Raw genomic sequence first — 57,185 nt, forward strand, 5'->3', positions numbered from 1 at the left:
AGGCTTTCGCGCCTTTCCCCGACAGCTTTGCCGAAATTCGCAACCAGGGTCTTGGCTACTTCAGCTACTCGCTCACGCCGAAGGGCCAAAGCGCGATCGCCTCGGCTGATGCCAGTGTCGATCAACTTGTGGCGGAAGGCCTCATCTGCTTCGACCCGATTGTTTACGAAGACTTTCTGCCCGTCAGCGCGGCGGGCATCTTCCAGTCCAACCTCGGGGACGAGGCCGCGCAGGAGTTCACTGCAAGCCCCAATCAGCAGCGCTTCGAGCGGGATCTCGGTGCCCCGGTTCTCAACGAATTCGATCACTACGCCGACATCGAAGCGCAATCAATCGCCGAATGCCGGGCCCTTCTGACTTCAGCGCAGGCGGCCGAGTAGGGCAGCAGACCGAACCGACACCCCTCAAAACATCAAAGAGTTCCCAAATGACCATCGCAGCAAGAACAGTGAATGTGACCCATGAAGCCGTCGCGCTTCTCGACAAGATCGGCGTCGACAAGGCGCTTTACACCGGCGGCGACCTGGCCTCCTACAGCCCGGTCACGGGCGAGCAGCTGGCGGCCCTGAAGACAGACAGCCGGGAAGCGGCGGCTGCCAAGATAGACAAGGCTGCGCGTGCATTCCAGAGCTGGCGCCTTGTCCCGGCGCCCAAGCGCGGTGAGCTTGTCCGCCTCCTCGGCGAGGAGCTGCGTGCCGTCAAGACGGAGCTTGGCCGGCTGGTCTCGATCGAAGCCGGGAAGATTCCGTCCGAAGGCCTTGGTGAAGTCCAGGAGATGATCGACATCTGCGATTTCGCGGTCGGTCTATCCCGCCAGCTCTACGGTCTGACAATCGCAACCGAACGGCCGGGGCATCGAATGATGGAAACCTGGCATCCCCTCGGTGTTGTCGGTGTCATCTCTGCCTTCAACTTTCCTGTCGCAGTCTGGGCCTGGAACGCGGCTCTGGCGCTGGTCTGCGGCAACGCGGTCGTCTGGAAGCCTTCCGAAAAGACGCCGCTGACCGCACTTGCCTCGCAAGCCATCCTGCAGCGCGCCATTGCCCGCTTCGGTGATGCGCCAGAAGGTCTGAGCGAAGTGCTGATCGGCGACCGTGCGATCGGCGAGGTCCTGGTCGACCACCCGAAGGTGCCGGTGGTTTCGGCGACGGGTTCCACGCGCATGGGACGGGAAGTCGGTCCTCGACTTGCTCGCCGCTTTGCCCGTTCGATCCTGGAACTCGGCGGCAACAATGCCGGCATTGTCTGCCCGTCTGCCGATCTCGACATGGCGCTGCGCGCAATTGCCTTCGGGGCAATGGGCACGGCCGGCCAGCGCTGCACGACACTTCGCCGCCTGTTCGTCCACGAGAGTGTTTATGATCAACTCGTACCGCGCCTGAAAAAGGCCTATGCCAATGTCTCTGTCGGCAATCCGCTCGAAAGCACGGCCCCGGTCGGTCCCCTGATCGACAAGCTTGCCTTCGACAATATGCAGAAGGCGATCGGCGAGGCGAAAGCCCATGGTGGCACGGTCAACGGCGGTGAGCGTGTCGCGATGCCCCACGACAAGGCCTATTACGTCAAGCCGGCGCTGGTGGAAATGCCGTCGCAGGTCGGACCGGTGCTGGAAGAGACCTTCGCGCCGATCCTCTACGTGATGAAATACTCCGACTTCGACAGGGTCATCGAAGACCACAATGCCGTCGGCGCTGGGCTTTCCTCGTCGATCTTCACGCTGGACCTGCGTGAAGCGGAGCGCTTCCTGTCAGCCGATGGATCCGATTGCGGTATTGCAAACGTCAACATCGGAACATCAGGCGCTGAAATCGGTGGCGCATTCGGTGGCGAGAAGGAGACCGGTGGTGGCCGCGAGTCGGGATCGGATGCGTGGAAGGCCTACATGCGCCGTGCAACCAACACGATCAACTATTCGAAGGCTCTGCCGCTGGCGCAGGGCGTTTCCTTCGAGATCGAATAGGTGTTGCCATGACGATCGATGTGAAGATTGAAGAGGCGGGCTTTCGTCCCGCCTCGAGGATCTCTGCCATAGGCGTCTCGGAGATCCTGCAGATCGGGGCGCGCGCCGCTGCCATGAAACGGGACGGCAAGCCGGTCATCATCCTTGGAGCCGGTGAGCCTGATTTTGAAACGCCAGACCATGTCAAGCAGGCGGCATGGGACGCAATGCAGCGCGGCGACACAAAATACACGGCGCTCGACGGCACGCCGGCGTTGAAGGAAGCAATCCGCACCAAGTTTCAGCGCGAGAACGACGTTTCCTTCGAGGTTGGCGAGATAACCGTTGCCACCGGCGCCAAGCAGATCCTCTTCAACGCGATGATGGCAACCGTCGATCCCGGCGACGAGATTATCATTCCCACGCCCTACTGGACGTCCTATTCCGATATCGTTCAGATCTGCGAAGGCAAGCCGGTGCTTGTCCCATGCGATGCGCAGAGCGGCTTCCGGCTGAGCGCTGAAAAACTCGAAGCGGCGATCACGCCGCGGACGCGTTGGCTGCTGCTGAATTCGCCGTCCAATCCGTCCGGTGCGGCCTATAGCGCCGAGGACTATCGCCCGTTGCTGGATGTACTGCTCAGGCATCCGCATGTCTGGTTGATGGTCGACGATATGTATGAGCACATCGTCTATGACGATTTTCGGTTCGTCACGCCGTTGCAGCTGGAGCCGCGCCTGCGTGAGCGCACGCTGACGATCAACGGCGTCTCCAAGGCCTATGCCATGACCGGGTGGCGTATCGGCTATGCAGGTGGCCCGAAGGCGCTTATCAAGGCTATGGCCGTGGTGCAGAGCCAGGCAACGTCCTGCCCATCTTCGATCAGCCAGGCTGCCGCCGTTGCCGCACTCAACGGGCCGCAGGATTTTCTTGCCGAGCGAACGCAGAGCTTCAAGCGGCGCCGCGATCTCGTCGTTTCCGGTCTGAACGCAATTGATGGTCTCGATTGCCGCGTTCCCGAGGGCGCCTTTTACACCTTCTCCGGATGTGGCGGCATTCTCGGCCGGACTGCCCCAGGCGGCCGCAAGATCACGTCGGACGGCGAGTTTTGCGCCTATCTGCTCGAGGAGGCGAATGTCGCTGTCGTTCCGGGCTCGGCCTTCGGCCTGTCGCCGTACTTCAGGATCTCCTACGCTTCAGCGGAAGCGGACCTGAAGGAAGCCCTGGAGCGAATCGCAGCGGCTTGCAGGCGGCTCGGCTGATTCGCCACAAGGCAAAGGGAATTGAGTTTGGCTTTCGTTGCCAGGCAGACAACAACGCAAAAGCGCCCGGATCATCTCCGGGCGCTTTTTCCTGTCCATTTTGATCGGACGATCAGCCGGCGATCTTTTCGCCGTACGCCTTCTGCGCATAGTGGTGGCCGAAGCGGCTGTCGAGGAATGCGTCGAGACCAATATCTTCCTGGCGGATGAAACCCTTGCCAGGCAACTCACCCTTGGCCAGCATGTCGAGCACTGCGCAGATGCTGCAGGCGGTGGTGATCTGGATCGCACTCATCATGCGGCCGGCGACAACAGCGCTGTAGACCTTGTTGGCATAGGTTTCCTGCACGAGACGGCCGTTCTTCCAACCGGACACAGTGACGAAGACGATGACGACGTCCTGCATCGTGGACGGCAAGGCGTGCTCGAGGATGTCCTTGAGAACTTCGCGGCGATGACGCAGGCCGAGGTCGCTCAGCAGTGCCTTCATGATCGCGGCGTGGCCGGGATAGCGGATCGTACGATAGTTCAGCGTGCGAACCTTGCCCTTCAGCGTCTCACACAGTGTGCCGAGACCGCCGGAGGTATTGAAGGCCTCATAGGTCACGCCGTCGAGGGAGAACTCTTCCCGCTCTTCCAGAGCCGGCACTTCGATGAGCTGGCCGTCGACGATCGCCTCGCAGGGCTCGATGTACTCGTTGATGACGCCGTCGGTGCTCCAGGTCAGGTTGTAGTTCAAGGCATTCGAGGGATACTGCGGCAAGGCGCCGACGCGCATGCGAACACTGTCGAGCTTGTCGAAGCGGCTCGCAAGATCGTTGGCGACGATCGAGATGAAGCCCGGTGCCAGGCCGCATTGCGGTATGAACGCGGTGGATGCACCGGCGGCAATGGCCTTGACGCGGCGGGTGGATTCGACGTCTTCGGTCAGATCGAGGTAGTGCACGCCGGCCTCGGCCGCAGCCTCGGCGATGGCAATCGTCAGATGGAACGGGGCGGCGCTCAGCACGGCAAACTTGCCGGAAAGGAGTTTGACCAAGGCTGCGTGGTCGGCAATGTCCACTTCCGCCAGGCTGAGCGCGGCGTTGGCCTCCATGTGATCCAGCTGTTGCTTGCTGCGGTCGGCAAGCGTGACGTGGTAGTCGCCGGAATGGATGAGAAGACGGGCGATCGTCGAGCCGATCTTGCCAGCGCCGATGACGACAATGTTTTTCATATGCGTTCCCTCATATTGGTTCGAGAAATCTTTATGCCCCCTTTATTCCTGTCGGTTTGGTTGATTCACAGCGCGAGAATGATAAAATCGACTGGAATTCTTTGGCATATTGCCGCCAGGATTGATCAATATGACGATGAGTGACAAGGATCGGCAGCTTCTGTCGATTCTCAGCGAAAACGCCCGGATGCCGACCGCGATGCTGGCCCGCAAGCTCGGGCTGTCGCGCACAACAGTGCAGGCCAAGATCGAGCGCCTGGAGCGCGACGGCGTCATAGCAGGCTATGGCGTGCGGCTATCGGATAACTTCGAGAGCGGTCAGATCAAGGCCCACGTGCTGATCACCCTTGCGGCCAAGGCGCTCGGACGCGTGACGCAGGAGCTGCAGGCAATTGCGGACGTCCGCTCGGTCTATTCGGTCAGCGGCAGTTTCGACATGATCGCAATCGTTGCCGCCGGATCGATCAGCGAGCTCGATACCGCCATCGACAAGATTGGCGATATTGACGGCGTCGAAAAAACGCTCTCTTCGATCATCCTGTCGACGCGCATCAACCGCTAGAGGCACCTGCATCTCGCGCGCAGGAATTGGATTGCCGGACGCGCTAGGCGCGATAGACGACGGCCGCCCCGGTGAGACCAGCGCCGGCTGCTGCAAGAAGAAGGGTTTCACCCTCCCTGAGAGGCCGCGCGGCTGCATCCAGCGACAAGGTGAGCGGGATCGTTGCGGCGGAAGAGTTTCCGAACCGGTCCAGCGAGCAGACGGTCCTATCGGCCCCGATCCCGAGATTGGTCGCAACTGCCTGGAATATCCGGACATTGGCCTGGTGCGGCACAAATCGGGTGATCGCCGCAGCATCCACGGCAGCCATGTCGAGCGTCCGCTGCGAGGCGGTGCTCATCATCTCGACTGCCCGGGAGAACACCTCACGCCCGTCCCGCATCGTCATCAGATAGTCCGTGGCGGCGCGCCCCGGCGCGAAGGGCTTGTTGCTGCCGCCGGCGGCAATCGAGATCAGGTCATAGCCGCTGCCCTCGGAGCAGAGTTCAGTGCCGAGAATTCCGACGGCAGGATCGCTGGAGGGCGTCAAAACGACTGCGCCCGCCGCGTCAGCAAACAATACGCAACTGGCTCGCTCGGCCGGATTGATGCGGCGACTGAGAATATTGGCGGCAACGACAAGAACCGGCCTCCCCTGGGTGCGAACGAAAGCGTCCGCGAGTGTCAGGGCATAAAGAAAGCCGGAGCAGGCGCCGGCCAGGTCGATCGCGCCACAGTGCTCTAGTCCAAGCCTGTGTGCCACGAGTGGCGCCGTCGGTGGCAGCAGCTGATCCGGCGTGGAGGTTGCCAGGAGCATCAGGCCGACCTCGGATCGATCGATCCCGGCATTGTCGAGGGCCATGGCTCCGGCTTCGGTGGCGAGGCCGCTGAGGGTGTCGCCCTCTTCTGCCCAGTATCGGGTGCGGATCCCGGTGCGACGCTCGATCCAGCCGGTTTCGAGCCCGAGGGATTGCTCGATTTCGGCGTTTTCGACACAGCGACGGGGAACACCGTGCCCAAAGCCTGCGATGCGCGCGGAGCGGACCTTCGTCATGCTGCCGTTCCGATCAGTTCGTCCGCTGCCTCGTCTATGGCGTCATAAAGGCGATCGATTTCGGCTTCGGACACGCAATAAGGTGGCATGAGGTAGATGACGTTTCCAAGTGGGCGGATGAGCAGGTGGCGGTCGCGGAAGAAGCTGCGCAAGTGCGGTCCTATGTCGGCTAAATATCCTTCCGAGCGGACAGCCATGTCCAGCGCCGCAATGGTGCCGGTCTGGCGGACGTTCATGAAGCGCCGATCATTGGCAAAGCGTCGCAGCGCTTTCTCCTGCAGGGCAGCGAGGCGATCTATGCGCGCCTGAACCGGCTCGTTCGCCCAGATCTCCAGGTTGGCGACCGCTGCCGCGCATGCAATCGGGTTGGCAGTGTAGGAACTCGAATGGAAGAAGGTCTTGCGGCGGTCGGTGGAAACATGCGCGTCAAAGATCTCGCTTGTGCAAAGTGTGGCAGCGAGCGGCATGGCACCCCCGGTCAGTCCTTTTGATGTGCAGAGAATATCCGGACAAATACCTGCCTGATCGCAGGCAAACAGGGTGCCTGTCCTGCCCCAGCCGGTCATCACTTCGTCTGCGATGAAAAGCACATCGTGGGAGCGGGCGATCTCGCTGAGCCTGCCGAGCAAGGATGGCTCGAACATCTTCATGCCACCGGCGCCAAGTATCAGTGGCTCAATCAACAAAGCCGCGACCTTTCCGGAGCGACAAAGGCGGTGAAAGGCATCAAGCGTCTGTTGCTCCGAACCGGGCTCCGGAAAGGCAAGTCGATCGACGCCAAACAGCAGGGGCTCGTAGGCGGCATTGAAGACGCCCCTTTCGCCGACGGACATCGTTCCGATCGTGTCGCCATGATAACCGTGCTCCATGACGACGATCCGATCGCGGCGCCTGCCGGTGTTGTGGAAGAAGCCAAGCGCCATCTTCAACGCAACCTCGACCGCCGTCGACCCGCTGTCCGAATAGAAGACGTGCTCAAGCCCGGCCGGACTTACCTTGATCAGACCACGGGCGAGTTCTTCGGCAGGGGCATGCGTGTATTCGGCGAAGATGACCTGGTCATAACTGTCGGTCGCACGGCGGATCGCCTCCATGATCGTCGGATGCCGATGCCCGTGGGTGACGACCCACCATGAGGAGATCGCATCAAGAATGCGATTGCCGGCTTCGTCGATCAGATAGGCTCCCTCGGTCTCTATGACCTTTTTCATCGGCGGCTCGAGGCCGTGCTGCGTGAATGGATGCCATACAGGGGAGCGCGTCATGACTTTGAACTCCGAAAGACCGACACGTCGAAGCCGCGATGAAAGGCTGCCATCAGGCCGTCGTGGGTAAGCGGGTTGATCGGCTCCAGCCGTCCCAATTCCCGAGCACCACTCATGTGGATGATGATCCTCTGGGTTTCGGCGTTTTCCGTGCCCATAAAGGCAATGCCGAAGATGGGCACACATCGGCGCTGCAGCGCTTCCACGGATAACAGCGTATGGTTGATGGTGCCGAGCGAGGTTCTGGCGCACAGGATGACGGGTGCCTGCCAGCGAGCGAAGATATCGGCAAACAGGATTCCTGATGTCAGTGGAACGAGAACACCACCAGCGCCCTCAATGACAAGCGAATGCGGGAGCGCCGGCAGTTCAAGCGCGCCGGGTTCGATCGTCACGTGATCAAGCGCTGCTGCGTGGTGGGGGGATGCTGGTGTCTTTAGCCGGTAGGCCTCGGGGAGAATCCGTTCGGCCGGAACATTGCCCAGTCGGGCGACCGTTTCTGCGTCGGTCTCCTCGTCCAGCCCCGACTGGACAGGTTTCCAGTAGTGCCCTTTTAGTGCGCAGGTCAATGCGGCGGCGAAAACAGTCTTGCCGATGCCGGTGTCAGTGCCGGTGACGACGAAGCGCGACGTCATTGCTGCTCCTTTCGCATGACAACGGCCAGCCTCTCGAACAGCCGCGAAATTGTCTCCGGTTCGACGTTGAGGGTGATGGAGATGCGCAATCGCGCCGTGCCCTCCGCCACGGTTGGTGGGCGGATGGGTCTGACGTCGAAACCCTCGGCCCGCAAGCCTTCGGCGATCCGCACCGCGCGACGATTGTCGCCGACAAGAATTGGTTGGATCTGTGAGCCGCTGGATCGCATCCCGATCGTCCTTTCCATCTCGCGATTGGCAAGAAAGACAAGTCCGGCGAGCTTGTCGCGTCGCTCCGGTTCATCGTCGAGGATCCTCAATGCCTCCCGAACTGTCGCAGCCATCAGCGGGGATGGTGCCGTTGAATAGATGAAGTTCCGGGCGCGATTGACGAGGAAATCGCAGAGGACCGCCGGTGCAAGAACAAGCGCGCCCGACGCACCAAGCGCCTTGCCGCAGGTGTGCAGCGTTATGCAGTTTTCTGGATGCCCGATCTGCTCCGCCAGGCCGCGTCCTCCCTTTCCGAAGACCCCCGTCGCATGTGCCTCATCGATGACGAGGAAACCATCATGCTGGCTGGCAAGTTCGGCCAACTCGCCAAGCGGCGCGCGATCCCCGTCCATCGAGTAGAGACTTTCGACAGCGATCCAGGGTCGGCCGGTGCCGCCGGCTTTGCGCCATGATTGGATGGCGTCGGCGACGGCGTTGACATCGTTGTGTGAGGTCGCGATCGATGCCGCTCGGCTGGCAGAAATCCCTTCATGAGCGCTGGCGTGGATGAGCGCATCATGAACGATGATGTCCTGGTGCTGCGGCAAGGTTGAGAACAACGCCACATTGGCAGCATAACCGTTGGCGAAGTAGAGCGCCCGTGCTGCCCCGAAATACGCGGCAGCCTCCCGCTCCAGCGCCTCATGCTCGGGATGATTGCCGCGTAGCAGGCGCGAACCCCCGGCCCCCACTGCCACGCCGCGGTCCAATGCAGACCGAAGCGCATCTCCTAGCCGCTGCGATTGCGCAAGACCAAGGTAGTCGTTCGAGGCGAAGTCCGCGCCGGAAGCGGCGACAAGGCTGCGGCTCCGTCCCTTGCGATCAAGGCCAGCGAGCTTGCGCTCATAGACTGCAAGGCCCCCGGCACTCACTCTGCCCGTTCCAGCTGTTCGGCCTTCAATCCAAGTCGGCGAAAGAGAGCCGCGTCATGATCCTCGCCGGGATTGTCCGCTGTCAGCAGGGTTTCGCCCACAAAGATGGAATTGGCGCCCGCAAAGAAACAGAGCGCCTGCATCTCGTCCGACATATCCGTCCGTCCCGCAGACAGGCGAACGTGGGAAGCAGGCATCAGGATGCGTGCCAGTGCAACCGTCCGAACGAACTCGATTGGATCGATCGGCTTTGCATTGGCGAGCTTTGAACCGGGGATCGGGATCAGCATATTGATCGGGACGCTCTCCGGCGGCGCCGGAAGATTGGCAAGTGTGACAAGCATCGAGATCCGATCTTCTGCCGTCTCACCCATTCCGAGAATGCCGCCGGCGCAGACCTTGATGCCGGCCTGGCGGACATTGGCAAGGGTATCAAGGCGATCTGCAAAGGTCCGGCTTGTGATGATCTCGCTATAGAAGCGCTCCGAGGTATCGATATTGTGATTGTAATAGTCGAGGCCGGCATCCGCGAGCCTTTCCGATTGCTGCGGCGTCAGCATGCCGAGCGTCATGCAGGTCTCCATCCCGAGCGCCCGCACGCCCTCGACCATCGCGACGATCGAATCCATGTCCCGGTCCTTGGGGCTGCGCCAGGCGGCGCCCATGCAATAGCGCGTTGCACCCCCTTCCCTCGCCTTTCGCGCTTCGGAAAGTACGCGGTCGACCTCCATCAGTTTTGAGGCCTTGAGGCCGGTCGGATAATGGGCCGACTGGCTGCAATAGCCACAGTCTTCGGCGCATCCGCCGGTCTTGACGGACAGGAGGCGGCTCATCTGTACGGCATTGGGATCAAAATTGGCTCGATGGATGCCGTGGGCGCGAAAGAGAAGGTCGCTGAAAGGCAAATTATAGATAAATGTGGCGTCCGATGCGGTTAGTGGCTCCCTGTTACCGCTCTTCGCGGTTGGACAGTCGGTATGTGGCTGCATTTGACTTAAACCTTTGCGCTGCGGGATGTCGAGTCGTAGATAGAAATCAAAATTATCTATAATAATTTCATGCTGCGTTAGGCAAGTGCGTTTTTCAGTTTGTTCGCCTGAGGAAAATTAGCGATCCGGCTCTGGTGCTCCGGCATCGGCTAGCGTCTGATCCGCTGACAGGCTTCGCGTTTTCGATGCCACTCTCAGAAATCAGGCTGCATTCCAGCGTGCAGCAGGGATTGCGATCGCTCGGCCGATGCGCGTCGCTATTGCCCGAGCTCGAGCGCAGGCTACCGCCGAGCAGGAACCGCGCGTGGAGCAAGTCGCAACAAAGGCTAGCCGACGATTGCAAATCGCTCGCGAACGGCATGCTGCATTCGCCGCGACGGGCCGCCTATCCATTGCACATGCCGCTCCAGCGCGGTCACGGCATTCTCGACCTTGCCGGCGCGAAGGAATGCGAGAATGCTGCGGTGGTCCGTATCGATTCGCGGTTCCCAGTCGGTGAGCCAGGTGGCGAACAAGAATCGAGCGCTCGCCGCATGCAGGTCGTCAATGGCAGAAAGCAGACGCGGCATTTCGCAGGGTTCGAGGATGAGTTTGTGGAACCTGCGATTGGCCTCTTCCCAGGTGCGAACGTCGCGCGCATTGTCACCGTCGATCGTTGCCTGTTCGGCCTGGTCGAGACGCGAAGGCGTCAGGTGCTCTGCCGAGTGGCGCAGTGCAAGGCCCTCGAGGGCGGCGCGCATCTTGGCGACCTCCTGCACCTCCTTTAGATCGAAGGAGGCAACACGGACGCCGCGGCGCGGTTCGCTGACGGCAAGGCCTTGCGCCTCCAGACGGCGCAGGGCCTCGCGCACGGGAACGTGCGAGGATCCGAATTCCTCGGCTATGTGGTCCTGCTTCAGTTTCGAGCCGGGCGGCAAGGCGCCCGTCACGATGCGCTCCGCGAGCGCGCGACTTATGCGGCCGGCTATCGTGTCGTCGTTATGAATAGTCATATTTTAGAGATAGTTCCTGCGCTCGATGCTGTCGAGGTGCGTATCACCGACGGCTGTGGATTTGTAGGTTGACCCTGCAGCGGTTCCTGGCGGTTATGACGCCATGCGGCAATGGTTGCAAAGTTCCGGCACGAAGATCGGCAATGCCGGGCCCTGATTGTCTATCCATTCGACATCAAGGTGGTGTCATCCCTGCGGACGTTGTCGGACCATGGAAGCGGGACAATCTCTTATTCGTCGAACGCCATCTTGCAATGATTGTGCTGGATGCAGGGGCGCGCCGGACGGCCGAAGGGATCCTTGTCGGATCGCTGTGTGACGGTTGGACGCTGTCGTCAGGATCCGTTCCGCACGGCGCGTTGAAGGTTTCCTCGTCGTTGGCGGTAACAGCCGCCGGCGCAAGCTTTGCGGCCTTTGCCTGTCGTCGGCGTACACCACGCTTCGTCGGCGGGCCGTGCCGGGCGGCGATAGCATTCGGTCGTGGAGAGAAAGGCTTGGGGACGCCAGATGGCGCGCTCGTGCGTAGGATGCTGGCTTCACCATTGCGTTTGCGGAGATTTTCTTGCCGATGAGCGGGGCGCGGGCCTGCGTCATCTGAGCGCCGCGACCTGGCGGGCTGACCTTCTGTGGTCATGTCGATACTGTGATTTGCGCGTCGTGGGTGTTGCAGCTGCTGCCGCTTATGTGCAGGCGTCGCCCTTCGCGGCTGCGCGGGCGAGGCGTGAAGGCGACGGCGTTACCCACAGGCGTTCGAGCGCCGGGCAAGCATGAGGGGGCTTTTCGGGTGGCTGGCGGCAATACGGTCGGCGCCTTCGGTGACGGTGGTCGGTGCATGCAGGATGATTGACCGGTGTCCCAGGGCTGGGTCGGACATGAAGGGATCTGCGACTCGACTTGCCAAGTCTTTCGGCGCTGCCTGCCTGTCTCGCGCTCGCATTGGCCGGAAGATCGTCGGTGCGGCATCAGGAGGTGCCCTGACCATCGGCCGCTGCCAGCCTCGGAGAGTCCCTGTTCAAGCGGGGTTCCCCGCGGGGAACAATGAGTGAGATGACTTGTCGTGCCGCTATCCACCAGCGCGAGGGGAAGTCTCAGTTTGAAAGGGTTCGTTGGGCGTTGTCGCAGGGCTTTGCTGGGGGCATGAGGGGACTGCGACTGGACGTGCCAAGGCGCTCGGCGCTGGCTGCATGTCACGCGCTCGCATCGGCCGAAAGACCGTCGGGGTGCAGCATGAGGTGATACCCTGGCCATGGGGTGCAGCCAGCCTCGCAAGGTCCCGATCAAGCGGAGTTCCCCGCGGGGAACAATGAGTGAGATGACTTGTCGTGCCGCTATCCACCGGCGCGAGGGGAAGTATCAGTTCGAAAGGAATCGTTCTGCGTCGTCGTAAGGCTTGGCTGGGACATGAAGGGGTTTTCGACCGGAGTTGCCAAGTCTCTCGGCGCTGCCTGCCTGTCTCGCGCTCGCATTGGCCGGAAGATTGCAAGGACGCAGCAGCAGGAGGTGCCCTGACCATCTGCTTGCTGCCAGCCTCGCAGGGTCCCGACCATGCGGAGTTCCCCGCGGGGAACGGTGGGGGCAGATCATTTGTCCTGCCGCTGATCCACCGGCATGAGGTGCAGAATCAGTTCAAAATAGCTGCGGCGTGATTGGTGTGCCTTGGTGACAATTCCCCGAAGCTCCGGCGATTGTTGTTGACAAAGCACGGTCTTGAGCGAGATTCTGTGGGCAGGTTTCAGCATTCGCGCCGCTCGCAGGAAGCGGCGCAAGGACGTATTTTGGATGCCGCAACCGTCATTGGGGCAACTTCAGCAGCATCCTTCGGCTTTGGCTTTCCGCCCTGCAAATAGCATGTAGCGGAACCAAACAGGTCGTTGGCTGCCGTAAGTGAAAATATGTACGGCTAGTCAATGATTTAGCGGCGGCGCAACGACTGTATCAGCAGACGCTGCGGAAGCGATCAACGCATGTGGAGAGCACCTTTTCCCCCGGTCGTTTCCACCAGTTCGCTGCCGAAAAGATTTCGACTTCCTGCGCTCCATGATAACCGGCCGCCTCGATGGAGCGTCGGATCCCCTTGAGATCGATCACGCCGTCTCCCATCATGCCGCGGTCCAGCAACAGGTCCGTGGTCGGAACCAGCCAGTCGCAGATGTGGTGTGCCAGGATCCGGCCCGACGCCCCGGCTCGGGCGATTTGCTGCTCGAGTTTCGGGTCCCACCAGACATGATAGACGTCGATGGCCACACCGACGCCGTTGCCGAGCAGGTCACAAATATCGAGCGCCTGCTCAAGTGTGTTCACGCAGGCGCGGTCGGCAGCATACATCGGGTGCAGCGGTTCGATCGCAAGTGGTATGCCGGATGCGCGTGCGTGCGGAAGGATTGCGCCGATCCCGTCTGCGACCATATCGCGCGCGTGGGCGATATCCCTGGACCCCGCAGGCAGGCCGCCGACGACGAGAACGAGGCATTCGGCGTTGAGAGCAGCTGCCTCATCGATCGCCCTCTTGTTGTCGTCGATTGCTGCAGCTCGCCCCGCAGCATCCGCGGCGGGGAACATGCCACCGCGGCAAAGCCCGGTCACCTGCAGTTGGTTGTCGGCGACGATCCGGGCAGCTTCCGACAAGCCGATCGCATGCACTTGATCACGCCAGGGAGCGATCGCAACAATATCCTGCTTGAGGCAGGCCTCGACCGCCTGCTTCATGTCGTACTGCTCTCGCACCGTCGCGAGGTTGATGGAAAGGCCATTGACTGCCATTTGATATTTCCTCCCTCACCTCGCGATGCGAAGTGCATGCCGTGATTTTCAGATGCCTGCAGTCGCCAGAATTGTCTTCATCCGGCTGACGGCGAGATCCGGATCCCGCAGGACGCGGGCCTCGTCGGCAAGCCGAAACAGTTCCGCCAGATGCACCATCGAGCGCGTGCTTTGCTGGCCACCCAGCATCTGGAAGTGATTCTGGAAACCATTGAGATAGGCCAGGAAGACAACGCCCGTCTTGTAGAACCGCGTCGGTGCCTTGAAGATGTGCCGTGAAAGCGGCACGGTCGGCGCCAGGATCTCGTGGAATCCGGCGAGATCGTCTGCGCCAAGCTTCTGCAGGGCAGCGCTGGCCGCAGGCGCGATGGCATCAAAAATGCCGAGCAGGGCGTGTGAGTATCCTTTCTCGTCGCCGGCTATAAGCTCCGCGTAGTTGAAGTCATCGCCGGTATACATCTTGACCGCCGGGTCAAGCTTTCGACGCATGACGATCTCTTTCTCCGCGGAGAGGAGGGAGATCTTCACGCCGTCCACCTTGGTTGCATGGTCATTGATGATGGCGACGGCCGTTTCCATGGCCTGCATATCATCACGCGAACCCCAATAGCCGGCGAGCGCAGGATCAAACATATCGCCAAGCCAATGGATGATCACCGGCTGCCGGACCTGGCGCAAGATGCGATCATAGACACGCACGTAATCCTCGGGGTTCTTGGCGGCGGCCGCAAGCGCGCGGCTTGCCATGAGGATGATCCGGCCGCCCTGCCCTTCGACGTAGGCGACCTGCTCCTCATAAGCCTGGATGACATCATCGATGCTAACGCCAGGGCCTGGTGGCAGATGGTCGGTGCCGGCGCCATAGGCGATGAGGGCATCCGGGCGCCTGCGCGCTGCCGCTTGGACATTGGCGATGAGTTCCTTGGCGCCAGCCCAGTCGAGCCCCATGCCGCGTTGGGCAGTGTCCATCGCCTCGGCAACGCCGAGGCCGAGATCCCAAAGATACTCCCGGAATGCAACGGTGCGTTCCCAGTCGATGTTGCGGTCGAGCCATGGATCGTTGTCTGCCAATGGATCGACGACCACATGAGCGGCCGCGTAGGCGATCCGGTTGAAGGCATGGCCGCCGGCCGGGCGCTCCGGCGCGGCAAGCGGTGCGTTGGCGATGGCATAATCCTCCAGCGTGCCGCCGGAGACGGGAAGACGAAGTGACTTTGCCATGGTCGTCAGGCAACCTTGCGGACTGATGTATCGGCGAGCGAGGGAACATCCACCCAGCGGCGTTCCTTCCAGCTCTGGTGCGCCAGTTCCGCAAGCTGAACACCCTTGGCGCCCTCGCGCAGCGTGAACCTCCACGGCGCGTCTTCGACGACGTAGCGCAGGTAGTCTTCCCACTGCGCCTTGAAGCCATTGTCGAAAACCTGGGTTTCCGGAACCTCGTCCCATGTCCTGTAGAAGTCGATCGACTGCGGCTGATCGGGATTCCAGACAGGCTTCGGTGTGTTGACCCGATGCTGCGTCCAGCATTTGGTCAGACCGCAGACGGCCGAACCATGTGTCCCGTCGACCTGGAAGGTCACGAGGTCGTCACGACGCACGCGAACCGCCCAGGAGGAGTTGATGTGGGCGACGATGCCGCCCTCGAGTTCAAAAGTCGAATAGGCTGCGTCGTCGGCATCTGCCCTGTAGGTCTTGCCGTTCTCGTCGACGCGGCTCGGGATATGGGTGGACGCGTAGCAGCTGACGGCCTTGACCTCGCCGAAGAGGTTGTCCAGCACGTAGCGCCAGTGCGGCAGCATGTCGAGGATCATGCCGCCACCATCGGCCGCGCGGTAGTTCCAGGATGGACGCTGAGCCTTCACGCCCCAGTCACCCTCGAATACCCAGTAGCCGAACTCGCCGCGTACCGAGAGTATCTTGCCGAAGAAGCCGCTGTCCTTGAGCAGGGCGATCTTGCGCAGTCCCGGCAGGTAGAGCTTGTCCTGCACGACACCATTTTTGACGCCGCGCTGTTCGGCAAGCGTCGCAACGGAAAGCGCCTCCTCGAGCGTCTCCGAGATCGGCTTTTCGCAATAGACATGCTTGCCGGCCTCGATTGCCTTTTTCAGGAGCGAGACGCGCATTTGCGTCGAGCCTGCGTCAAAAAAGATCCTGTTGTTCGGATCCGCAAGGGCGCTGTCGAGATCAGTGGTCGTGCGCGTCAGGCCGTGCTTGCGGGCAATGGCCTCGATCTTGTCGGCGTTGCGTCCGACGAGGATCGGATCGGGCATCAGGCGGTCGCCGTTGGAAAGCTCAAGGCCCCCCTGCTCGCGGATCGCGAGAATGGAGCGCACCAGATGCTGGTTATAGCCCATGCGGCCGGTGATCCCATGCATGATAATGCCAAGCGAAATCGTCGCCATCTGCGTCTTCCTCCCAATAAATAACTAGTTAGTTACATAAGTGCCATGTGCTCCCCATGCTGTCAACCCGGCCCGTTGCTTTCGACCAGGAAACGGCGCAGGCGCCAGCGCCCGCAAAGTTCCTGAAGCTCGCTCTTGCTCGTTTGAACGCCTGCGCACAATCCCGGCGGACGGGTCCGACCGCCGGGATGCAATCTGCTGGATATAAATGACGGAACCGCTTATGCGGTAAGCAAGGTGATTGTTTAGAACGCTCGCAAGTCAGGCCAATGAAGGCAATTTCAGGCACCAATCTCGAACAGGCAAAATCGCACAACCGACGCGTCGTGATCGAAGCGGTCCGGACGAATGGACCGTTGTCGCGGGCGGCCCTCTCCCGGTTGACGGCGCTCAGCACGCAGACGGTATCGAACATTGTCGAAGAACTCGAACGGTCCGAGTTGCTGAAGGCAGAAGCCCCGAAAAAGGCGGCGCGTGGACAGCCGATCACGCCCTACTCGATCAATCCGGACGGTGCCTACTCCATTGGCCTGGAGCTGGAGCGGGATCGTGCGGTTGGCGTGCTGACCGATCTTTCGGGACGTGTCCGTGCCAGGATCGACAAGCCCGTCGACAGGCCGACGCCGACCGAGGCGATGCCGATCCTCGGCGGTATCGCTGACGAACTGCAACGGAACTTTCGCTTCGATCGCGCCCGCCTGCTGGGTGTCGGCATCGCAATGCCGGGGCGTTATGCGGCCGAAGGTGTGACATCGCTGAGCCCGGTGACGCTTCCCGGCTGGCAGGGTTTCCCCGTGGCCCCGGAACTTGCGCGACTTGTTGGCGTCCCAGTTCTCGTCGAGAACGACGCCACCTCTGCTGCGATCGGCGAGCGGCTCCACGGCGTGGCTCGGGGCTTGAGCAGCTTTGTCTATCTGTTTCTCGGCGGGGGTATAGGGGCCGGCATGTTTCTCGACGGCCATCTCTACAAGGGAAGCCGCAACAATGCTGGCGAAATCGGCCATATGATCGTGGTGCCGGATGGGCTGGCCTGCGTGTGTGGCAAGCGTGGTTGCCTCGACCGCTATGTCTCGCTCGGCGCGGCCTACGAATATCTCGACATTGGCGACCCCAGACAGCACGACCCTGAAACTCTTGCCGCCTTGATCGTGCAAGGGGACAGTCGGATTGATGCCTGGGCAGAGGCTGCCGCGAAGCCCATGCGTCAGACAATCGATGTTCTGGAATTGGCCTTCGATCCGCAGACGATCGTGCTTGGCGGTTCGATGCCCCCGTCACTGCTGCAGCGCCTCGCTCGTCAGCTGGATCCGTTGCATACCCCGGTCAATCCCGGGGAGGAACGAAACCTGCCGCGCATCATGATCGGTGCGACCGGCAGGGACACGGCGCTTCTGGGCGCCGCGGCACTGCCGATCTTCTCGGAAACGAACCCGCAGTTCGATGTCCTTCAAAAACCTTTGGGCTGACAACCTCACGGATAGGCGTACAGGACCGGCATCAATCCCGCGACTGCCTTGAAGCGCTCCCAGGACTTGTCCGCGGGCTTCGTCCAGGCGCTCTCGGCAAGTGCCGAGATCCGCGGAAACACCAGGCGGTCAAAGACCGCGCGATCGGTCATCGGCTCCGACCAGATGCAGGCCTGGATGCCACGCAGCTTCTTTTTCTGCTCGTCGCTCCAGCCTTCGACCGGGTCGAAATTGTAGAGCTTCTCGGGCTCCGACCACCCGGCCCAGCTGGCGCCCGGCTCGTCCCAATCGGGGCTGTTTGCCATGTCGAGATAGTAGACCTGCCCAGGGCAGACGACCATTTCGTAGCCCTGACCGGCCAGCGCCGCCGAAACTTCGACACTGCGCCAGCCGCAGAGATAGCTCTTTGCCTTGTCGATGACATTGCCATGCGCTGCCTCTTCCCACCCGCCGGTGATGCAGCCCTGCTCGGCGAGGAACTTCTGGATCCGGGCGAGGAAAATGGACTGCAGAACCGCGGCTCCCGATCCGTCTATGTCGTCGGCGCCGTGAGTATTGGTGATGACGTTGAGCCGCTTGGCATGTGCTTTAGCCACTGCATCTCCGCCAATCTCGCGCAGACGCGCCAAGGCCTCCGGCGAACCCGACCAGGCGCCGAGGGGCACTTCATCGGCGCCGATATGGATCGTCTTGAAGGGAAAGAGCTCGATCAATTCGCGGAAGATCGTTTCCAGAACCTCGTAGGTCTTCTCGCGTGCCGGGTTCAGGCAGTTGTCGGGGAAGCCCTGAACAGAATGGTAGCTCCCGGCTTCTTGCGGGTCGCGAAGTTCCGGGATTGCCTGTTGCATCGCATAGCAATGTCCAGGGACATCGATCTCCGGCACGACCTCGATGCCGAGCTCCTTGGCGTGCGCGACAATCTCGCGTACCGCCGCCTTGGTGTAGTAACCGCCGGTGCGGGCCGCGCCAGAGCCGAGAAGCGGCGGAATGGGAAGGCCATGTCCCCGCCAGGCGCCGACTTCGGTCAGGGCAGGATAGGCGTCGATCTCGATCCGCCAGGCCTCGTCGTCCGAGAGGTGCCAATGGAAGCGGTTGACCTTGTTCCAGGCGAGAATGCTGAGCAGCTTCTTGATTTCAGCCTTGCCGTAGAACTGACGGGCAACATCGAGATGAAGGCCGCGCCATCCCATGGATGGCTCGTCTCGGATCTCGCCTTCGACCGGAAAACGGAAGGCGTGCGGATAAAGGTGCGCACCACGCCAGACCTGGCCAAGCGTGATCAGGCCATAGAGCAGGCCGGTCTGTGTGCCGGCGGAAATGTGTATGATCTCGCTCGAGAAGGACACGCGATAGGCTTCTGGCGCCAGGCCCTCGACGACGTCAAGCATCACGGGCATTCCGCCTTCCGAGGCAGGACGAACGATCCCTTCGACCGCAAAGAGCTGTTCGACGAGGCCGGTAAAGGCAGCTGCCGCCGCAATGGCCGGGGGATTGCTGGCGTTGAGCGCAAAGCCGGGAGGAACCGAGCGCTTGCCAGATACCGACACCACGTCAGGCCACGGGACGATCGCGACAGGCACAGGCGGATTGACCGGCACGGGATAGATTTCTGCGCCACGCTTCAATGGGGCATTGTTGGCAAGCGAGCGGGTCGGCTCGACAGAAAGTGCAAGCGTGCCGCCGTCGGCGAACGCCACATAGGCGCCGGTTGCCCCATCCGTCCAATGCTGGAACGGCCAGCTGAGAGCGGAGATGGTCAGCGTCCAGGTCTTGCCCGCCTCAAGTTCGAAATTCTCGGGCGGAAGAAATTCGGTGAAATTTGATAGCCGGCGGCCGATCGTGCCACCCTCGATGTGAACAGCCGGATCCACCCGTCCCGGACCGCTGATGCAGAGGGTGAAGTTGGCAAGGGAATTCGATGAAAGGTTCTTGAGGTTGAGCGTGTAGGCCTGGTCTCGTTCTTCCGAAGCGGGCAGCCATGAGGTTTCGAGCCGCAGGGCGGGTTGGCGCTGTATCGACATCATCATCTCTTGATAGGGTTAGGGACTATGTTGTTCCGATTTGATCAATCAATTTGATTTAATCAGCTTGCGTTGGCGATCGTCAATCGGAAGAAAGAATTATTAAGTGCCCGGCAACGGCCCGTGTGACAGGCGCCACGAAGGGGTCGTTACACATTGCAAGTGGGTGAGATGCAGCTTGCGGTGAGTAATATCGTGATATCGGTTAGACCGGCTTTGCCGCGTCCGGATGGGCAGCCTTGAACGCCGGCAGTGCGTTGCACGCGTCGACAATGCGTGCGACGCGAGGAAACGCCGACATTTCGATACCCCAGCGACGGGCGTTGTAGACCTGCGGCACCAGGCAGAAATCCGCCATCGTCAGTGTGTCTCCAAATGTGTAGCGACCGGTCGTCGGCTCATCGAGCATCTGTTCCACCGCGTGCAGTCCGCTGCCGATGAACTTGGTCATCCACTCGGCTCGGGCGCCCTCCTCGCCAGTCAGGTGAGCGACGTGCGAGACGACACTAAGGTTGCAGATCGGATGAATATCCATCGCAACGGCATAAGACAGTGCCCTCACCCGCTGTCGCCCCACGGCGGTATCGGGCAGGAACCCGCTTTCGGGATAGGTCTCGGCAAGGTATTCGATGATGGCCAGGGATTGAGTGAGCGTGCGTCCGCCGATGCGCAAGGTGGGGACCAGACCCTGGGGATTGATTTTCAGGTAGTCAGGATCCTTGTGCGCCAAGGCAAGCAGGTCGATCGGGACGGTCTCGAAGGCAAGCCCCAGCACATGAAGCGCGATGCGGACCCGGTAGCTGGCCGAGGAGCGCCAGTAGTCGTAGAGCACGATCCCGGTCATTGCCGCTCGTCCCCGGCGTAACGTCGTACGGTCTGCTCGATCGCGCCGAAAATCGATGCACCGTGCTTGTCCTTCATCTCGATGCGAACCCTGTCGCCGAAGTGCAGGTAAGGCGTTTTGGGGCCTCCGTGCTCAATCGTCTCGATCATTCTGATCTCGGCGATGCAGGAATAGCCGTCTCCGCCTTCAACGATCGGCTTGCCGGGGCCGCCGTCACGCTTGTTGGAAACCGTGCCTGAACCGATGATCGAGCCTGCCGCCAGCGGGCGTGTTTTCGCCGCGTGCGAAACGAGCTGTCCGAAGTCGAACGTCATGTCCCTGCCGGCGTTGGCGCGGCCAAACGGAATGCCGTTCATGCTGACGAGCAATGGAAGATGGACCTTGCCGTCCTTCCAGGCGTCGCCGAGTTCGTCCACTGTTACGGCGACGGGCGAGAAAGACGACGAGGGTTTCGACTGGAAGAAGCCGAATCCCTTGGCGAGCTCATCGGGAATGAGACCGCGCAGCGACACGTCGTTCACGAGCATCACGAGCCGGATTGCTTCACGTGCCTGCCGAGACGTTGCGCCCATCGCGACGTCATCGACGATAACGGCAACCTCGCCTTCCATATCGATGCCGAAACGTTCATCGGCGGCAAGGATCGGGTCGCAAGGGGCGAGAAAGCTGTCGGAGCCGCCTTGGTACATCAGGGGATCGGTCCAGAATGTCGTCGGCATGTCGGCATTCCGGGCCCTTCGCACCAGCTCGACATGGTTGACGTAGGCCGATCCGTCCGCCCACTGGTAGGCTCGTGGCAGTGGGGAATGCACATGGCGCGGATCAAAGGGCTCGGATGGCACTGAGCCGGCTTCGAGGCTTTCGGCGAGGCGGGTAAGTTTTGGCGCGGTTGCCGGCCAGTCGTCCAGCGCTGCCTGTAGGGTGCGGGCGACCTCGCCCGCATCGGCATACTGTGTCAGGTCACGGGTGACGACGATCAGCCGGCCGTCGCGCGAACCGTCTTTGAGCGTGGCAAGTTTCATGTGATCCTCCGCGTTCGAGCCTACTTGATGCCAGGCGTCCCATCGAAGCGGCGCTCCAGACCATCCCAGCAATCAATATAGTCATCCTGCAGCGTCTCCAGTTCTGCGGCGTATCTTGTCAATTGCTGCGGGAAGCGCGTCTCGAACATGAACGCCATCGTGTGATCGAGCTTGACCGGCTTCAGCTCGGAGTTGGACGCTTTTTCGAAGCCGGAGGCATCCGGCCCATGTGGCAGCATCATGTTGTGCAGGCTCATCCCGCCTGGGACGAAGCCCTTTTCCTTGGCGTCGTATTGTCCATGGATCAGCCCCATGAACTCGCTCATGATGTTGCGGTGATACCAGGGCGGCCGGAACGTGTGCTCGGCAACGAGCCAGCGGGGCGGAAAGATCACGAAGTCGACATTTGCCGTCCCTTCTTCGCCACTCGGCGCTGTCAGGACCGTGAAAATCGACGGGTCCGGGTGATCGAAGAGAATGGCCCCGACCGGGGAGAAAGTCCTTAGGTCATATTTGAACGGGATGTAGTTTCCGTGCCAGGCGACGACGTCGAGCGGCGAGTGATCGATCTCGGTCACATAGAACTTGCCGCACCATTTCACATGCACGCGGCACGCTGTCTCCTTGTCCTCGAAGGCGGCGACCGGCGTCTTGAAGTCGCGGGCGTTCGCCAGGCAGTTGGCGCCGATCGGCCCACGATCCGGCATGGTGAACTTCGCTCCGTAGTTTTCGCAGATGTAGCCGCGCCACTCGGGCCCGTCGCCGAGACGCGAAACCTTGAACATCATCCCACGGGGGATGAGGCAGATTTCCGCCGGTTCGAGCTCCATGACGCCCATCTCGGTGAAGACGCTGATGGCGCCGAGTTGCGGAACAATGAGCAGTTCCCCGTCGGCATTGAAGAAATAGTCATCCACCATGTCAGCATTGAAGGCATAGGCATGCGCGGCCATCCCGACCTGGGTCATGACGTCGCCGGCTGCCGTCATCGTTCGGATTCCGGCAAGAAAGTCGGCGCTTACCATTGGCGCCGGGATCGGATCCCAGCGCAATTGACCAAGTGGCAGCGAGTGATCGTCTAGACATGGCGCCGATTTCCAGAAGGGGTAGCTCGCATTGGCGAAGCGGCGCGTGTGGCGAACGCTTGGCCTGATGCGATAGAGCCAGGAACGCTCGTTTGTTCCTCTCGGGGCCGTGAATGGCGAGCCGGACAGCTGCTCGGCATAAAGGCCATAGCTGCATTTTTGCGGGCTGTTCTGGCCCTGCGGCAATGCCCCTGGCAGCGCCTCCGTCTCGAAGTCGTTGCCGAACCCCGGCATGTAGGCCAGCTTGCTGGTCCCCGCCCGCGCACGGGAACCTGGTGCCTCGGTGGTGTCCATGCTTGCGTCTCCTCCATCTATATAGTTACAAACGTAACCGTCGATTTTGTAACTATCAAGGAGCAGCCATGGAGAGTGGATTCGAGCTCGACGGCTTCATTCCCTACCGGCTCAATCGGGCGTCGGAGCTCATCAGCCTGTCATTTGCGCGCCAGTACAAAGAGGAGTTCGATCTGACCCGGCCCGAATGGCGCACGCTTGCCGCACTCGGCAGTGTCGGCGTGATGACGGCAAAGGACATCGGCGCCCATTCACACATGCACAAGACCAAGGTGAGCCGGGCCGTCCATGCGCTTGAGCAGCGCCACTGGCTGAAGAGGATTCAAAGCTATACCGACAGACGTTTCGAGCAGATCGAACTGACGGCGCTCGGACGCGAATACTACCGCAAGATCACAGTCCTTGCGCACAAGTACCAGGAGACGGTGCACCTGAAGCTTGGCGAAGAGGCGATCCGCCACCTCGACCTCGCGCTTTCGGCGATCGAGGCTTCCGCAGGACTGCGGCGGAAATCGAAATGAACCTATGAACCGCTGAGCGGGTAGCCTTCGAAGTGCTTCAACGTGTTGAGCACGATCGAGGTTTTCACGTGCTGAACGGATTCGTGCGGCAACAGAACGTCGTTGACGAACCGCGAAAGGCCGGCCAGGCCGCGCGTCGCGACTTTCAGGTGATAGTCCATCTCGCCCGTCAGCGCATAGGCCTCCAGGACCTCCGGCAGGCCGTTGACCAATTGCTGAAAGCGGCGGGCATTGTCGCGATTATGGGTTGCCAGCGTGACCGAGATGACGACCAGCAGATTGAGCCCCAGCCTGTCCGGATCGAGATGTGCCTGATAGCCGCGAATGAAGCCCTCTGCCTCCAACCGCGTTCGTCGTCGCGAGCATTGGGAGGCCGACAGGCTGATGCGTTCGGACAGTTCGATGTTGGTCAACCGCCCGTCTCTTTGAAGTTCGGCGAGGATCTTCAGATCAAAACCATCCAACTGCTCAGACATTGTACGATTGTCCCACCATATGCATGTTCCGTGCGGATATTTCGCTACAAGCCTCCACAATGCAAGCACATTGCATGGTTCTAGGTCCATAATTTGCATCCAACTGGCTAAGCCTCAGGAGGAACAAATGGGCCCCTATCCGCACGACGCACCGCCGTCTCAGATCACCGTCGACAATCCTGCCGGCACGGACGGGTTCGAGTTTGTCGAATTCGCACATCCGGCCCCCGAGAAGCTGGCGGAACTGTTCGACCGAATGGGGTATCGCGCCGTCGCCAAGCACAAGAGCCGGAACATCACGGTCTGGCGTCAGGGCGACATCAACTACATCGTCAATGCCGAGCCGGGCAGCCATGCCATGCGCTTCGTCGAGGATCATGGGCCCTGCGCGCCGTCGATGGCGTGGCGTGTCGTCGATGCCAGGCATGCCTTCGACCATGCCGTTGCCAGGGGCGCGACACCCTATGAGGGCAAGGACAAGACCCTCGACGTGCCAGCGATCGTCGGCATCGGCGGCTCGCTTCTCTACTTCGTGGAGCGCTACGGTGCGAAAGGCTCGGCTTACGATCTCGAATTCGACTGGATCGGCGAGCGTGATCCGCGGCCCAAGGGCGTCGGCTTCTTCTATCTCGACCACCTGACCCATAACGTCTATCGCGGCAACATGGACAAGTGGTGGGACTTCTATCGCGAACTCTTCAACTTCAAGCAGATCCACTTCTTCAATATTGACGGCCGGATCACGGGGTTGATGAGCCGTGCAATCACCTCTCCCTGTGGCAAGATCCGTATTCCTCTGAATGAATCGAAGGACGAGACCAGCCAGATCGAGGAGTATTTGAAGAAGTACAGAGGCGAAGGCATCCAGCACATTGCCGTCGGAACCGACGCCATCTACGAGGCGACCGACAAGCTTGCCGAAAACGGCCTGCGCTTCATGCCGGGTCCTCCGGAGACCTACTACGATATGTCACGCGGGCGCGTTCATGGACATGACGAGCCGATCGAAAGAATGGCCAGGCATGGCATCCTGATCGACGGCGAAGGCGTGCTCGACGGCGGCAGGACGAAGATCCTGCTGCAGATCTTCTCGAAGACGGTGATTGGTCCGATCTTTTTCGAGTTTATCCAGCGCAAGGGCGACGAAGGTTTCGGAGAAGGCAATTTCCGGGCACTTTTCGAATCGATCGAAGCCGACCAGATACGCCGCGGTGTCATCAAGCCGGCTGCCGCCTAGCGGAAATGAACCGCGAACTAGTGGCCGTCCGGGGCAACAGCCTCCGGCGGCACTGTTTCCAGCAGGTTCTTGCGATGGAAGATGAACAGGCCGGCGACGACGATGATCGTGCCGCCTGAAATCACATAGAGATCCGGAACGTCGCCGAAGAACAGATATCCGAGCGCAATCGCCCAGATCAGAAGGCTGTATTGCAGCGGCGCCAGCAGGGATGCCGGGGCGAGCTTCAGCGAACGCGTGATCAGGAGGTGCGCACAGGACGCAACGACACCGAGGGCGAGCATGCCGGTGAGCTCGACCGGAGTAGTTGGCTGCCAGGCGCCGATGGAAAGCACCGCGCCGACGACGAGTGCGGCGACCATCTGCCAGGTAACAAGGGTCGTGTCACTGGTGCTGCGGAGGTATCGGTTGAGCACCAGGGCCATTGAAAAGGACAGGCTGCCGACAATGCCGAAAAGCGAGGGCAGCGACAGCATCGCCGAGGACGGACGCAGTGCGATCACCACGCCGCAGAAGCCGACGAAGACCGCAAGCCAACGGCGCCAGCCAATCCGTTCGTTGAGGAAGAAATGCGAGAGAGCGGCGACATAGATCGGTCCGGCCATGTAGAAGGTCATGACGTCAGCGAGCGGCAGGTAGGCGACGGCAGCGTAAAACAGGCCGACATCGACTGTTGCGAAGAGCACGCGAAGAAACTGCAGCCCCTTCTGCTCTACCCTGAACAGTTGGGCTGGGCCCTGCCTGGCAATCAGGGGTCCCAGGATGATGAAGCATCCGAACGAGCGGATCAGCAACACCTGGCCGACAGAGAAGCTTGTCACGAGCCACTTGCCCATCGCGTCATTGAGCGCGAAGAGAAAGTCCCCGAGAAGCATCAGAACAACGCCCAATAGCACGAAGTTCTTGAGGCCCGTCGCGGTAGGCTGCGGTTGCATGTCGGAATTCCTGTTGCCGGTCGCCGCATCGCCGCGGCAGCCGGGGGCCTCGCGCATATCAGCGGGAGTGTCAAGCCACGGCGGAGGGCTATTCGGTCTTGCCCCGCAGCATTTCGATGATCGCAGAGAAATCGCGCGCGCCATTCCCCTGCTTCTCAAAAAGCGCATAGAGCTGGGAAGCTTCGGCGCCGAGCGGCGTCGAGGCGCCGGTCGACAGTGCCGCCTCCTGCGACAGGCGCAGGTCCTTCAGCATCAGTGCGGCCGCAAAACCAGGCTTGTAGTCATTGTTCGCGGGCGATGTCGGAACCGGTCCCGGGACAGGGCAATAGGTGCTGATCGACCAGCATTGTCCCGACGAAGTCGAGGCGACGTCGAACAGCGCCTGATGCGAAAGACCGAGCTTTTCGCCAAGCGCGAAAGCTTCGCAGACGCCGATCATCGAGATGCCAAGGATCATGTTGTTGCAAATCTTCGCCGCCTGCCCTGCGCCCGCGTCCCCGCAATGGACGATTTTCCTGCCCATGGCTTCCAGGACCGGCTTTGCCTTCGCGAACGCCTCGTCCGATCCACCGGCCATGAAGGTCAGTGTGCCAGAAGCTGCCCCGCCCGTGCCGCCGGAAACAGGCGCATCGAGGGAAAGGCAACCGGCATTGCTTGCCATGGCGTGCGCCTGGCGGGCGCTGTCGACGTCAATCGTGGAACTATCGATGACAAGCGTCCCGGCGGCAATGGAGCGAAGAATGTCCGTCCAGGCGCTAAGCACATGCTTGCCCTGCGGCAGCATCGTCACGACGATTTCGGCGTCCGAAACCGCCTGGCTGATATGGCTTGCCGCCTTCACGCCGTGCTCTTCCGCAGCCTGCAGGACGGGGGCCGCGAGGTCAAAACCGGTGACTTCATGACCAGCCTTGACGAGGTTGGCGGCCATCGGCCCGCCCATGTTGCCAAGCCCGATAAATGCAATCCGTGCCATGCCGTCCTCCTATCTGTTGTCCGCCAGGATCATCGCAGCTGCCTTTTCGGCAATCATGATCGTCGGCGAATTGGTATTGCCCGACGTGATGGCCGGCATCACGGAGGCGTCTGCAATCCGGAGCTTCGCCAACGCCCGGAACCTGAGGCGAGGGTCGACGACACTTTCGCGATCGGAACCCATCCGGCATGTTCCGACAGGGTGGAAAATCGTCGTGCCAATATCCCCGGCTGCCTGCGCCAGTTCCGCGTCCCTTTGGTAATTCGGGCCAGGCCTGAACTCCTCGGGCCGGAACCGCGCAAAGGACGGCTGCGCGACGATCTTCCGTGTCATGCGTATCGCGCGAATAGCTATGTCGCGATCTCGTTCGGTCGAGAGATAGTTCGGACTGATCGTCGGCTGGAGAGCAAAATCCGGGCTCGCCACATGCACCGAACCGCGGCTTTCGGGTCTGAGGTTACAGACGCTCGCGGTGATGGCAGGAAAAGGGTGAACTGGATCGCCGAACTTGTCGAGCGACACCGGCTGCACATGGTATTGAAGGTCCGGTGTCTCCTTGTCGGGGCCGGAGCGGGTGAAGATGCCAAGCTGGCTTGGCGCCATTGCCATCGGCCCGGAACGTCTGATCAGATATTCCAGGCCGATCTGAGCCTTGCCGATGAACCTTGTTGCCTTCTCATTCAGCGTCGCAACGCCGGTGACCTTGTAGACCATACGAAGCTGCAGGTGGTCCTGAAGGTTCTCGCCGATGCCTTTTACCTCGGCAATGACCTCCACGCCCGCGCGTTTCAGCACCTCGCCTTGGCCCAGACCGGACAGCTCCAGGATGTGTGGCGAACCGATCGCGCCCGCCGAAAGGATCGTTTCCCTCGTCGCGTAGGCGCGCTTCGTAGTGCCCGCATGCTGATAATCGACGCCCGTGACAGCGCCCTCCTCGATGACAAGCCGGCGCACCTGCGCCTTCGTCAGAACCGTCAGATTGCCTCGCCGCATGGCCGGGCGCAGGAAGGCCTTGGTCGTATTCCAGCGAATGCCGGACCGCTGGTTGACGTCGAAGTAGCCTGATCCCTCGTTGTCGCCGGTGTTGAAGTCGGGCGTTTCCGGAATGCCGGCCTCCCTGGCGGCGGCCTGGAACGCATCGAGTACCGCCCAGCGAACGCGGGCTTTTTCCACCCGCCACTCGCCGCCTGTTCCATGCATCTCGGTCTCGCCGCGATAGTAGTCCTCCGATTTGCGGAAGAACGGAAGCACGTCGTCCCAGCTCCAGCCCGAGCATCCCATCTGCCGCCAGAGATCATAGTCGCGTGCCTGGCCGCGCATGTAGATCATGCCGTTTATCGAGGATGAGCCGCCGAGCACCTTGCCGCGCGGATAATTGAGGGCGCGCCCGTTCAATCCCTGCTGCGGAACCGTGGTGAAGCACCAATCGGTGCGCGGGTTGTTGATGCAATAGAGATAGCCGACAGGAATATGGATCCAGTGGTAATTGTCGTTGCCACCGGCCTCCAGCAGCAGAACGCGCGTGTTGTGATCTTCGGACAGCCGGTTGGCGAGAACGCAGCCGGCGCTGCCGGCACCAATGATGATGTAGTCGAAGCGATCCATGCAAATACCACCCGCAGGTTAGCGGCGGTAGACGAAGCCGAGCTTCCGACCGAGACGCGACGCATAAAACTCGCCGATGATGCCGCGGCGGAAGATCAGCACGCATACCATGAACACGATGCCCGTGATGATCGTCACCGGGAATTCCGATGTTGCAAGGTAGTTTTCCAGCGTGACGACAAGGCCCGCGCCAAACAGCGGACCGATCAGGGTACCAATACCGCCAAGCAGGGTCATCAGGATCACCTCGCCCGACATCTGCCAGGCGACATCGGTCAAGGTCGCGAACTGGAAGACGAGGGATTTTACTGCCCCGGCCAGGCCCGCGAGTGCCGCCGACATCACGAAGGCGCCCAGCTTGTAATGGGCGACGGAATAACCGAGCGATATCGCCCGCTGCTCGTTCTCGCGGATCGATTTCAGGATCATGCCGAACGGCGAATTGATGAAGCGCCAGATAATCAGGACGCCGACGACGAAGACGGCCAGCACGAAATAATACATGTTGGTCGAACTATTGAGATCGAGGACGCCGAACAGCTGACCGCGCGGCACGGACTGGATACCGTCCTCGCCATGCGTGAACGCCGCTTGCAGGCAGAAGAAGAAGAACATTTGCGAGAGGGCAAGCGTAATCATCGCGAAATAAATACCCTGACGGCGGATCGCGAAGAAACCCATGACGAGGCCGAGGATGGCAGCACCTGCGACGCCGACCAGGATGCCGAGTTCCGGCGAAAACCCCCATTCCTTCACGGCATGGGCGGTAAAATAGGCAGCCCCGCCGAAGAAGGTCGCATGACCGAACGACAGCAGGCCGGTATAGCCGAGCAGCAGGTTGAAGGCGCAGGCAAACAGCGCAAAGCACAAGAGCTTCATCAGGAAAATCGGGTAGAAGAAGAACGGCGCCAACAGCAGGAGCAGCAGGCCGATGATCAGGAATGCCGCCTGTACCGATAGCGCGGTGCGGCTTTTTTCCGGACGGATGGTTTCGGTGATTTCTGTCATCGTCAGGCATCCCGGCCGAAGAGGCCCGCGGGCCTGATGAGAAGAACAATTGCCATGATCACGAAGATCACGATGTTGGACGCCTCCGGATAGAAGACCTTGGTCAGGCCTTCCGCGATGCCGAGTACATAACCGGTGATGATCGCGCCCATGATCGAGCCCATGCCACCAACCACGACGACGGCGAACACGACGATGATCATGCTGGAGCCCATCAACGGCGACACCTGATAGATCGGCGCGGCCAGTACACCCGCAAAGGCTGCAAGACCGGCTCCAAGTGCGTAGGTCAATGTCAGGAGAACCGGCACGTTGACGCCGAATGCCTGGACGAGCGTTGCATTCTCGGTGGCGGCCCTGAGATAGGCGCCGAGCTTTGTCTTCTCGATCAGGAGCCAGGTGCCGAGGCAGACCACAAGCGACACGACGACCACCCAGCCGCGATAGATCGGCAGGAACATGAAGCCGAGATTGACGGCGCCGGCCAGCGCAGCGGGTTGCGCGTAGGGTTGGCCGGATGAGCCGTAGAGGTAACGGAAGGTGCCTTCGACCGTCAGGGCAAGACCGAATGTGAAGAGCAGCCCGTAGAGTGGGTCCAGATCATAGAGCCGACGGAGGAACAAGCGTTCGATCACCGCGCCGGCAAATCCGACGATCACGGGGGCAAGGATCAGCGATGGCCAGTAACCTATGCCGGCATAGGCAAGCAGAAGGTAGGCGGCGAAGGCGCCGAGCATGTATTGCGCGCCGTGCGCGAAATTGATGACGCGCAACAGGCCGAAGATGATGGCGAGCCCGAGGCTCAAGAGCGCGTAGAAAGAGCCGTTGATCAGACCGATCAGCAACTGGCCCATGAACGCCTGCAGGGGAATGCCGAAGATCATTGTCATTCAGATCACACTCCCAGAACCTTGTGCAGCGTATCCATCCGCTGGGGCAACTCGCCCACCGGGAACTCCGAAACCATCTGCCCGTGATCCATAAGATAGAAGCGATCGGCGATCCGGCTAGCGAAACGGAAATTCTGCTCGACAAGCAGGATCGTCATGCCCCGCTCCTTCAATTGCCTCAGCACTTCGCCGATGCGCTGGACGATGACGGGCGCCAGCCCCTCCGTGGGTTCGTCGAGCAGGAGCATGCGAACACCGGTGCGCAAGATGCGGGCGATTGCCAGCATTTGCTGTTCACCGCCCGACAGCTTCGTGCCCGCACTGTTGCGGCGCTCGTAAAGGTTCGGAAACAGCTCGAAGATCTCCTCGACCGTCATGCCGCCCGAGGCAACGACTGGCGGCAGCATCAGATTCTCGGACACCGTCAACGTCGAGAATATGCCGCGCTCCTCCGGCACGAAGCCGATACCGCGATGCGCCGTCTTGTGTAACGGCACCTGCATCATGTCCTTACCTGCGAATGTCAGCTTGCCTTTGCGGCTGCGGACGATGCCGGTGATGGTGCGCAGCGTCGTCGTCTTTCCGACGCCGTTGCGGCCAAGAATGGTGACTGTCTCACCCTCGCCGACCCGCATGTCGACACCGTGCAGGATGTGGCTTTCGCCATACCAGGCGTTGAGCCCCTGGACGTCCAGAAGTGTCGCCATCAGCCCTCCTCCGAGCCCATGTAGGCCTGGCGAACCCGCTCATCGGCGCTGACGGTGGCATAGTCGCCTTCGGCAAGGATTTCGCCACGCTGCAGCACGGTCACATGCTGGCAGATGTTGGCGACGACGGACAGATTGTGCTCGACCATCAGGACGGCGCGGTCGCGCGCCACCTCGCGGATCAGAGCGGAGACGACGCCGACATCCTCGTGCCCCATGCCGGCCATCGGTTCGTCGAGAAGGAGCACTCTTGGGTCTAGTGCCAAGGTCGTTGCGATCTCAAGGACACGCTTGCGGCCATAGGAAAGATCGGCGGCGATGGCGTTGCGCTCCTTGAAGAGGCCGACCTTCGCAAGCAGTTGTTCGGCGCGATCGTTCAATGCGTCGAGTGCTGATAATGGGCGCCAGAATTGCTTTGACAGCTTGTTGGGCCGTTGCAGCGCCACCCGCACATTGTCGAGAACGCTGAGATGTGGAAACACGGCCGAGATCTGGAATGATCGCACCAACCCCATGCGCGCCACCTTGTCGGGTGCCGTTCTGGTGATATCAGTCCCCATCAGCGTGATGGTGCCCGATGTCGGCTGCAGGAACTTCGTCAGCAGGTTGAATACCGTCGTCTTTCCCGCGCCGTTGGGGCCGATCAGGGCATGCACGCTGGCGTCATGGACGTCGAGATCAACATTCTTGACGGCAGTGAAGCCGCCGAAGTCACGACGCAGGCCGCGAGCGGAAAGGACCACCCGCGGCATAGCGTTCGATTGGGTCGCGGAAACCGCCATCGCCTAGTTCACCAGGGCGCAGCCGCTCTTGGCGGGATCGATATAGGCTTCCTTGCCCGGAATGGTCGCGAGAACGTTGAAGTAGTCCCACGGTTCCTTGCTGTCGGCCGGCTTCTTGACCTGCAGCAGGTACATGTCGTGGATCATGCGGCCATTCGGGCCGACGGTGCCACCGCGAGCGAAGACGTCGTCGACGGGCAGTTCGTGCAGCTGCTTGGCAACGGCCTCGGTGTCGTCTGTGCCGGCCTTGTCGATCGCCTTGAGATACTGGAGCACGGCCGAATAGGTACCGGCGTGGATCATGTTCGGCATCTTGCCGGTGCGGGCGAAGAACTTCTTGCCGAATTCGCGGCTCTTGTCGTCGAGGTTCCAGTAATAGCCTTCCGTCAGCGTCAGGCCTTGCGCTGCCTCGAGCCCCAGGCCGTGAACTTCGGCCAGCGTGAAGAGCAGTGCCGCCAGATGCTGCCCACCCTGAGTGATGCCGAACTCGGCAGCCTGCTTGATGGCGTTGGACGTATCAAGGCCGGCATTGGCAAGGCCGATCACCTTGGCGCCGGAGGATTGTGCCTGCAGCAGGAAGGACGAGAAATCCTGGTTCGACAGGGGATGGCGGACAGAACCGACGACCTTGCCGCCGGCGGACTTGACGAAATCGCTCGTCTGCTGCTCCAGGGAGTAGCCGAATGCGTAGTCGGCCGTCAGGAAGAACCAGCTGTCGCCGCCTTGCTTGACGAGCGCACCGCCGGTGCCGACGGCAAGCGCATGCGTGTCATAGGCCCAGTGGAAGCCGTAGGGCGAGCAGGCCTTCCCGGTGAGATCCGTGGTCGCGGCCCCGGTGACGATGTTGATCTTCTTCTTTTCCTTCGCGATCGCCTGAACCGCGAGCGCCACTGACGAGGTGGTCAATTCCATGATCGCGTCCACTTGCTCCGTGTCGTACCACTGGCGGGCAATGTTGGAGGCGATGTCAGGCTTGTTCTGGTGGTCGGCGTCGACAATCTCCACCGGCACGCCAAGCACCTTGCCGCCGAAATCCTCGACCGCCATCTTGGCCGCCTCGACGGAGGACTTGCCGCCGAAATCAGCGTAGACGCCGGACTGGTCATTCAGGATGCCGATCTTCACCTTGCCGTCGGATGCACCATCGGCAAGCACGGCAGTGCTGCTTGCAAGCAGGAATGCCAGCGACGCAATGAGATTCTTTCGCATATGTCTCTCCTCCCAGAGATTGGCCAGAATGCGGATCTGTTCAAATTTGGCCAGCCGCCCTCCTCAAGACCGCCAGCGCGTGCCCCACGATCATGGAATTGCACCAATCAGGCAAGGCCGCTTTACAACTAATTCCAAACAGTATCTGTTCGTTTTTGAACAGAACTATTGGTCTGTCGCGGTTCCCCAATGAATGCAGATCGTTAGGGCGCTTTCGTTGGAACCTAGGGCGGAAGACGACGAGGTGCAGGCTGGGGCGCATTAGACGAAAGACCAATATCGAACGGCTGGATGATGCGAAGGCCGATTGGGGATCCGAATGAACAATCCGCCGCAATTTACCTGGGATGACCTGCAGTTCTTTCTCGCGGTTGCCCGCACCGGACAGCTGTCGACTGCGGCGCGGCAATTGCGCACCAGCCACGCCACCGTGTCGCGCCGCATCGACCGGCTGGAGTTTGCGCTCAAGGTCAAGCTCTTCGAACGCAACCCTCGCGGCTATGTGATGACGGCGATGGGCGCCCGCTTCGTCGAAACCGCCGAGAAGATGGAGCAGGAGACCGAACGGTTGCGCGCCGATCTCACCGACGGCGCAACGACCCAACGCGGCGTGGTACGCCTCAGTGCCCCCGAGGGCTTCTCCAATTTCTTCTTCGCGCGTGTGCTGCCGCAGTTCGTCGCAAGGCATCCGAATTTGTCGCTCGAACTTGTGACAATCCAGCAGATCATGTCGCTGTCGCGCAAGGAGGCCGATATCACCGTCGTTCTCGATGAGCCGAAGGGCGGACCGTATTTCTCCGACAAGCTCACCGACTACCACCTTCAGGTCTATGGCTCGCGGGACTATCTCTACCGAAGCGCGCCTATCACCTGCCGGGACGACCTCCTGCAGCACCCGTTCATCAGCTACATAGAGGAAATGATCTTCGCCCCTGGCCTCGACTATCTTGGCGACGTGCATCCGCGCATCAAGCCGCAGTTCCAGAGCTCGAGCATCTTTGCGCAGCTGACGGCGACCAGAAACGGTCTCGGGCTTTGCGTGCTTCCCTATTTCTTCGCAAGTCGCTACCCCGAACTCGAGCGGGTTCTGCCTGAAGAGGTCGATCTCAGGCGGCACTACTGGATCACCTGCCATCGCGATCTTCGCCAGTCGCCGCGGGTGCGGGCGGTCATCGACTTCCTGCGCGAGGCGGTGACCGGCGAGGATGTCAGGTTCATCCCGCCCTGGGTGAAGCGATAAGGCGCCACCGAGCAGCGTTCTTGGCGAGTTGACCCGTTCGACGGCCGGGTCTATGCCCGAAGGATGTTGGTGCCAGCAGGTAAATGAGGAGAAGTGACCATGCAGCATACCCGCGAGATCTTTGATTGGGCCGATCCGTTTCGCCTTGTCGAGCAGCTGACCGACGAGGAGCGCATGGTGCAGGAGACGGCGCAGGCTTATGCACAGGACAAGCTGGCGCCGCGCGTGCTCGAAGCCTTCCGTCACGAGAAGACCGATCCGGAGATCTTTCGCGAAATGGGCGAACTCGGACTGCTCGGGCCGACGATCGCGCCGGAATATGGTGGCGCCGGCCTGGGCTACGTCGCTTACGGTCTGATTGCCCGCGAGGTCGAGCGCGTCGACAGCGGCTACCGCTCGATGATGAGCGTGCAGTCGTCCCTCGTCATGGTGCCGATCGACGCCTTCGGCTCCGAGGCGCAGAAGCAGAAGTACCTCCCGAAGCTTGCGACCGGTGAGTGGATCGGCTGTTTTGGCCTCACCGAACCCAACCACGGCTCAGATCCGGGCTCGATGGTGACGCGGGCGAAAAAGGTTGATAGCGGCTACAGCCTGACCGGCGCCAAGACCTGGATTTCCAATGCCCCGATCGCCGACGTATTTGTCGTCTGGGCCAAGACCGAAGACGGCGTCATACGCGGCTTCATCCTCGAGAAGGGCTGGAAGGGCCTGTCGGCGCCGGCGATCCACGGCAAGGTCGGCCTGCGCGCCTCGATCACCGGCGAGGTGGTGATGGATGAGGTGTTCGTACCGGAGGAGAACCTGCTGCCCAACGTCTCGGGCCTCAAGGGTCCGTTCACCTGCCTGAACTCGGCCCGCTTCGGCATTGCCTGGGGGGCGCTCGGCGCTGCCGAGGACTGCTATGCCAAGGCACGTCAATATGTGCTCGACCGCAAGCAGTTCGGCCGGCCGTTGGCTGCCAACCAGCTCATCCAGAAGAAGCTCGCCGACATGGTGACCGAAATCGCGCTCGGCCTGCAGGGCTGCATCCGGCTCGGCCGCATGAAGGAGGACGGGCACCCGCCCGTGGAACTGACCTCCATCGTCAAGCGCAATTCCTGTGGCAAGGCCCTCGACATCGCAAGGCTGGCGCGCGACATGCTCGGCGGCAATGGCATTTCGGACGAGTTCGGCATTGCCCGCCATCTCGTCAACCTCGAGGTGGTCAACACCTATGAGGGGACCCACGACGTCCACGCCCTTATCCTCGGCCGCGCCGTCACGGGCATTGCCGCCTTCGCCAATTGACACACCTAAACCATCGCGCAAATTGAAAGCTGCGCGACAATGTGCAAGCTTCCCATGACCGCGCTTAAATTGTGCGCGGCATGGGGGATTGCACATGCTTTTGCTTCTTGCATTTCTGATTGGAATTATCGCGGGTCTCAGGGCCATGACGGCGCCAGCCGCCGTTGCCTGGGCGGCTGCTCTCGGCTGGTTTGACGTTTCGCAGACGCCGCTTGCCTTCATGGGATACCGTTGGGCCCCGTGGATACTCACCCTGCTCGCTGTGGTCGAGCTGATCACCGACCAGCTGCCCTCGACCCCGTCCCGCAAGGTTCCGATGCAATTTGCCGCCCGCTTGATCATGGGCGGGCTGGCGGGCGCCACGATCGGTGTTACCGGCGTCTCACTCGTTGGCGGGCTGATTGCGGGCGTCGTTGGCGCAGCGATTGGCACGTTCGGTGGAGCGGCGGCTCGTGGTAAACTCGCCGCCGCCTTCGGCAAGGATACACCGGCAGCGCTGATCGAGGATGCGGTTGCGATCATCGGCGCGCTCATCATCGTGGGAGCAGTGTAATGCCTAGTTTCGACGCCATCGTCATCGGGGCCGGCCAATCCGGTCCCTTCCTCGCCGCGCGCATGGTCGCCAATGGCATGAAGGTGGCGTTGATCGAACGCAAGTTCCTGGGCGGTACCTGTGTCAATGCCGGCTGCATGCCCACCAAGACGCTGGTGGCAAGTGCCCGTGCCGCCCACATGGCGCGGCGCGGCGCGGACTTCGGGGTGGTGCTTCCAGGTGGCGTGGGTATCGACATGACTGTCGTGCGCAAGCGTGCTGAAACCGTGACGATGAACGCCCGCAACGGCCTGATCAACTGGTTCGCCGGAATGGACGGCATGACCGTCATCTATGGGCATGCCCGCTTCCAGGACGCCCATAGCGTGACCGTCAACGGCGAGATCCTGACGGCCCCAAAGATCTTCCTGAATGTCGGCGCGCGGCCGACCATTCCCGATATGCCCGGGGTTGGCGGCATTGACTACCTGACAAGCACCTCGATCATCCATCTCGACCGTCTTCCGAGGCACCTTGCTGTCATCGGCGGCAGCTATATCGGGCTTGAGTTCGCGCAGATGTATCGCCGGTTCGGGGCTGAGGTGACGGTGATCGAACGCGGGCCGAAGCTTGCCTCGCGTGAGGATGCCGACGTTTCAGACGCGATCGCTGACATCCTGCGCTCGGAAGACATTGCCGTACACACGGATGCCGACGGGATCGGATTTGCCAAGACGGCCAACGGCATCAGCGTCAGTATCGGCAATGGTCAGCCGGCCATTGAGGCGAGCCACGTGCTGGTTGCCACCGGGCGCACGCCGAACACCGACGACCTCGGTCTTGACAAGGCAGGCGTCGCCACCGACCGGCGCGGTTACATCACCGTTGACGACAAGCTTGCCACCAATGTCGAGGGGATCTTCGCGCTCGGCGATTGCAATGGCCGAGGCGCCTTCACCCACACATCCTACAATGACTTCGAGATCGCTGCCGCGAACCTTCTCGACGGCGAGGATCGCAAGGTCAGCGATCGCATTCCTGCTTATGCGCTCTATATCGACCCGCCGCTCGGCCGCGTCGGGATGACCGAGAAGGAAGCACGGGCCTCCGGCCGCACCATCATGATCTCCACACGGCCGATGAGCCGTGTCGGCCGCGCCAACGAGCGCGCCGAGACCAAGGGCTTCATGAAGGTGATCGCCGATGCCGAAACGCAGCAGATCCTGGGTGCTGCAATCCTCGGGATCGAAGGTGACGAGGCGATCCACGGTTTCATCGACGCGATGAATGCCAAGGCGCCCTATCCGGTGCTGAAATGGGCGGTGCCGATCCATCCAACCGTGTCAGAACTCATTCCGACATTGCTCGGGGATCTGAAGGCGGTCTAGCAAATCGCCACGGTGGCCGGTCTGGGGTGAGCGCCGCAATCCATGATCTCTCGCCCGGTCAAAATCTTCGGTTACGTCGTCGCGGAGGCTTTTTGGAGTGAGGTGCGCCACTCGATATCCCTCATGACCACAGTGGGCGGACGCCCGGGCAATGCGGGCAACACCGTCCCCTGCCCGTGATCGCCTCAGGCCGCCGCGACCAGATGCCGATCGCCGATGTCCGTCAGCTGATTGTAGACCGGCTGGTATCCGAGCGGCCGGATCGGGCTTTTGATCTCGCGCGCCGCTGCGTCATAAAGCCGGCGCTCTCGGCGTGGATCCGGAACCGGCACGGCGCTGAGCAGCTGGCGGGTATAGCTGTGCCGCGGGTTTTCGAAGATCTGCCGGCGGGTTCCCACTTCCACGAACTGGCCCATATACATCACCGCCACGCGGTGACTGATCTGTTCGACCACGGCCATGTCGTGGGAGATGAACAGATAGGCGATACCGGTCTCGTTCTGGATATCCTGCAGTAGATCAAGAACCTGCGCCTGGATCGATACGTCGAGCGCCGAGACGCTTTCGTCCGCGATGATGACCTTCGGTGACAGCGACAAGGCGCGCGCGATCGAGATGCGCTGGCGCTGGCCGCCGGAAAATTCGTGCGGATAGCGGTTGATCTGATCCGGCGACAGACCAACCCGGCGAAACAAGTACTCCACCCGGTCCTTGAGCTCGGACCCCTTGGCAAGGCCATGGATTACCAACGGCTCGGCCACGAGATCGCCAACGCGATAGCGCGGATCGAGCGAGGCATAGGGATCCTGGAACACCATCTGCACGTCGCGGAGGATCGGCTTCATCGCCCGGCGACCGAGTCCGCTCGTCTCCTGTCCCTTAACCCGGATCGAGCCTGTCCACGGGATCAGGTTCATCAGCGCCTTGCCGGTCGTCGACTTGCCGCAGCCGCTTTCGCCGACCAGCGAGAGTGTCTCGCCCTTCGCGATCTCGAAGCTCAGGCCCTCGACCGCATGGACGCGGCTCACCGGACGCTGGAGAATACCGCCCTTGATGTCGAAGCGGACGGTGAGATCCCTCACCTCCACCAGCGGTCCGTCGGTCCGTGCCGCAGCCTCCGTGGCGGCAGAAGCGGGAACCGCTGCGATCGGTTTTGCACGCTTCGGCGTGTCGATGCCGTGCATTTCCCCGAGCGTTGGAACCGCCTCGAGCAGCATCTGCGTGTAGGGCGCGCCCGGTTTTTCGAAGATGTCGCGCACGGTGCCGTATTCCACGGCTTTGCCATTCTTCATCACCAGGACATGGTCGGCCATTTCCGCGACGACGCCCATGTCGTGGGTGATCATGATCACCGCCGTTCCATGCTCCTTCTGCAGGTGGCGGATCAGGCTCAGGATTTGCGCCTGCACCGTTACGTCAAGCGCCGTGGTCGGTTCGTCGGCGATCAGGATATCGGGGCCTTGCGACAGCGCGATCGCGATCATCACACGTTGACGCATGCCGCCTGAAAGTTCATGCGGGTATTGACTTAACCGCCGTGCCGCGTCTGAAATCTGCACTTGCTCGAGAAGCCGAAGGGCCTCGGCCATGGCTTCGGCATGGCTCATCGGCCGTTGCGCCGTGATCGCTTCGACGAGCTGGCGCCCGATCGTCAGCACCGGATTGAGCGAGGTCATCGGCTCCTGGAAGATCATTCCGATTTCCTTGCCGCGTAGCTTGCGCAATCCCTCGTCGTCGAGCGCGAAGACATCACGGCCCTTGAACAGCGCCAGGCCGGAAGCGACCCGGGCCATCGGCTTCGGCAGCAGCTGGATCAGCGACAGTGCCGTCATCGATTTGCCGGAACCGCTTTCGCCGGCGATGCACAGCGTTTCGCCGCGCATGAGATCGAAACTCAGGCCGTCGACGACGGTCTTCGCGCCCATGGGGGTCGCCACCTGTGTCACGAGATCGCGAACAGAAAGTAGTGGTTCGGAGGATGTCTTGTGCGTCGTCGTCATGGCTTGCGATCAATAAGGGTGAAAGAAGCGGAGCCGCGTTTCAAACGCGGCTCCGCATGGCCTATTCGAACACGATCCGCGGGAAGTAGAACGACACGACCCAGTTCGGCATGTCGACGATTTCGCTGATGCGCAGGTCGCCGCAGACCGAGCAGAGCATATAGGCGTCGTCGGCGGAGAGGTTGTAAAGCTTGCCGAGCAGATCGACCATGTTGGAAACGGCGGCCTTGGCCCCATCCATCAGGTCCGCTCCGATCCCGGTCGTCACCTCGTAGCCCTTGGCGTCGAGATGACGGGTCACCGGGCCGGGCGTGGTGAAGCGTGGCATGGACAGCTTGGCGTCCTTGACGAGATCCAGCGTCACCGTGAGGTTCATCTGGCTTTCGATCGCCGTGCCGCAAACCTCGCCATCGCCCTGTGCCGCATGCGTGTCGCCGATCGAAAACAGGCCGCCAGCGACTTCAACCGGCAGGTAAAGCACAGAGCCGGAGGACAGGTCCCTGATGTCGAGATTGCCCCCCACCCGCCGCGGCGGAACAACCGAATGACGCCCTTCTTCCGCCAGCGCCAGCCCGATCGTGCCGGCGAACGGTTTCAACGGCACGCGGCCGTTCTTGCCGAACATAGCCGGCTCCATGCTGACGGGATCGTATTTCCACACAGTCAGGGCCGGGCTGGTGAACTGATCCGCCAGAAGTCCGAAACCCGGAATGATCCCCGTCCAGCCGAAACCGGAAGGCTCGAACTCGTGGATGGTGATCTTGACCGCGTCCCCGGGCTCGGCCCCGTCGATATAGACGGGACCGGTGACCGGATTGACCTTCGAGAAATCCAGCGTCGCGACATCGGCCGCGGTGCTGTTGGCATTGAAGTGCCCGCTGCCGCTATCCATGCATTCGAAGCGGATTGTCGAGCCCGGCGCGACTTTCTCGACGGGCGGGATCGAACGATCCCACCCGAAGTGATGATGCGCGCCGTGGATGGTGTAGTTACAGTTATTGCACATCTTTGGCGTAAACCTGCTCGTAGTTGATGGGGATGTGGACCGGATCGACGAAAATCGCGTCCGGACCACCGAGCCGCTCGGAGCGGATGGTGAACCGCTGCTCGTTGAACACAGGTGCCCACGGGGCATCCTTCATGATGTCGAGGAAGATCGACCGCCAGGCTTCCTCGCGCTCAGCCTTCTTGGCCGGATCGGTGATCGAATCGGCCGCGGTTGCGCGCTCTTCCAGTGCCTTGTTGCAGTAGTAGGACCAGTTCCAACCACCCTTGACCGCGCCCGAGCAGCCGAGGATCGGGCCGTAGAAGTTGGACGGATCCGGGAAGTCGGCGATCCAGGCCATGCCGCCCGACCAGATCATCGGTGCCTGGTCCGGCTCACCGCCGGCGGCAATGACATTGGCCTGGGCCAGCGATTTGATTTCAGCCTTGATGCCGATGGCGGCGAGATCCTGTTGGATCGCCTGGGCGATGCGAGGCTGCGGGTCGGTGTTGTAGACGTAGAGTTCGGTTTCGAATCCGTCCGCCAGACCGGCGTCCGCCAAAAGCTTCTTGGCGCCCTCCACGTCGTACTTGTAGCCTTCGTAGTCCTTGGCGAAGCCCGGCATGGTCGGCGGCAGAGGCTGGTTCGCCGGAACGGCACGGCCGTTGATGATGCGGATGATGCGATCCTTGTTGATCGCCATGTTGACGGCCTGACGCACCTTGACGTTGTCGAAGGGCTTCATCGTCGTCTTCATGGTGACGTAGCCGGTGTGCAGCTGACCGCCCTCGACAATCAGCTTGGCATAGGTCGGGTCGTTCTTCACCTCGAGGAACTTCGCCGGCGGAATGCCGTCGCCGGCGACGTCGACCTCGCCTTTCTGCAGGCGCAGGAGTGCCACAACCGGCTCCTGGCCAACCTCAAAAGTGATCTGGTCGAGCTTCGGAAGGCCAGCGTTCCAGTAATCCTTGTTGCGCTCGAACACGAGCTTCTGGCCGAGCGTCCACTCGCCCAGCTTGAACGCGCCCGTACCGACCGGATGCTTGCCGAAATCGGCACCCCATTTTTCGACTTCTTCCTTCGGGACGACAAAGGAGAAGTTGATCGCCATGACGTGCAGGAAGGTGGCGTCCGGACGGGTCAGTTCGAACTTGATCGTGTAGGGATCAACGACAGTGACGCCCTCCAGCGACTTGGCCGAACCGTCGGCCATCTTGTCGAAGCCCTTGATCGAGCCAAAGAAGCCGGCGCCGGGGCTCTGGGTCGCCGGGTTTGTGACGCGGTCCAGCGAGTATTTCACGTCCTCGGCAGTCATTTCGCGGCCGTTGTGGAACTTCACGCCCTTGCGCAGCTTGAAGGTGAAGGTCTTGCCGTCGTCGGAGATGGTGTAGTCCTCGGCGAGATCTTTCCGAAGTGTGGAAGTGCCGGGTTCGTAGTCCATGAGACCGTCGAACAGGCTCTTGATCATCGACCAGTTCTGCCAGTCATAGCCGATGGCCGGATCGAGCGTCGACACGTCGTCCTTGTAGGTCACGACCATCTGGCCGCCCTGCTTGATGTCATCGGCGTGTACCGCCGTCATGCCCGCTGCGGCAATGGCAAAGAACGCCACGCCTGCAAGAAGTGTCTTACGCATTTGCAATTCTCCTCTGGTTTTTTTGTACCTGTTCACGTTATCCGCCGACGATCGTCAGCGAAGCTTGATGCGCGGATCGATCATCGGGGCGATGAGGTCCGCCATGAGATTGCCGACGACGATGGCCAGGGCCGAGACCAGCGTGACTCCCATGATGATCGGAATGTCCACCCGCTGGATCGCCTGCCAGGCAAGCTGGCCGATACCGGGCCACCCGAATACGCTTTCGACCACGACGATGCCCGACATGAACATGCCGATGTCGATGCCGATCATCGCGATTACCGGCAGAATGGCATTCGGCAGCGCGTGGCGGAAAATCACCGTGGCGCGGCCAAGCCCCTTGGAATGAGCCGTGCGGATGAAATCCTGGCGCAGCACGTCGATCATCGAGGAACGCATCATGCGCGCATACCAGCCCGCTCCCAGCACTCCGAGAGTAAGTGAGGGCAGCACAAGATGCGCGAAGGTGCCGTAGCCGCCGATCGGAAACCAGCCGAGCTGCACGGAAAAAACGTAGAGCATCAGGATGCCGATAACGAATTGCGGCGCCGAAACGCCGACGAAGGAAAGGAGCATCAGCCCGTTGTCGAGCCCCGAGCCACGGCGCAGCGCCGAGACGAGACCCATGGCGATGCCGAGAATGAGTTCGCAGGTGATCGCCCCTGCCATCAGAAGCAGGCTTGCCGGCAGGCGCGAGGCGATCAGCTCTACCACCTCGGTTTTCTGCAGGTAGGAGCGGCCGAAATCGCCGTGCAGCAGTCCGGTCGCATAGCGCAGATACTGCTGGTAGAATGGCAGGTTGAGCCCGAGCTGCTGACGGATGCTCTCCACTGTCTCGGCCGTCGCGCTGCGCCCGGCGATCTGGCGGGCCGGATCGGCCGGCAAAAGGTAAAGCAGCACGAAGGTGACCAGACTGATGCCGACCAGAATGAGCGCCGATTGCAGCAGGCGGCGGGCGATGTAAGAGATCATCAGTGGTGCCCCTGCTGAGTCGGGTCGAGGATGTCGCGCAGGGCATCGCCGACGAGATTGAACGCGAGCGCGAGCAAGATGATCGCAAAACCCGGAATGAAGACGAGCCAGGGCGCGCTGGTGAAATAGGTCTGGTTCTCGAAGATGATGTTGCCCCAGGAGGCCGTCGGCGGCTGGACGCCGATGCCGAGGTAGCTGAGCGTCGCCTCGAGCAGCACCGTCGTTGCAATGCCGAGCGTCGCATAGACGACGATGGTCGATACCAGATGCGGGAAAATGTGGCGGGTGAGGATGCGGAAAGTCCCTGCTCCGAGCGCCCGTTCAGCCTCCACGAAATCCCGCTCGGCAAGCGAACGCGTTTCCGTGTAGAGCACGCGGGCGATCTGCACCCAGTTGACCATGGCGATCACCATGGCAACGATCAGGAGGCTCGGGCGGAAGATCGCCGCAAGCACGATGGCAAGCAACAGCGCCGGAAATGCCATCATCAGATCGGTGAAACGCATCAGCACAGTACTCACCCAGCCCTTGAAATAGCCGGCAGTGATACCGACCGCCGAGCCGATGAGGACGGAGACGCCGTTGGCGATGACGCCAATGATCAGCGAGGTTCGCGCGCCGTAGATGATGCGGCTCAGTAGATCGCGGCCGACCAGATCGGTGCCGAACCAGAACTGCACGTTCGGCGCGAGCGGCGCGCCCTCGAGCGTTAGTCCTTCGAAGAACTGTTCATCCGGATTGTAAGGAACGATCCATGGCGCAAACACTGCGGCGAAAACGATCAGCGCAATGACGATCAGCCCGAAAACGGCAAGTTTGCGCTTCAGGAGGCGGCGAAAGACGCCGGGTGTCGGAGCGACAGGGACGGAGATGGCGACATCAGCCACGGCGCTTGCCCTCGTTCAACCCGGTTTTCTCCAGAATGATTTGAGCGACCTCGTCGATCGTTCGGCGTTCGTCCATCGCGCGGCGGCGAAGCAAGGCATAGGCGGCGTCGGCCGGCAGCCGCTCCCGCACCATCAGGATCGCGGTGGCCTCGGCAAGGTTTTCCCGGTTCGCCAGACGTTCGGAGAGCGTTGCGACTTCGCTTGAGAGCGACTTGCGGCGCTTAAACGCATGCGTGGCAATGACCAGCGCGCTATAGACGCCCGAGCTGCCGATCGGCTTCAGCAGCTGCGCGTCGGCGCCGTGGCTGACGGCCCAGGTGATCCGTCCCGGCGCTTCGCTGCCGATCAGGGCGATCGTTGGAATGGGCGCCTCGCCGGCGCTCCAGGGAAACTGCTCATCATAGCCCATGTCTGCGTCGAACATCAGCACGTCGAAATCCTGAAACGACTGTTCGGCCGCAAGCTCCGGCCAGACGGTCACGGCGCTGACGCCGATGCGCGCGAACTGGCGTTCCAGCGCCTCGGTATTGGCGTGTTGGCGGTGCAGGATCAGCGCTCTTAGGCCTTCGAAGGAAGGCGTCATGAAGCCATTGTTCATTAGACGAGTCTCAGCTGTGGTCGGGACGGCGTCGTCGCGGTTTCGATTGCGGGAACGGCAAGCGCCGAGCGGATGAGAAAGGGATCCGGTGCGATCGCGTCGCGTCCTTGCCGGACGATATCATAACGGCCGCCGGCAGTCGCCCGAGCGACATGCGCGACCACGTGAATGTGGTTGTTGGCCGGGTCGATCCGCAACGGGCCGAAGGGCGTTTCGACCGCGCGTGCCTTGACCGCTTCGAGCACATCGAGTGCCGCCGCTTCGCCTGCGGCCTCGATCCCGGCAGCGATCAGCAGAACCGCCGAATAGGCCTGCGCGAAGAAGGCCGAAATGCCGGCGGCGCGAGCGTCTTTTGGAAGTCCCGCGAGAAAGCGCGCGTTTTCCTGCGTCTCCAGCGTTTCGAAATATGTCGCCGTGGTGTAGTGCCCTTCGGCCGCAGGCATGATCTTGACGATCTCGTTCTCACCGAGATTGCAGCTCAGCACCGGGCGACGGCCCGGCGCGAAATCGCCGTCGCGCTCGCCGAGCGCGCGATAGGCGCGCAGGAAAGCGTAGGATGAGGGTCCGATCAGCGAATTGAGGATGAAATCCGGCTTTTTGCGGTGAATTTCATCGATGATACGGTCGATATCGGCGTCGCCGAGCGGAACGTGCCGTTCGCCGAGGACCTCGCCACCGGAACGCAGGATCACATCACGAGCAATTCGGCAGGTCTCCCAGCCCCAAATGTAGTTTGAGCCAAGGAGGAAACCCCGGCGGCCGAAGGCAGGAAGGGCGAATTCCAGAAGCGGCAGAATGTGTTGATTGGCGCAGGCACCGACATAGACAACATTCTCGTTCGCCTCGAACCCCTCGTAGACGCAGGGGTACCAGAGGAGTGCCTGCGTCTTTTCCAGGACCGGGATGACCTCTTTGCGGCTCCAGGATGTCGTGCAGCCGACAATATGTCGGACCTCGCCACCGCTCACCAGCTCGGCGGCAAGCGCAGCATAGCGATCGGTATTTCCCTTCGGATCGGCAACACTGGCCTCAAGCCGGAACGGCAGGCCAGTGCGCGCATTGACTGCGGCGATCCCAGCCATCGTGCCAGCGTAGCCCTGCTCACCCAGATCCGCGTAGGGACCGGAGCGGGAAAACAATACGCCGACCTGAACAACCGTCCGAGTGTCCAAAAAGCACCTATGAACGAAAAAACCCCACGCGGGATGTCATCCCGGTGAGGCCGAACCGCCTGATTTTTTTCGATGTTCGGAATTGATAGCGCCCTTTATATAGGGCCGTCAAGTATAGGCGAAGCAAGGATTGAAGTGACGACAACCATTCTGAGAGCCAGAAACTGTGCTTCTGGTCCGATATGCCGCTGATAGCCTCGGCGCATTTCGGCGTCATCTCTTGACCCGCCGCCCAAAACGACGAAATCAATCATGAAACCGGGCTGGAAAAGAGCCGCCCCGGCGCGTTTCCAAGCGAGCGACGATCCGATATCGTTGGGACCGAGGTCCTGCGGGAGCCCCCTCAGTTGATCGATGTCTTGGTTCACGTTTACCCTGCGGCCAAGGCGCATAGTCGCTCACGGCGCGAACGCCATAGAGGAGAACGATCGTCATGAATTGCCATGCCTCGCTTGTCGATCGACCGATTTGCAGCCCCGGAAGATATCCACTCCGGCAAAGCCGCGCTCGAGCAAGATCTTCACGCGGTGTCAGACGGATGCCGGCTTCATGAACCAGAAAGCGCCCCAACCGGGATCTCATGTTCCCGTCCTGCAAAGCCTTGCCGATTTTCATCCGCTGAGCGCCGCTGAAACGAAGGTCGTGGCACATCTGCAGTTGGGAGACTTCGACCGATTGGGCGACGGTCTGCGGCCGGAACAGGAAGATCCCGAGCGGACGGTGCGGGCGGACCTGTTGCGCTATCTCATCCTTGGCGACGGTGCCTATCGTTTGCATGAGAAAGGGTTGAGGCTGAGCGGAGCCTGGATCATTGGCATTCTCGACCTGGAGGGGTGCCGGATACCGCGCGACATCGGTCTCAAGGATTGTCACTTCGACGCCTCGCCGGTGCTGCGCTCGGCGGTTATCGATAATCTGTTCCTGGACGGTTCGGCCCTGCCCGGGTTGCAGGCCGACAGGTTGGAGGCACGGGGAGTCCTTTCGCTTCGCGGCGCAATAGTAACCGGGGAAATACGCCTTCCCGGCGCGCGGATTGGCGGTAGCATTGAGGCTGATGGTGTTTCGATCACTTCGCCCGGCGATATGGCTTTCGACGCCGAGGCATTGGAAACACGCGGTGGCATCCTGTTGCGTGGCGCCAATGTGCGTGGCGGCATCAATCTTTCGGCGGCGCGCCTGGGGGGCGACGTCAATGCGGTCGGCGCACAGATCGAACGCCCGGGCGAAGTCGCATTGAACGCAGACGCGATCGTGGCAGGGGGCGACCTTGCCTTGCGTGGGGCGACCATCGTCGGCGAAACGCGCCTTCTCGGTGCCCGCTTCGGAGGTGACGTCAATTGCACCTCCGCATCACTTTCGCAGCCGGACGGCAATGCGCTGCGGCTCAATCGCGCCATCATCGACGGCGCATTCTTCCTGCGACAAGGTGCATCCGTCGAGGGTGCGCTCGACCTCACTGCGACGACGATCGGCGCTATAGATGACGATCAGAGCAGCTGGCCCAAGACTGGCGACCTGCTTTTGAACCGCTGCCGGTACGGTGCTTTCATTGGAGGACCAGCCGATGCGGCAAGCCGGCTCGACTGGCTATCGCGCCAGACACCGGAGCGGTGGAACGCGGACTTCTGGCCGCAGCCCTACGAGCATCTGTCAATGGTATTGCGGGAAATGGGCCATGACGAGGATGCCCGTACGGTCTTGATCGCCAAGGAGCGACTGCAGCGGCGTGCGCGCCGAGCGCGTGCCAAAAATCCGATCTTGCGGGCAAGCCTGGCGATTGTCGACGGTGTGCTTGCCGTCACCCTTCGTTACGGGCGGCAGCCTCTGCTGGTGCTGGTCTGGCTGATGCTCTTCTGGGCGATCGGCACGGGTGTCTTCGCATTCGCCTATCGCGACGGTGCAATGAAACCGAACAATCCCATCGTTCTGCGTTCCCCCGAATGGACGATGTGTGATCTCCCGCAAACCGAAATCCGCTATATGCCATCAACCGGACAGGACCTGGCTGGACGTGCCGCGGTCGGGGAGGACCAGCTCACTTGCTTCCGCAATCAGCCGGAAGCGGCCAGCTACCCGGAGTTCAATGCGCCAATGTACTCGCTGGATGTACTCCTGCCGGTAGCGTCCATCGGTCAAAGGGAATACTGGCGACCCGATTCGATGAAACCAAACGGCACGTTCTCCTTGAGATATTTTTTCTTCCAGTCCGTCATCGGCTGGGCCCTCAGCCTTCTGGCTGTCGCTGGTTTCTCCGGTCTGGTGAAATCACACTAAAATAGCCGGACGCGCTCGCTATCAAGGCTGAAGATGCGTGAGTTCCTCACCAAGCTGTCGCAACGGCAGCACCTCGATTTCGTTGTTGAGAGGATAGGCCTCGGACCCTGGGTAAACAACGATGCGGCGATCGGGCTTCAGTTCCAGGCAGGCGTTATGAAAGCCGCGTTCCACTTTCGGAGTGAGACTTCGCTTGATCTCGATTGCCCAACGGCGCCCGCCGGGCAGAGTGACAATGAGGTCGACCTCGGCGCCGGCAGCGGTACGATAGAAGTTCGCATGTGCGCCCACTGGTATAGCGGCATGAAGCGTTTCGATCACGAATCCTTCCCAACTGGCGCCGGCGATCGGGTGCCCGAGAATATCCTCGAGCGTTGTCAATCCAAGGAGACTGTGGAGCAGCCCGGAGTCGCGAACGTATACACGCGGCGACTTTACCAGGCGTTTGCCCGCATTGTTGTGCCAGGGTTCGAGCCGACGCACCAGAAGCAGATCCACCATGAGATCGAGATAGGAAGCAACGGTCTTTCCGTCGACGCCGAGTGCGCGGGCGAAGTCTGCCGCATTGAGAAGGCCGGATTGATGGTGCGCGAGCATTGTCCAGAATCGGCGTAGCGTTTCGGCAGCAATCCTTGGTCCAAGAAGCGGAATGTCCCGTTCCAGGTACGTTCGAATGAAATCAAGGCGCCACCGCTGGCTAACAGCATCTGTCCGGGCCAGAAGACTGTCAGGAAACCCACCCCGGTTCCACAGCGTGTTGAGCTCAGTCGCGTGGACCTCGAGGCCGTCAATTGGGGCAAGCTCCAAATATGCTATCCGTCCAGCCAGGCTCTCGCCGGACTGTTTCAGGAGATCGATCGAGGCCGAGCCGAGCAAAAGGAAACGCCCGCTGCGCAATCCCTTTCGCCGCCCCTTGTCGATTAGTCCACGAAGAGCCTGGAAGAGGTCCGGAACACGGTGGACCTCGTCGAGAATAACCAGTTTATCCTCGTGACCGGAAAGGTAGAGCTCAGGCTCGGAGAGCTTGGCTCGATCGGCGTCCGACTCCAGATCGAGATAGATCGACGGCCGCTGTTCGCCTATTTCCAATGCGAGCGTTGTCTTTCCTACCTGTCGAGGTCCCAGCAAAGCGACGGCCGGATTGGAATCGATGAGCTCAATGAGTTCTAATGTTTTTCGCCTGGGGATCATCCTTGCAATTATGGAGTTCAGATCCAGAAATGCAAGGTTAAATATCGAATGGGCAGGGAGACGTGCGATTCAGCGCCCTAGGCAAGCGACAGCACGTTAACGATCTCAAGTCGTGAAGTGGCGCCAGAGCGAGTCAAATCCGGGGGGCGCGCGTCCGCTGCGCCGGGTTGCAAGGTTGTAGCAGCTCGACCCCTGCTGCACCGACCGATGGCGTGATTGCTTCTCCGCCTCAGTGAGAGGACGCGATCTTCCAAATGTTCCGCTTTCAAGAACTATAGTGCTCTCTCGGCAGAGAATCCCGAAGTTCAGCTTTCCTAAAGAGTTGGGATTTTCAATCCGCGGCCGCCGCAGCCGGAGGTTTGCTGTCTGGGTCGACCCGATCGACACCAAAAAGCTTACGCTTGACCGCCTCCCTGACCGTTTGAACGTATATATAGAGGAGTGGGATTATCAGGAGGCCGAGGACCGATCCGACCACCAGGCCGCCGAGAACCGTCGTGCCGATTGCCTGCCTGCTGCCTGCTCCCGCACCTGTAGCCACGACCAGCGGCACCACGCCAAGCACCGATGCCATCGCAGTCATCAGCACCGGCCTGAAGCGCTGTGACGTGCCATCGGTCGCCGCTTCCATGATGCTCAGCCCTTCCTCCCGGCGCTTCTTGGCGAACTCCACGATGAGAATCGCATTTTTGGCGGCCAGTCCGACCAGCAGCAGCAGGCCAATTTGGGCGTAGATGTTGAGGTCGATACCACCAATCAGAAGGCTGCCCAACGCTCCCAGAACGGCCACCGTCACGGACAGCATCACTGCAAGCGGGACGCTCCAACTTTCATATTGGGCAACGAGGAAGAGGTAGGTGAAAAGGATCCCTGCAATCAGGATGATTGTTGTTTGGTTACCGGCCTGCTTCTCCTGAAGCGCCATGCCCGTCCATTCGTATCCGAAGCCGGGTGGCAGCTTTTGCGCAGCGAGTGTCTCCATGGCGTCGAGCGCGGCGCCTGTACTCGTTCCCGCGGCAGCCTGTCCGTTGATCGCCGCGGACGGGAAAAGATTGTAGCGGCTGATGGAGTTGGGTCCGTAGACGGTAGAAATGGAAAGCAGTCCCTGTAGCGGAATAAGGCTCCCCGACTGGCTTCGCACTCTCAGCCGTTGAATGTCCTCGATGCGGGTTCGAAAACTTGGTTCGTCCTGAAGGCGAACCTGGTATACGCGCGAAAAAATGTTGAAGTCGTCAACATATGACGATCCCAGGTGGGCTTGCAGCGTGTTGAAGATCGTGGCGGGCGAAACCCCGTAAAGCTCCGTGCGCTTCCTGTCGATATCGAGATAGACCTCGGGAACGTCGGCGGAAAAAGTACTGAAGACACTGGTCAATGTCTTCGTCTGGTTTGCTGCGATAATCAGGCCCCTCATGACTTCAGCGAGCTCCGCCTGGCTTTGTCCGGCCCGCGCCCGAAGTCGGAAGTCAAAACCCCCCGTCGTCCCGAGACCGGGAATTGCAGGCGGATTAAACGGCACGACCGAGGCGGTCGAAATCGCGGCAAACTCCGCGCGCAATCGGTCCATGAGAGCAAAGACGCTTTGATCGGCTCCCCGTTCATTCCAGGGCTTCAGCGCGGAAATGATCATTCCGGAATTGGAGCCGCCGCCACCAACCATGCTTGCGCCGGCAATTCCGATCGTATTTGCAACGCCCGGCGTGCGTTGAAGCACGGAACTGACGGCCGCAATTGTCTGCTGCGTGCGTTCGAGCGAAGCGGCGTTCGGCAATTGCACATTCATGAAGAGATAGCCCTGGTCTTCCGAAGGAACAAAGCCGGTCGGAAGGATGCGATAGAAACCGTATGTACCGCCCACGATGACAGCAAAAACCAGCGCGCTGAGGGCAAGCTTGCGGGCAAAGAGATCGAGCAACCGCAGATAAAACCGCCGTGAAGCATCCAGTCCCTGGTTCACCTTGACAAAAAACCGCGAGCGGCTCTCGGGGGTGGGGCGGAGCATCAGAACGCAAATTGCCGGACTGAACGTCAGCGCGTTGATTGTCGAGAAAGTGATTGTGACCAGGATGGTGACCGCAAATTGCCGATAGAGCTCACCGGTTATTCCGGCGAGAAAGGCGACTGGCACGAAGAGGGCGGCCAGCACCAGTGTGGTGGCGACAATCGGGCCGGTGACCTGGTCCATTGTGCGCAGTGTCGCCTCGCGGACGTCGACGCCGGTTTCGCTCATGATGCGCTGGACGTTTTCCACGACGATAATCGCGTCGTCGACGACCAGAGTGACGGCAAGTATCATGGCGAACAGCGTGATTGTATTCGCTGAATACCCCAGCACGTAAAGCACGGCAAAGCCGCCTATCAGCGAAACGGGAATCGTCAACGTGGGAATGATCGTTGCACGCCAGTCCTGCAGAAAAAGGAAGACGACCGCCACGACAAGCACAAAGGTGATTGCCAGCGTAATGAAAATTTCCTCGATGGTTTGGCGAACGAAAGTGGTCGTGTCGAAAACGACCGTATATGCGACGTCGTCAGGAAACTGCTTCGACAATGTTTGCAGTTCCGCAAGGACCGCGGCTGACACGGCGAGCGCATTTGCATCTGGAGATTGATAAACGACAACCGTGGCACTCGGTTGCCCGTTCAGGGTTGAGGCCGTGTCGTATGATTGCGCTCCGAGTTCCACCCGGGCGACGTCGCGAAGACGGACGATCGCTCCGTCTCTGTTGGTGCGGACGATTATGTTGCCGAACTCTGTTGCATCCGCAAGCCGTCCCTGGGCCTGAACCGTCAATTGCAATTGCTGGCCCGTCGGCGATGGAGGAGATCCTAGCTGGCCGGCGGATGCCTGCGCGTTCTGGCCCTGGATGGCGGCGGTCAAGTCGGATGCCGTCACCCCAAGCGCCTGCATCCGATCGGGGTTCATCCATACGCGCATGCTGTAGACGGGACCAAATACGCTGGCTTCCCCGACGCCCGGCAGGCGTGCGATCGCATCTCGGATATTGATCGTCGCGTAGTTGCTGATGAAGACGTCGTCCTTGGTCCCCTTTGGGGAATAGACCGCAAAACCGAGAAGCATGCTCGAGGAACGACTTCTTACCGAGACGCCTGTTTGGGAGACCGCAGCAGGAAGGCGTGGTGTCGCCATTGCGACGCGATTTTGTACGTTGACTTGGGCAATCGCCGGGTCTGTCCCTGCCGCAAATGTGACCGTCAGACTATAGCTGCCGTTGTTGGTGCTCGAAGACGACATGTAGAGCATGTCCTCGACACCATTCACCTGATCTTCGATCAGTGCTCCCACACTGTCAGTCATGACACTGGCACTCGCGCCCGGATAACTTGCCGTCACCTGGACTTCGGGCGGGGTGATCTGCGGAAACTGCGCGACGGGTATCTGAAGGAGGGAGACGAGTCCTGCGATGATCATGACGATCGCAATAACCATCGCGAACCTTGGCCGGGCAATGAACGGCGCGGATATATTCATTGCGGCGTACCGGATGGTGATAGGACGGGAGTGGCAGAGGTCACGTTGTTGTCACCAGGAGATATCTGAGTGACGGTCACAGCCAAGCCCTCGGAGACATTCTGCAGGCCTTCGACGATCAGCTTCTCGCCGCCTTTCAAGCCGTCGTCCACCTCCCAGTTTGCACCCACTTGTTGGGAGACCTTTATGCGTCGAAGCGTGACCTCGTTCTTTTCATCGACGAGCAGGACAAACTTGCCCTCGCGATCCTGCTGGACTGCTCCGAGCGGCACAACCGGGCGCAGCGTCTTTTCCCTTTCCGAAATTATCACCGTTACGAACTGGCCCGGGGTGAGCAGGAGCTCCGGATTGGGAAACAGCGCTCGAATTGCCAGCGTTCCCGTTGATTCGTCGATCTCGTTTCCGAAAAACTCGATCTTGCCGGGTTCCTTGTACTGCTGACCGTTGGATAGTCGCAGGGTAGGCTCATACCGCTTTGCAAGATCGTCCTTGCTGGCACCTCCGGCAGCCGCACGCAGTTCAAGGATCGATCGGTCGCTGACAGAGAATACAACCCGGATCGGATCCAGCTCGACAATGCGAGCCAGTGTCACCGAACTGCCGCTGACGAAGCTGCCGACCGACAACTCGGCCGCCCCTATGCGCCCCTTGATCGGTGCGGTTATCCGGGTGTAGCTGAGATTAAGTTCGGCTTGGCCCACGCGCGCCTGCGCCGACATCACGGAAGCCTGAGAGGTTTCGACCGCGGCCTGGCTTTCTTCCAGTGTTGCACGCGATACGGTCTGTGTGGTCAGTGACTGATTTCTGGCAAGTCGACGCTGGGCGTCAGCGAGCGTCGCCTGCGCACTCGCAAGGGCAGCCTTGGCATCTGACAGGGATATTTCCAGGGATCGAGGATCGATAAGGAAAAGGTCCTGATCCTTTTGGACGACCTGGCCTTCGTCGAAAAGGCGTTTGTCCAGGAACCCTTCGATCCGCGATCGAATATCGACGGCATTAACCGCTTCCACGCGCGCGACGAATTCGTGCTTGGGCGAAACATCTTCCACCGGAACGCTGATAACGCCAACCGATGGGGCAGTCTGCGCCACTGCAGCTTGAGGCGCGGCCATCCAGGCTGCAAGCACGATCAACAGGCAGGCTGGCGGAACACGACATGACAGTTTCATCGACCAGTCTCCAGCAGAACCGAGATGGCTTCTTCAACTCCAGGCACTTAAAAGTAGGTATCAGATCGACCGCAATTCACAAATGCTACCGTTAGTCGCTGAAATCGGCAAGCCCCGGGGGCATCCAGGCGTGGAACGTTGATGACGAGCTGACGACGATGTCGTCGACAACAAGCCCTTCACGCATCCCGACTGGACCGATAAGCGGCCATGGGCCAAGGGCGACGGCAGTTTCGGCAATCCAACGGCATCCAGCAGCAGAGAAGGGTGCGGATCAGCGCACAGGACAGGATGATCGCGAACAGGAGATGACAAGCCCCGGCATGCGGGCTCCGGCACGCGGGCTCCTGCACGCAGGCAGAGAGCCGTGCGAGGTTTCCTTCATTGAACCAGAGCAGAAAGTGCTGCGATCCGGCTTTGCCGGCGGCATCGGCAAGCCTCCATCGGGCCGGTCCCTGTCTCGAATGCGTGGGAAGGACGGTGAAGAGCCTGGCCTGGGAGACAGCAGACCCTTCACCAAAGGCGTGGCCCGGAGGAAGGGCTCCGTGCGTGGCCATGGCTCAAACCTCTCAATCGCAAAAAGGTTCCGTCGGACGTGAAAAATTGTCAGCAGTCGACTGCACTCCCCGCCATAAAAGGGTTTCTTCAGCAGCCCGCTCCCCCGCGATTTCAGCCTTGACCTGCACCATTAGCCTTCGGCTCATGTTGATCTGGTCGTCCCCGCTGTTCGGTTCCACAAGTAGGGCTGCCTGGCGCGGCATCGCTGGAGTATCGTGTGGGGAAAAGCACCCACATGGTTGACGCTACTCACCGTTGCGGTCGATCAAATGACGTCATTAAAGGTTTGCCGAAACCAGCAACTTTCAATATCGCCTACATGTTTATGCAGCATAAAACTGTATTTATCGGCCGTGCTTTCGATAAATCGCGCAACAAAAGATGTCTTTTTATCCCTTGACTTAGTAATTTAAATTCCAAACTATAAGCACGGTTCCAGCTTACTTCACTGATGTCCGGAGGCGATGTCGTATTACATCGGGACACATGCAGTAACTCCGAACTAAGCCTGGGAGGAAGTTTCGTCTTAATCGAGGAACTTTCATGGCACCGATTAAGAGCCGGGTTTCGGCTATTTGCGCATCTCCGGGACTGCCCGACGTCATAGGTTCAAGTTTGTTAGGAGATTCCTCGATGTGTTTCGTTGACACGAAACGCAAGGAGGAATCATTGGTCGATTTCATCGGTCGAACCCTCCCCACTGTTGTCATCTGCGAAGTGGCAAATGACGCTGACCTTGCAGTCGGCAGGGCCGTGCGTCGGCTGTCAAATGCCGAGCGGGATAGCTCGTTCAAGGTCATCTACGCGGTGGATCCCCTGATCGCGCGCCGGATCGACGAAATCTACGTCGATGGCATGCTGAACATCGTCTTCACCACCGACGACGATCAGCAGATCTATAAGGCGATATCGCTTGTTGCGCAGGGTGGCCACTACATCAGCGCGGCTGTCTTCAACAGCTTGTCGGCGCTCGATATTCGCAGTTTTCATTCCCTGATCAATAGCGCACCCGAGAGGATCGAGCGTCTTTCCGAGGGCAATCTCAGCGCCAGAGAGGAAATCGTGCTGAAGCTTTTTGCATACGGATTCAGCACGAAGGAAATTGCCGCCGAAATCCATGTGAGCACCAAAACAGTCGAGACATACAAGGCACGCGGAGCCGACAAGCTCAGCCTTTCCAGCCGGGCATCCATAGTAAAATATGGCGCATCGAGAGGCTGGTTCGACATATACAATACTTAAATCGCGCGCGTAATTAGAACGTACTATAGATTCTTCCGTCTATTCTACGGATCAATACAATTGTGCCTAAATATAAAATCGCCTTTTCGCATTTTCCCTACATTTATTCTGTTTTTCCCGACTTCATTTCTTCTGTCGCGGGCATAACATTCTCCTGCGCCTGACGAGACTCGAGACTTGCCTAAAAAGCAGACGCTGCCGGATTCCGCAGCGAGAGTTTCTAGTAATCGTAAAACGGGGACATGACATGTCGAGAATAAGCATTATTGGCATCGGATATGTCGGTGCCGTTTCGGCTGCCTGTCTCGCGGAGGACGGTCACACTGTTGTCGCGGTTGACACCGATCCCTCGAAAGTGGCCAAACTCAATGCGGGTGAGCCGCCAATTGTCGAAGCTGGACTGGCGACGCTGCTGGCCCGAAACGTTAACCGTGGACGGCTCTCGGCCACGACCGATGTTTGCGCGGCAGTGGCCAATACTGACATAACTTTCATCTGTGTGGGCACACCCAGCGCCGCCGAGGGCTCCGTTGAGCTCAACTATGTCAAGCAGGCGTGCAGCGATGTTGCCGGTGCCTTGCGCACAAAGAACTCATTCCACTCCGTTGTCCTGCGGTCCACGATTGTCCCAGGGACAATGGAAGAGACCTGCATACCGATCCTCGAGATGGTTTCGGGCCTGACGGCAGGAAGGGATTTCGGGGTTGGCTATTATCCTGAATTCCTCCGTGAAGGTACTGCCATAGATGACAACTACAATCCGGGCCTTATCGTTTTTGCCGCCCTCGACTCCAGGACTGAAAACGTCCTGCGCGACCTGAACGCTAGGCTTTCCTGTGCATGCAGCGTCGTGCCGCTGTCGACCGCGGAAATGATCAAATATACGAGCAATTCGTGGCGCGCGGCCAAGATCACTTTCGCAAACGAAATCGGCAATATCGCCAAGAGCTGTGGGATCGACGGCCAGTTGGTCATGAAGGTTCTCTGCTCCGACGACAAGGTGAGCATGTCGCCCTATTTCATGCGACCGGGGTTTGCTTTTGGCGGTTCCTGCCTGCCAAAGGATGTGCGCGCGCTGCGTCATGTCGCGCATAAAGGCGGTGTTGCGACGCCAATGCTGGATTCGGTCCTTGAGGCAAACACTCGCCAAATCGAAAGAGCCGAGAATCTCGTCCACAACAGCGGTGGCAGATCCGTCGGAATGGTCGGAATAAGCTTCAAGGCAGGGACGGACGATCTGCGGGAGAGCCCGCTTGCCGAGCTCGCATCACGACTGATTTCCAAGG

Annotated in this window: 49 protein-coding genes (2 of these 49 cut by a window edge); 14 read left to right on the top strand and 35 right to left on the bottom strand. The window is 60.7% G+C overall.

Going from position 1 to position 57,185, the window contains the following annotated elements:
- The 3 genes in view from hglS to AS026_RS09115 are tightly spaced (at most 47 nt apart) and all read left to right on the top strand, a layout consistent with a single transcriptional unit that may run on beyond the window.
- On the top strand, positions 1–380 hold the 3' portion of the coding sequence (gene hglS, locus AS026_RS09105; RefSeq protein WP_062369464.1) for a 2-oxoadipate dioxygenase/decarboxylase HglS. 1,021 nt of this gene lie to the left of the window's left edge; only the last 380 of its 1,401 coding nucleotides appear in the window; its start codon lies beyond the left edge, outside the window; the stop codon is at positions 378–380.
- 47 nt (positions 381–427) lie between these two features.
- Positions 428–1,960, top strand: coding sequence for an L-piperidine-6-carboxylate dehydrogenase (gene amaB / locus AS026_RS09110; protein WP_062369465.1), 1,533 nt, complete (start codon positions 428–430; stop codon positions 1,958–1,960).
- Between the two features lie 8 nt (positions 1,961–1,968).
- Entirely contained in the window at positions 1,969–3,201 is a 1,233-nt protein-coding gene (locus tag AS026_RS09115) for a pyridoxal phosphate-dependent aminotransferase (RefSeq protein WP_062369466.1), read from the top strand.
- A gap of 112 nt (positions 3,202–3,313) precedes the next feature.
- On the opposite strand, the gene AS026_RS09120 is transcribed toward AS026_RS09115, so the two are convergent.
- The gene (locus tag AS026_RS09120; RefSeq protein WP_062369467.1) at positions 3,314–4,417 is read right to left on the bottom strand and encodes a saccharopine dehydrogenase family protein; all 1,104 of its coding nucleotides are present in this window, start codon (positions 4,415–4,417) and stop codon (positions 3,314–3,316) included.
- Between the two features lie 130 nt (positions 4,418–4,547).
- Here AS026_RS09120 and AS026_RS09125 point away from each other — a divergent pair, with 130 nt between their 5' ends.
- Positions 4,548–4,979: an Lrp/AsnC family transcriptional regulator gene (locus AS026_RS09125; RefSeq protein WP_062369468.1), complete on the top strand. Its 432-nt coding sequence runs from the start codon at positions 4,548–4,550 to the stop codon at positions 4,977–4,979.
- A gap of 43 nt (positions 4,980–5,022) precedes the next feature.
- Here the strand turns inward: AS026_RS09125 and AS026_RS09130 are convergent, their stop codons facing one another.
- The 11 genes from AS026_RS09130 to AS026_RS09170 all read right to left on the bottom strand — a co-directional run bounded on the left by AS026_RS09130 (position 5,023) and on the right by AS026_RS09170 (position 16,197).
- Positions 5,023–6,012, bottom strand: a complete 990-nt coding sequence (locus AS026_RS09130; RefSeq protein ID WP_062369469.1) for a beta-ketoacyl-ACP synthase III — start codon at positions 6,010–6,012, stop codon at positions 5,023–5,025.
- The gene (locus tag AS026_RS09135; protein WP_062369470.1) at positions 6,009–7,277 is read right to left on the bottom strand and encodes an adenosylmethionine--8-amino-7-oxononanoate transaminase; all 1,269 of its coding nucleotides are present in this window, start codon (positions 7,275–7,277) and stop codon (positions 6,009–6,011) included. The genes AS026_RS09130 and AS026_RS09135 overlap by 4 nt, the downstream gene beginning before the upstream one ends.
- Positions 7,274–7,912, bottom strand: coding sequence for a dethiobiotin synthase (gene bioD, locus AS026_RS09140; protein ID WP_062369471.1), 639 nt, complete (start codon positions 7,910–7,912; stop codon positions 7,274–7,276). The genes AS026_RS09135 and bioD overlap by 4 nt, the downstream gene beginning before the upstream one ends.
- On the bottom strand, positions 7,909–9,054 hold the full coding sequence (locus AS026_RS09145) for an 8-amino-7-oxononanoate synthase (protein WP_062369472.1): 1,146 nt from the start codon (positions 9,052–9,054) through the stop codon (positions 7,909–7,911). The genes bioD and AS026_RS09145 overlap by 4 nt, the downstream gene beginning before the upstream one ends.
- Positions 9,051–10,043, bottom strand: coding sequence for a biotin synthase BioB (gene bioB / locus AS026_RS09150; RefSeq protein ID WP_062369473.1), 993 nt, complete (start codon positions 10,041–10,043; stop codon positions 9,051–9,053). The genes AS026_RS09145 and bioB overlap by 4 nt, the downstream gene beginning before the upstream one ends.
- 326 nt (positions 10,044–10,369) lie before the next feature.
- Positions 10,370–11,035: a GntR family transcriptional regulator gene (locus AS026_RS09155; RefSeq protein WP_062369474.1), complete on the bottom strand. Its 666-nt coding sequence runs from the start codon at positions 11,033–11,035 to the stop codon at positions 10,370–10,372.
- A 736-nt stretch (positions 11,036–11,771) separates the two neighbouring features.
- Positions 11,772–11,909, bottom strand: coding sequence for a hypothetical protein (locus tag AS026_RS41985; protein ID WP_160330098.1), 138 nt, complete (start codon positions 11,907–11,909; stop codon positions 11,772–11,774).
- A 706-nt stretch (positions 11,910–12,615) separates the two neighbouring features.
- The gene (locus AS026_RS41990; RefSeq protein ID WP_160330099.1) at positions 12,616–12,774 is read right to left on the bottom strand and encodes a hypothetical protein; all 159 of its coding nucleotides are present in this window, start codon (positions 12,772–12,774) and stop codon (positions 12,616–12,618) included.
- Positions 12,775–12,970: 196 nt separating this feature from the next.
- Positions 12,971–13,795: a sugar phosphate isomerase/epimerase family protein gene (locus AS026_RS09160; protein ID WP_062369475.1), complete on the bottom strand. Its 825-nt coding sequence runs from the start codon at positions 13,793–13,795 to the stop codon at positions 12,971–12,973.
- 48 nt (positions 13,796–13,843) lie between these two features.
- Complete coding sequence (locus tag AS026_RS09165) at positions 13,844–15,016, bottom strand: dihydrodipicolinate synthase family protein (protein WP_062369476.1); 1,173 nt, start codon at positions 15,014–15,016, stop codon at positions 13,844–13,846.
- Between the two features lie 5 nt (positions 15,017–15,021).
- Positions 15,022–16,197, bottom strand: coding sequence for a Gfo/Idh/MocA family protein (locus tag AS026_RS09170; RefSeq protein ID WP_062369477.1), 1,176 nt, complete (start codon positions 16,195–16,197; stop codon positions 15,022–15,024).
- Positions 16,198–16,466: 269 nt separating this feature from the next.
- Between AS026_RS09170 and AS026_RS09175 the strand changes: the two genes are divergently transcribed.
- Complete coding sequence (locus AS026_RS09175) at positions 16,467–17,663, top strand: ROK family transcriptional regulator (RefSeq protein ID WP_062369478.1); 1,197 nt, start codon at positions 16,467–16,469, stop codon at positions 17,661–17,663.
- Positions 17,664–17,668: 5 nt separating this feature from the next.
- On the opposite strand, the gene AS026_RS09180 is transcribed toward AS026_RS09175, so the two are convergent.
- The 4 genes from AS026_RS09180 to hmgA form a co-directional block, all read right to left on the bottom strand.
- On the bottom strand, positions 17,669–19,690 hold the full coding sequence (locus AS026_RS09180) for a beta-N-acetylhexosaminidase (RefSeq protein ID WP_205634458.1): 2,022 nt from the start codon (positions 19,688–19,690) through the stop codon (positions 17,669–17,671).
- 199 nt (positions 19,691–19,889) lie between these two features.
- Positions 19,890–20,528 (bottom strand): maleylacetoacetate isomerase, encoded by a 639-nt coding sequence (gene maiA / locus AS026_RS09185; protein WP_062369479.1) that lies wholly within the window; start codon positions 20,526–20,528, stop codon positions 19,890–19,892.
- Positions 20,525–21,550 carry a fumarylacetoacetate hydrolase family protein gene (locus AS026_RS09190; protein WP_062369480.1) on the bottom strand — a complete coding sequence of 342 codons (1,026 nt, stop codon included), beginning with the start codon at positions 21,548–21,550 and terminating at the stop codon, positions 20,525–20,527. Before AS026_RS09190 ends, maiA begins: the two co-directional genes overlap by 4 nt.
- Before the next feature lie 20 nt (positions 21,551–21,570).
- Positions 21,571–22,929, bottom strand: coding sequence for a homogentisate 1,2-dioxygenase (hmgA, locus tag AS026_RS09195; protein ID WP_062369481.1), 1,359 nt, complete (start codon positions 22,927–22,929; stop codon positions 21,571–21,573).
- Positions 22,930–22,997: 68 nt separating this feature from the next.
- Between hmgA and AS026_RS09200 the strand changes: the two genes are divergently transcribed.
- Positions 22,998–23,450: a MarR family winged helix-turn-helix transcriptional regulator gene (locus AS026_RS09200; RefSeq protein WP_062369482.1), complete on the top strand. Its 453-nt coding sequence runs from the start codon at positions 22,998–23,000 to the stop codon at positions 23,448–23,450.
- 2 nt (positions 23,451–23,452) lie between these two features.
- Here the strand turns inward: AS026_RS09200 and AS026_RS09205 are convergent, their stop codons facing one another.
- Positions 23,453–23,926, bottom strand: coding sequence for an Lrp/AsnC family transcriptional regulator (locus AS026_RS09205; protein ID WP_062369483.1), 474 nt, complete (start codon positions 23,924–23,926; stop codon positions 23,453–23,455).
- Positions 23,927–24,053: 127 nt separating this feature from the next.
- Between AS026_RS09205 and hppD the strand changes: the two genes are divergently transcribed.
- Complete coding sequence (hppD, locus tag AS026_RS09210; protein ID WP_062369484.1) at positions 24,054–25,163, top strand: 4-hydroxyphenylpyruvate dioxygenase; 1,110 nt, start codon at positions 24,054–24,056, stop codon at positions 25,161–25,163.
- Between the two features lie 17 nt (positions 25,164–25,180).
- On the opposite strand, the gene AS026_RS09215 is transcribed toward hppD, so the two are convergent.
- The 8 genes from AS026_RS09215 to AS026_RS09250 all read right to left on the bottom strand — a co-directional run bounded on the left by AS026_RS09215 (position 25,181) and on the right by AS026_RS09250 (position 33,272).
- The gene (locus AS026_RS09215; RefSeq protein WP_062369537.1) at positions 25,181–26,098 is read right to left on the bottom strand and encodes a DMT family transporter; all 918 of its coding nucleotides are present in this window, start codon (positions 26,096–26,098) and stop codon (positions 25,181–25,183) included.
- Between the two features lie 88 nt (positions 26,099–26,186).
- The gene (gene mmsB, locus AS026_RS09220; protein WP_062369485.1) at positions 26,187–27,071 is read right to left on the bottom strand and encodes a 3-hydroxyisobutyrate dehydrogenase; all 885 of its coding nucleotides are present in this window, start codon (positions 27,069–27,071) and stop codon (positions 26,187–26,189) included.
- 9 nt (positions 27,072–27,080) lie between these two features.
- The gene (locus AS026_RS09225) at positions 27,081–28,676 is read right to left on the bottom strand and encodes a GMC family oxidoreductase (protein WP_062369486.1); all 1,596 of its coding nucleotides are present in this window, start codon (positions 28,674–28,676) and stop codon (positions 27,081–27,083) included.
- Between the two features lie 18 nt (positions 28,677–28,694).
- Positions 28,695–29,684: a branched-chain amino acid ABC transporter permease gene (locus AS026_RS09230; protein ID WP_062369487.1), complete on the bottom strand. Its 990-nt coding sequence runs from the start codon at positions 29,682–29,684 to the stop codon at positions 28,695–28,697.
- A 2-nt stretch (positions 29,685–29,686) separates the two neighbouring features.
- A complete protein-coding gene (locus tag AS026_RS09235) occupies positions 29,687–30,574 on the bottom strand; it encodes a branched-chain amino acid ABC transporter permease (RefSeq protein WP_062369488.1) in 888 nt (295 codons plus the stop codon).
- Between the two features lie 5 nt (positions 30,575–30,579).
- The gene (locus tag AS026_RS09240; RefSeq protein ID WP_062369489.1) at positions 30,580–31,281 is read right to left on the bottom strand and encodes an ABC transporter ATP-binding protein; all 702 of its coding nucleotides are present in this window, start codon (positions 31,279–31,281) and stop codon (positions 30,580–30,582) included.
- Positions 31,281–32,063, bottom strand: coding sequence for an ABC transporter ATP-binding protein (locus AS026_RS09245; RefSeq protein ID WP_062369490.1), 783 nt, complete (start codon positions 32,061–32,063; stop codon positions 31,281–31,283). Before AS026_RS09245 ends, AS026_RS09240 begins: the two co-directional genes overlap by 1 nt.
- Positions 32,064–32,066: 3 nt before the next feature.
- A complete protein-coding gene (locus AS026_RS09250; RefSeq protein WP_018855463.1) occupies positions 32,067–33,272 on the bottom strand; it encodes an ABC transporter substrate-binding protein in 1,206 nt (401 codons plus the stop codon).
- A gap of 319 nt (positions 33,273–33,591) precedes the next feature.
- Here AS026_RS09250 and AS026_RS09255 point away from each other — a divergent pair, with 319 nt between their 5' ends.
- From AS026_RS09255 to AS026_RS09270, 4 genes are all read left to right on the top strand, one after another.
- Positions 33,592–34,512, top strand: coding sequence for a LysR family transcriptional regulator (locus AS026_RS09255; protein WP_062369491.1), 921 nt, complete (start codon positions 33,592–33,594; stop codon positions 34,510–34,512).
- Between the two features lie 99 nt (positions 34,513–34,611).
- A complete protein-coding gene (locus AS026_RS09260; protein ID WP_062369492.1) occupies positions 34,612–35,799 on the top strand; it encodes an acyl-CoA dehydrogenase in 1,188 nt (395 codons plus the stop codon).
- Positions 35,800–35,893: 94 nt separating this feature from the next.
- Positions 35,894–36,352, top strand: a complete 459-nt coding sequence (locus tag AS026_RS09265; protein WP_062369493.1) for a hypothetical protein — start codon at positions 35,894–35,896, stop codon at positions 36,350–36,352.
- Positions 36,352–37,719 (top strand): FAD-containing oxidoreductase, encoded by a 1,368-nt coding sequence (locus AS026_RS09270; RefSeq protein WP_062369494.1) that lies wholly within the window; start codon positions 36,352–36,354, stop codon positions 37,717–37,719. Before AS026_RS09265 ends, AS026_RS09270 begins: the two co-directional genes overlap by 1 nt.
- Positions 37,720–37,904: 185 nt before the next feature.
- On the opposite strand, the gene AS026_RS09275 is transcribed toward AS026_RS09270, so the two are convergent.
- From AS026_RS09275 to AS026_RS09305, 7 genes are all read right to left on the bottom strand, one after another.
- Positions 37,905–39,719, bottom strand: a complete 1,815-nt coding sequence (locus AS026_RS09275) for an ABC transporter ATP-binding protein (RefSeq protein WP_062369495.1) — start codon at positions 39,717–39,719, stop codon at positions 37,905–37,907.
- Between the two features lie 61 nt (positions 39,720–39,780).
- Positions 39,781–40,725 (bottom strand): acetamidase/formamidase family protein, encoded by a 945-nt coding sequence (locus AS026_RS09280; RefSeq protein ID WP_062369496.1) that lies wholly within the window; start codon positions 40,723–40,725, stop codon positions 39,781–39,783.
- The gene (locus AS026_RS09285) at positions 40,715–42,340 is read right to left on the bottom strand and encodes an ABC transporter substrate-binding protein (RefSeq protein ID WP_062369497.1); all 1,626 of its coding nucleotides are present in this window, start codon (positions 42,338–42,340) and stop codon (positions 40,715–40,717) included. Before AS026_RS09285 ends, AS026_RS09280 begins: the two co-directional genes overlap by 11 nt.
- A gap of 54 nt (positions 42,341–42,394) precedes the next feature.
- The gene (locus AS026_RS09290) at positions 42,395–43,315 is read right to left on the bottom strand and encodes an ABC transporter permease (protein WP_062369498.1); all 921 of its coding nucleotides are present in this window, start codon (positions 43,313–43,315) and stop codon (positions 42,395–42,397) included.
- The gene (locus AS026_RS09295) at positions 43,315–44,202 is read right to left on the bottom strand and encodes an ABC transporter permease (RefSeq protein WP_062369499.1); all 888 of its coding nucleotides are present in this window, start codon (positions 44,200–44,202) and stop codon (positions 43,315–43,317) included. Before AS026_RS09295 ends, AS026_RS09290 begins: the two co-directional genes overlap by 1 nt.
- Positions 44,195–44,800, bottom strand: coding sequence for an ANTAR domain-containing response regulator (locus AS026_RS09300; RefSeq protein ID WP_062369500.1), 606 nt, complete (start codon positions 44,798–44,800; stop codon positions 44,195–44,197). Before AS026_RS09300 ends, AS026_RS09295 begins: the two co-directional genes overlap by 8 nt.
- Positions 44,800–45,972: a transporter substrate-binding protein gene (locus AS026_RS09305; RefSeq protein WP_062369501.1), complete on the bottom strand. Its 1,173-nt coding sequence runs from the start codon at positions 45,970–45,972 to the stop codon at positions 44,800–44,802. Before AS026_RS09305 ends, AS026_RS09300 begins: the two co-directional genes overlap by 1 nt.
- A gap of 549 nt (positions 45,973–46,521) precedes the next feature.
- Here AS026_RS09305 and AS026_RS09315 point away from each other — a divergent pair.
- Positions 46,522–48,246 carry a hypothetical protein gene (locus AS026_RS09315; RefSeq protein WP_062369538.1) on the top strand — a complete coding sequence of 575 codons (1,725 nt, stop codon included), beginning with the start codon at positions 46,522–46,524 and terminating at the stop codon, positions 48,244–48,246.
- Positions 48,247–48,267: 21 nt separating this feature from the next.
- Here the strand turns inward: AS026_RS09315 and AS026_RS09320 are convergent, their stop codons facing one another.
- The 3 genes from AS026_RS09320 to AS026_RS09330 all read right to left on the bottom strand — a co-directional run bounded on the left by AS026_RS09320 (position 48,268) and on the right by AS026_RS09330 (position 54,099).
- The gene (locus AS026_RS09320; RefSeq protein ID WP_062369503.1) at positions 48,268–49,437 is read right to left on the bottom strand and encodes an ATP-binding protein; all 1,170 of its coding nucleotides are present in this window, start codon (positions 49,435–49,437) and stop codon (positions 48,268–48,270) included.
- A 331-nt stretch (positions 49,438–49,768) separates the two neighbouring features.
- Entirely contained in the window at positions 49,769–52,930 is a 3,162-nt protein-coding gene (locus tag AS026_RS09325) for an efflux RND transporter permease subunit (RefSeq protein WP_062369504.1), read from the bottom strand.
- Positions 52,927–54,099 carry an efflux RND transporter periplasmic adaptor subunit gene (locus AS026_RS09330; protein WP_062369505.1) on the bottom strand — a complete coding sequence of 391 codons (1,173 nt, stop codon included), beginning with the start codon at positions 54,097–54,099 and terminating at the stop codon, positions 52,927–52,929. Before AS026_RS09330 ends, AS026_RS09325 begins: the two co-directional genes overlap by 4 nt.
- Before the next feature lie 1,191 nt (positions 54,100–55,290).
- Here AS026_RS09330 and AS026_RS09335 point away from each other — a divergent pair.
- Both AS026_RS09335 and AS026_RS09340 read left to right on the top strand, forming a co-directional pair.
- Positions 55,291–55,899: a helix-turn-helix transcriptional regulator gene (locus AS026_RS09335; protein WP_062369506.1), complete on the top strand. Its 609-nt coding sequence runs from the start codon at positions 55,291–55,293 to the stop codon at positions 55,897–55,899.
- A gap of 247 nt (positions 55,900–56,146) precedes the next feature.
- A protein-coding gene (locus AS026_RS09340; RefSeq protein WP_062369507.1) for a nucleotide sugar dehydrogenase crosses the window boundary here: on the top strand, positions 56,147–57,185 show its 5' portion. 281 nt of this gene lie beyond the right edge of the window; only the first 1,039 of its 1,320 coding nucleotides appear in the window; the start codon lies at positions 56,147–56,149; the stop codon falls past the right edge of the window.

The organism is Rhizobium altiplani, from assembly GCF_001542405.1.
Taxonomy (GTDB): domain Bacteria; phylum Pseudomonadota; class Alphaproteobacteria; order Rhizobiales; family Rhizobiaceae; genus Rhizobium; species Rhizobium altiplani.

What these genes read in the sequence shown, in the direction of transcription:
- amaB (WP_062369465.1), top strand. Translation starts at nt 428, where the DNA reads ATGACCATCGCAGCAAGAACAGTGAATGTGACCCATGAAGCCGTCGCG.
- AS026_RS09115 (WP_062369466.1), top strand. Translation starts at nt 1,969, where the DNA reads ATGACGATCGATGTGAAGATTGAAGAGGCGGGCTTTCGTCCCGCCTCG.
- AS026_RS09120 (WP_062369467.1), bottom strand. Translation starts at nt 4,417, where the DNA reads ATGAAAAACATTGTCGTCATCGGCGCTGGCAAGATCGGCTCGACGATC.
- AS026_RS09125 (WP_062369468.1), top strand. Translation starts at nt 4,548, where the DNA reads ATGACGATGAGTGACAAGGATCGGCAGCTTCTGTCGATTCTCAGCGAA.
- AS026_RS09130 (WP_062369469.1), bottom strand. Translation starts at nt 6,012, where the DNA reads ATGACGAAGGTCCGCTCCGCGCGCATCGCAGGCTTTGGGCACGGTGTT.
- AS026_RS09135 (WP_062369470.1), bottom strand. Translation starts at nt 7,277, where the DNA reads ATGACGCGCTCCCCTGTATGGCATCCATTCACGCAGCACGGCCTCGAG.
- bioD (WP_062369471.1), bottom strand. Translation starts at nt 7,912, where the DNA reads ATGACGTCGCGCTTCGTCGTCACCGGCACTGACACCGGCATCGGCAAG.
- bioB (WP_062369473.1), bottom strand. Translation starts at nt 10,043, where the DNA reads ATGCAGCCACATACCGACTGTCCAACCGCGAAGAGCGGTAACAGGGAG.
- AS026_RS09155 (WP_062369474.1), bottom strand. Translation starts at nt 11,035, where the DNA reads ATGACTATTCATAACGACGACACGATAGCCGGCCGCATAAGTCGCGCG.
- AS026_RS41985 (WP_160330098.1), bottom strand. Translation starts at nt 11,909, where the DNA reads ATGTCCGACCCAGCCCTGGGACACCGGTCAATCATCCTGCATGCACCG.
- AS026_RS41990 (WP_160330099.1), bottom strand. Translation starts at nt 12,774, where the DNA reads ATGCTGAAACCTGCCCACAGAATCTCGCTCAAGACCGTGCTTTGTCAA.
- AS026_RS09160 (WP_062369475.1), bottom strand. Translation starts at nt 13,795, where the DNA reads ATGGCAGTCAATGGCCTTTCCATCAACCTCGCGACGGTGCGAGAGCAG.
- AS026_RS09165 (WP_062369476.1), bottom strand. Translation starts at nt 15,016, where the DNA reads ATGGCAAAGTCACTTCGTCTTCCCGTCTCCGGCGGCACGCTGGAGGAT.
- AS026_RS09170 (WP_062369477.1), bottom strand. Translation starts at nt 16,197, where the DNA reads ATGGCGACGATTTCGCTTGGCATTATCATGCATGGGATCACCGGCCGC.
- AS026_RS09175 (WP_062369478.1), top strand. Translation starts at nt 16,467, where the DNA reads ATGAAGGCAATTTCAGGCACCAATCTCGAACAGGCAAAATCGCACAAC.
- AS026_RS09180 (WP_205634458.1), bottom strand. Translation starts at nt 19,690, where the DNA reads ATGATGATGTCGATACAGCGCCAACCCGCCCTGCGGCTCGAAACCTCA.
- maiA (WP_062369479.1), bottom strand. Translation starts at nt 20,528, where the DNA reads ATGACCGGGATCGTGCTCTACGACTACTGGCGCTCCTCGGCCAGCTAC.
- AS026_RS09190 (WP_062369480.1), bottom strand. Translation starts at nt 21,550, where the DNA reads ATGAAACTTGCCACGCTCAAAGACGGTTCGCGCGACGGCCGGCTGATC.
- hmgA (WP_062369481.1), bottom strand. Translation starts at nt 22,929, where the DNA reads ATGGACACCACCGAGGCACCAGGTTCCCGTGCGCGGGCGGGGACCAGC.
- AS026_RS09200 (WP_062369482.1), top strand. Translation starts at nt 22,998, where the DNA reads ATGGAGAGTGGATTCGAGCTCGACGGCTTCATTCCCTACCGGCTCAAT.
- AS026_RS09205 (WP_062369483.1), bottom strand. Translation starts at nt 23,926, where the DNA reads ATGTCTGAGCAGTTGGATGGTTTTGATCTGAAGATCCTCGCCGAACTT.
- hppD (WP_062369484.1), top strand. Translation starts at nt 24,054, where the DNA reads ATGGGCCCCTATCCGCACGACGCACCGCCGTCTCAGATCACCGTCGAC.
- AS026_RS09215 (WP_062369537.1), bottom strand. Translation starts at nt 26,098, where the DNA reads ATGCAACCGCAGCCTACCGCGACGGGCCTCAAGAACTTCGTGCTATTG.
- mmsB (WP_062369485.1), bottom strand. Translation starts at nt 27,071, where the DNA reads ATGGCACGGATTGCATTTATCGGGCTTGGCAACATGGGCGGGCCGATG.
- AS026_RS09225 (WP_062369486.1), bottom strand. Translation starts at nt 28,676, where the DNA reads ATGGATCGCTTCGACTACATCATCATTGGTGCCGGCAGCGCCGGCTGC.
- AS026_RS09230 (WP_062369487.1), bottom strand. Translation starts at nt 29,684, where the DNA reads ATGACAGAAATCACCGAAACCATCCGTCCGGAAAAAAGCCGCACCGCG.
- AS026_RS09235 (WP_062369488.1), bottom strand. Translation starts at nt 30,574, where the DNA reads ATGACAATGATCTTCGGCATTCCCCTGCAGGCGTTCATGGGCCAGTTG.
- AS026_RS09240 (WP_062369489.1), bottom strand. Translation starts at nt 31,281, where the DNA reads ATGGCGACACTTCTGGACGTCCAGGGGCTCAACGCCTGGTATGGCGAA.
- AS026_RS09245 (WP_062369490.1), bottom strand. Translation starts at nt 32,063, where the DNA reads ATGGCGGTTTCCGCGACCCAATCGAACGCTATGCCGCGGGTGGTCCTT.
- AS026_RS09250 (WP_018855463.1), bottom strand. Translation starts at nt 33,272, where the DNA reads ATGCGAAAGAATCTCATTGCGTCGCTGGCATTCCTGCTTGCAAGCAGC.
- AS026_RS09255 (WP_062369491.1), top strand. Translation starts at nt 33,592, where the DNA reads ATGAACAATCCGCCGCAATTTACCTGGGATGACCTGCAGTTCTTTCTC.
- AS026_RS09260 (WP_062369492.1), top strand. Translation starts at nt 34,612, where the DNA reads ATGCAGCATACCCGCGAGATCTTTGATTGGGCCGATCCGTTTCGCCTT.
- AS026_RS09265 (WP_062369493.1), top strand. Translation starts at nt 35,894, where the DNA reads ATGCTTTTGCTTCTTGCATTTCTGATTGGAATTATCGCGGGTCTCAGG.
- AS026_RS09270 (WP_062369494.1), top strand. Translation starts at nt 36,352, where the DNA reads ATGCCTAGTTTCGACGCCATCGTCATCGGGGCCGGCCAATCCGGTCCC.
- AS026_RS09275 (WP_062369495.1), bottom strand. Translation starts at nt 39,719, where the DNA reads ATGACGACGACGCACAAGACATCCTCCGAACCACTACTTTCTGTTCGC.
- AS026_RS09280 (WP_062369496.1), bottom strand. Translation starts at nt 40,725, where the DNA reads ATGTGCAATAACTGTAACTACACCATCCACGGCGCGCATCATCACTTC.
- AS026_RS09285 (WP_062369497.1), bottom strand. Translation starts at nt 42,340, where the DNA reads ATGCGTAAGACACTTCTTGCAGGCGTGGCGTTCTTTGCCATTGCCGCA.
- AS026_RS09290 (WP_062369498.1), bottom strand. Translation starts at nt 43,315, where the DNA reads ATGATCTCTTACATCGCCCGCCGCCTGCTGCAATCGGCGCTCATTCTG.
- AS026_RS09300 (WP_062369500.1), bottom strand. Translation starts at nt 44,800, where the DNA reads ATGAACAATGGCTTCATGACGCCTTCCTTCGAAGGCCTAAGAGCGCTG.
- AS026_RS09315 (WP_062369538.1), top strand. Translation starts at nt 46,522, where the DNA reads ATGAACCAGAAAGCGCCCCAACCGGGATCTCATGTTCCCGTCCTGCAA.
- AS026_RS09320 (WP_062369503.1), bottom strand. Translation starts at nt 49,437, where the DNA reads ATGATCCCCAGGCGAAAAACATTAGAACTCATTGAGCTCATCGATTCC.
- AS026_RS09325 (WP_062369504.1), bottom strand. Translation starts at nt 52,930, where the DNA reads ATGAATATATCCGCGCCGTTCATTGCCCGGCCAAGGTTCGCGATGGTT.
- AS026_RS09330 (WP_062369505.1), bottom strand. Translation starts at nt 54,099, where the DNA reads ATGAAACTGTCATGTCGTGTTCCGCCAGCCTGCCTGTTGATCGTGCTT.
- AS026_RS09335 (WP_062369506.1), top strand. Translation starts at nt 55,291, where the DNA reads ATGTGTTTCGTTGACACGAAACGCAAGGAGGAATCATTGGTCGATTTC.